Source organism: Desulfovectis peckii (assembly GCF_055391705.1).
Genome location: NZ_AP042409.1, coordinates 690,625 through 747,912 on the forward strand (window position 1 = coordinate 690,625; position 57,288 = coordinate 747,912).

General features: G+C 44.1%; 64 protein-coding genes and 1 riboswitch (2 of these 65 cut by a window edge). Of the genes, 52 read left to right on the forward strand and 12 right to left on the reverse strand.

Annotated features, from left to right (window positions below; all coding sequences use genetic code 11):
- Together ACZ5NG_RS03450 and ACZ5NG_RS03455 are read left to right on the forward strand one after the other, a co-directional pair.
- On the forward strand, positions 1-573 hold the 3' portion of the coding sequence (locus tag ACZ5NG_RS03450) for a nitrate reductase gamma subunit (protein ID WP_464252605.1). 330 nt of this gene lie to the left of the window's left edge; only the last 573 of its 903 coding nucleotides appear in the window; its start codon lies beyond the left edge, outside the window; the stop codon is at positions 571-573.
- A gap of 14 nt (positions 574-587) precedes the next feature.
- Positions 588-2,216, forward strand: a complete 1,629-nt coding sequence (locus ACZ5NG_RS03455; RefSeq protein WP_464252606.1) for a (Fe-S)-binding protein — start codon at positions 588-590, stop codon at positions 2,214-2,216.
- 307 nt (positions 2,217-2,523) lie between these two features.
- On the opposite strand, the gene ACZ5NG_RS03460 is transcribed toward ACZ5NG_RS03455, so the two are convergent.
- From ACZ5NG_RS03460 to ACZ5NG_RS03470, 3 genes are all read right to left on the reverse strand, one after another.
- On the reverse strand, positions 2,524-3,651 hold the full coding sequence (locus ACZ5NG_RS03460) for a DUF4365 domain-containing protein (RefSeq protein WP_464252607.1): 1,128 nt from the start codon (positions 3,649-3,651) through the stop codon (positions 2,524-2,526).
- A gap of 134 nt (positions 3,652-3,785) precedes the next feature.
- The gene (locus tag ACZ5NG_RS03465) at positions 3,786-5,078 is read right to left on the reverse strand and encodes an Ig-like domain-containing domain (protein WP_464252608.1); all 1,293 of its coding nucleotides are present in this window, start codon (positions 5,076-5,078) and stop codon (positions 3,786-3,788) included.
- A 117-nt stretch (positions 5,079-5,195) separates the two neighbouring features.
- Positions 5,196-5,852 (reverse strand): NAD(P)/FAD-dependent oxidoreductase, encoded by a 657-nt coding sequence (locus ACZ5NG_RS03470; RefSeq protein WP_464252609.1) that lies wholly within the window; start codon positions 5,850-5,852, stop codon positions 5,196-5,198.
- Between the two features lie 274 nt (positions 5,853-6,126).
- Here ACZ5NG_RS03470 and steA point away from each other — a divergent pair, with 274 nt between their 5' ends.
- The 6 genes from steA to trpB all read left to right on the forward strand — a co-directional run bounded on the left by steA (position 6,127) and on the right by trpB (position 11,628).
- On the forward strand, positions 6,127-7,248 hold the full coding sequence (gene steA, locus ACZ5NG_RS03475) for a putative cytokinetic ring protein SteA (protein WP_464252610.1): 1,122 nt from the start codon (positions 6,127-6,129) through the stop codon (positions 7,246-7,248).
- Positions 7,249-7,260: 12 nt separating this feature from the next.
- Positions 7,261-8,160, forward strand: coding sequence for a copper transporter (locus tag ACZ5NG_RS03480; RefSeq protein WP_464252611.1), 900 nt, complete (start codon positions 7,261-7,263; stop codon positions 8,158-8,160).
- Positions 8,153-8,836: a glycosyltransferase gene (locus tag ACZ5NG_RS03485; RefSeq protein ID WP_464252612.1), complete on the forward strand. Its 684-nt coding sequence runs from the start codon at positions 8,153-8,155 to the stop codon at positions 8,834-8,836. The genes ACZ5NG_RS03480 and ACZ5NG_RS03485 overlap by 8 nt, the downstream gene beginning before the upstream one ends.
- Before the next feature lie 45 nt (positions 8,837-8,881).
- Complete coding sequence (locus ACZ5NG_RS03490) at positions 8,882-9,721, forward strand: hypothetical protein (RefSeq protein ID WP_464252613.1); 840 nt, start codon at positions 8,882-8,884, stop codon at positions 9,719-9,721.
- 66 nt (positions 9,722-9,787) lie between these two features.
- On the forward strand, positions 9,788-10,012 hold the full coding sequence (locus tag ACZ5NG_RS03495; RefSeq protein ID WP_464252614.1) for an alpha/beta-type small acid-soluble spore protein: 225 nt from the start codon (positions 9,788-9,790) through the stop codon (positions 10,010-10,012).
- 422 nt (positions 10,013-10,434) lie between these two features.
- Positions 10,435-11,628 carry a tryptophan synthase subunit beta gene (gene trpB, locus ACZ5NG_RS03500; RefSeq protein ID WP_464252615.1) on the forward strand — a complete coding sequence of 398 codons (1,194 nt, stop codon included), beginning with the start codon at positions 10,435-10,437 and terminating at the stop codon, positions 11,626-11,628.
- A 150-nt stretch (positions 11,629-11,778) separates the two neighbouring features.
- Here the strand turns inward: trpB and ACZ5NG_RS03505 are convergent, their stop codons facing one another.
- Positions 11,779-12,651, reverse strand: a complete 873-nt coding sequence (locus tag ACZ5NG_RS03505; protein WP_464252616.1) for an AraC family transcriptional regulator — start codon at positions 12,649-12,651, stop codon at positions 11,779-11,781.
- Positions 12,652-12,810: 159 nt separating this feature from the next.
- Entirely contained in the window at positions 12,811-13,731 is a 921-nt protein-coding gene (locus ACZ5NG_RS03510) for a DNA adenine methylase (protein ID WP_464252617.1), read from the reverse strand.
- Positions 13,732-13,980: 249 nt separating this feature from the next.
- On the opposite strand from ACZ5NG_RS03510, the gene ACZ5NG_RS03515 reads away from it, so the two are divergent.
- The 8 genes from ACZ5NG_RS03515 (at position 13,981) to ACZ5NG_RS03550 (ending at position 20,533) form a co-directional block, all read left to right on the forward strand.
- Positions 13,981-14,667, forward strand: coding sequence for a hypothetical protein (locus tag ACZ5NG_RS03515; RefSeq protein ID WP_464252618.1), 687 nt, complete (start codon positions 13,981-13,983; stop codon positions 14,665-14,667).
- A gap of 179 nt (positions 14,668-14,846) precedes the next feature.
- Positions 14,847-15,068, forward strand: coding sequence for a 4Fe-4S binding protein (locus ACZ5NG_RS03520; RefSeq protein WP_464252619.1), 222 nt, complete (start codon positions 14,847-14,849; stop codon positions 15,066-15,068).
- A complete protein-coding gene (locus tag ACZ5NG_RS03525; protein WP_464252620.1) occupies positions 15,065-16,129 on the forward strand; it encodes a 3-methyl-2-oxobutanoate dehydrogenase subunit VorB in 1,065 nt (354 codons plus the stop codon). The genes ACZ5NG_RS03520 and ACZ5NG_RS03525 overlap by 4 nt, the downstream gene beginning before the upstream one ends.
- Positions 16,129-16,875, forward strand: a complete 747-nt coding sequence (locus ACZ5NG_RS03530; protein WP_464252621.1) for a thiamine pyrophosphate-dependent enzyme — start codon at positions 16,129-16,131, stop codon at positions 16,873-16,875. The genes ACZ5NG_RS03525 and ACZ5NG_RS03530 overlap by 1 nt, the downstream gene beginning before the upstream one ends.
- Entirely contained in the window at positions 16,876-17,424 is a 549-nt protein-coding gene (locus tag ACZ5NG_RS03535; protein WP_464252622.1) for a 2-oxoacid:acceptor oxidoreductase family protein, read from the forward strand. It begins immediately after the preceding gene.
- A gap of 150 nt (positions 17,425-17,574) precedes the next feature.
- Positions 17,575-18,057, forward strand: coding sequence for an iron-sulfur cluster assembly scaffold protein (locus ACZ5NG_RS03540; protein WP_464252623.1), 483 nt, complete (start codon positions 17,575-17,577; stop codon positions 18,055-18,057).
- Positions 18,058-18,294: 237 nt separating this feature from the next.
- Positions 18,295-19,419 (forward strand): M20/M25/M40 family metallo-hydrolase, encoded by a 1,125-nt coding sequence (locus ACZ5NG_RS03545; RefSeq protein WP_464252624.1) that lies wholly within the window; start codon positions 18,295-18,297, stop codon positions 19,417-19,419.
- 19 nt (positions 19,420-19,438) lie between these two features.
- Complete coding sequence (locus tag ACZ5NG_RS03550) at positions 19,439-20,533, forward strand: DUF3866 family protein (RefSeq protein WP_464252625.1); 1,095 nt, start codon at positions 19,439-19,441, stop codon at positions 20,531-20,533.
- Here ACZ5NG_RS03550 and ACZ5NG_RS03555 read toward each other — a convergent pair.
- Positions 20,510-20,647 (reverse strand): hypothetical protein, encoded by a 138-nt coding sequence (locus ACZ5NG_RS03555; RefSeq protein WP_464252626.1) that lies wholly within the window; start codon positions 20,645-20,647, stop codon positions 20,510-20,512. The two genes, ACZ5NG_RS03550 and ACZ5NG_RS03555, sit on opposite strands and share 24 nt — an antisense overlap.
- Before the next feature lie 117 nt (positions 20,648-20,764).
- Between ACZ5NG_RS03555 and ACZ5NG_RS03560 the strand changes: the two genes are divergently transcribed.
- From ACZ5NG_RS03560 to ACZ5NG_RS03675, 24 genes are all read left to right on the forward strand, one after another.
- On the forward strand, positions 20,765-21,427 hold the full coding sequence (locus tag ACZ5NG_RS03560) for a hypothetical protein (RefSeq protein WP_464252627.1): 663 nt from the start codon (positions 20,765-20,767) through the stop codon (positions 21,425-21,427).
- 57 nt (positions 21,428-21,484) lie between these two features.
- On the forward strand, positions 21,485-22,117 hold the full coding sequence (gene spoIIM, locus ACZ5NG_RS03565; RefSeq protein ID WP_464252628.1) for a stage II sporulation protein M: 633 nt from the start codon (positions 21,485-21,487) through the stop codon (positions 22,115-22,117).
- A gap of 23 nt (positions 22,118-22,140) precedes the next feature.
- A complete protein-coding gene (locus ACZ5NG_RS03570) occupies positions 22,141-22,413 on the forward strand; it encodes a hypothetical protein (RefSeq protein WP_464252629.1) in 273 nt (90 codons plus the stop codon).
- Between the two features lie 99 nt (positions 22,414-22,512).
- Complete coding sequence (xerD, locus tag ACZ5NG_RS03575) at positions 22,513-23,403, forward strand: site-specific tyrosine recombinase XerD (protein ID WP_464252630.1); 891 nt, start codon at positions 22,513-22,515, stop codon at positions 23,401-23,403.
- Between the two features lie 111 nt (positions 23,404-23,514).
- Complete coding sequence (locus ACZ5NG_RS03580) at positions 23,515-24,696, forward strand: phosphopentomutase (RefSeq protein WP_464252631.1); 1,182 nt, start codon at positions 23,515-23,517, stop codon at positions 24,694-24,696.
- 17 nt (positions 24,697-24,713) lie between these two features.
- Entirely contained in the window at positions 24,714-26,015 is a 1,302-nt protein-coding gene (locus ACZ5NG_RS03585) for a pyrimidine-nucleoside phosphorylase (protein ID WP_464252632.1), read from the forward strand.
- A gap of 735 nt (positions 26,016-26,750) precedes the next feature.
- On the forward strand, positions 26,751-27,875 hold the full coding sequence (locus ACZ5NG_RS03590; RefSeq protein WP_464253101.1) for a D-alanyl-D-alanine carboxypeptidase family protein: 1,125 nt from the start codon (positions 26,751-26,753) through the stop codon (positions 27,873-27,875).
- Positions 27,876-28,060: 185 nt separating this feature from the next.
- The gene (gene spoIIAA / locus ACZ5NG_RS03595; protein ID WP_464252633.1) at positions 28,061-28,399 is read left to right on the forward strand and encodes an anti-sigma F factor antagonist; all 339 of its coding nucleotides are present in this window, start codon (positions 28,061-28,063) and stop codon (positions 28,397-28,399) included.
- 16 nt (positions 28,400-28,415) lie between these two features.
- Positions 28,416-28,856, forward strand: coding sequence for an anti-sigma F factor (spoIIAB, locus tag ACZ5NG_RS03600; RefSeq protein WP_464252634.1), 441 nt, complete (start codon positions 28,416-28,418; stop codon positions 28,854-28,856).
- Positions 28,857-28,865: 9 nt separating this feature from the next.
- Positions 28,866-29,642, forward strand: a complete 777-nt coding sequence (sigF, locus tag ACZ5NG_RS03605) for an RNA polymerase sporulation sigma factor SigF (protein WP_464252635.1) — start codon at positions 28,866-28,868, stop codon at positions 29,640-29,642.
- A 329-nt stretch (positions 29,643-29,971) separates the two neighbouring features.
- Positions 29,972-30,157 carry a dodecin family protein gene (locus ACZ5NG_RS03610; RefSeq protein ID WP_464252636.1) on the forward strand — a complete coding sequence of 62 codons (186 nt, stop codon included), beginning with the start codon at positions 29,972-29,974 and terminating at the stop codon, positions 30,155-30,157.
- A 35-nt stretch (positions 30,158-30,192) separates the two neighbouring features.
- Positions 30,193-30,780: a stage V sporulation protein SpoVABEA gene (gene spoVAEA, locus ACZ5NG_RS03615; protein ID WP_464252637.1), complete on the forward strand. Its 588-nt coding sequence runs from the start codon at positions 30,193-30,195 to the stop codon at positions 30,778-30,780.
- Complete coding sequence (locus ACZ5NG_RS03620; protein WP_464252638.1) at positions 30,758-32,311, forward strand: spore germination protein; 1,554 nt, start codon at positions 30,758-30,760, stop codon at positions 32,309-32,311. The genes spoVAEA and ACZ5NG_RS03620 overlap by 23 nt, the downstream gene beginning before the upstream one ends.
- Before the next feature lie 163 nt (positions 32,312-32,474).
- Positions 32,475-33,482 carry an acyl-CoA dehydratase activase-related protein gene (locus tag ACZ5NG_RS03625; RefSeq protein ID WP_464252639.1) on the forward strand — a complete coding sequence of 336 codons (1,008 nt, stop codon included), beginning with the start codon at positions 32,475-32,477 and terminating at the stop codon, positions 33,480-33,482.
- Between the two features lie 2 nt (positions 33,483-33,484).
- Positions 33,485-34,597, forward strand: coding sequence for a CoA protein activase (locus ACZ5NG_RS03630; protein WP_464252640.1), 1,113 nt, complete (start codon positions 33,485-33,487; stop codon positions 34,595-34,597).
- Between the two features lie 35 nt (positions 34,598-34,632).
- Positions 34,633-35,613: an acyl-CoA dehydratase activase gene (locus ACZ5NG_RS03635; protein WP_464252641.1), complete on the forward strand. Its 981-nt coding sequence runs from the start codon at positions 34,633-34,635 to the stop codon at positions 35,611-35,613.
- A 133-nt stretch (positions 35,614-35,746) separates the two neighbouring features.
- Positions 35,747-35,924, forward strand: a riboswitch (Lysine riboswitch).
- A 155-nt stretch (positions 35,925-36,079) separates the two neighbouring features.
- A complete protein-coding gene (lysA, locus tag ACZ5NG_RS03640; RefSeq protein ID WP_464252642.1) occupies positions 36,080-37,420 on the forward strand; it encodes a diaminopimelate decarboxylase in 1,341 nt (446 codons plus the stop codon).
- A 154-nt stretch (positions 37,421-37,574) separates the two neighbouring features.
- On the forward strand, positions 37,575-40,211 hold the full coding sequence (locus ACZ5NG_RS03645) for a CBS domain-containing protein (RefSeq protein ID WP_464252643.1): 2,637 nt from the start codon (positions 37,575-37,577) through the stop codon (positions 40,209-40,211).
- Entirely contained in the window at positions 40,204-40,836 is a 633-nt protein-coding gene (locus tag ACZ5NG_RS03650) for a site-2 protease family protein (protein ID WP_464252644.1), read from the forward strand. Before ACZ5NG_RS03645 ends, ACZ5NG_RS03650 begins: the two co-directional genes overlap by 8 nt.
- A gap of 14 nt (positions 40,837-40,850) precedes the next feature.
- Positions 40,851-41,837: a tryptophan--tRNA ligase gene (gene trpS / locus ACZ5NG_RS03655; protein WP_464252645.1), complete on the forward strand. Its 987-nt coding sequence runs from the start codon at positions 40,851-40,853 to the stop codon at positions 41,835-41,837.
- A 258-nt stretch (positions 41,838-42,095) separates the two neighbouring features.
- A complete protein-coding gene (locus ACZ5NG_RS03660) occupies positions 42,096-42,854 on the forward strand; it encodes a segregation and condensation protein A (RefSeq protein ID WP_464252646.1) in 759 nt (252 codons plus the stop codon).
- Positions 42,835-43,413 carry an SMC-Scp complex subunit ScpB gene (gene scpB / locus ACZ5NG_RS03665; protein ID WP_464252647.1) on the forward strand — a complete coding sequence of 193 codons (579 nt, stop codon included), beginning with the start codon at positions 42,835-42,837 and terminating at the stop codon, positions 43,411-43,413. The genes ACZ5NG_RS03660 and scpB overlap by 20 nt, the downstream gene beginning before the upstream one ends.
- 199 nt (positions 43,414-43,612) lie before the next feature.
- The gene (locus ACZ5NG_RS03670; RefSeq protein ID WP_464252648.1) at positions 43,613-44,509 is read left to right on the forward strand and encodes a Gmad2 immunoglobulin-like domain-containing protein; all 897 of its coding nucleotides are present in this window, start codon (positions 43,613-43,615) and stop codon (positions 44,507-44,509) included.
- Positions 44,510-44,902: 393 nt separating this feature from the next.
- Positions 44,903-45,592, forward strand: a complete 690-nt coding sequence (locus ACZ5NG_RS03675; RefSeq protein ID WP_464252649.1) for a DUF2953 domain-containing protein — start codon at positions 44,903-44,905, stop codon at positions 45,590-45,592.
- Here ACZ5NG_RS03675 and ACZ5NG_RS03680 read toward each other — a convergent pair.
- Entirely contained in the window at positions 45,589-45,879 is a 291-nt protein-coding gene (locus ACZ5NG_RS03680) for a hypothetical protein (RefSeq protein WP_464252650.1), read from the reverse strand. The genes ACZ5NG_RS03675 and ACZ5NG_RS03680 overlap by 4 nt on opposite strands.
- Before the next feature lie 391 nt (positions 45,880-46,270).
- Here ACZ5NG_RS03680 and ytfJ point away from each other — a divergent pair, with 391 nt between their 5' ends.
- The gene (gene ytfJ / locus ACZ5NG_RS03685) at positions 46,271-46,684 is read left to right on the forward strand and encodes a GerW family sporulation protein (RefSeq protein ID WP_464252651.1); all 414 of its coding nucleotides are present in this window, start codon (positions 46,271-46,273) and stop codon (positions 46,682-46,684) included.
- A 41-nt stretch (positions 46,685-46,725) separates the two neighbouring features.
- Here the strand turns inward: ytfJ and ACZ5NG_RS03690 are convergent, their stop codons facing one another.
- Both ACZ5NG_RS03690 and ACZ5NG_RS03695 read right to left on the reverse strand, forming a co-directional pair.
- Positions 46,726-47,058, reverse strand: coding sequence for a hypothetical protein (locus ACZ5NG_RS03690; protein WP_464252652.1), 333 nt, complete (start codon positions 47,056-47,058; stop codon positions 46,726-46,728).
- The gene (locus tag ACZ5NG_RS03695) at positions 47,051-47,389 is read right to left on the reverse strand and encodes an ArsR/SmtB family transcription factor (protein ID WP_464252653.1); all 339 of its coding nucleotides are present in this window, start codon (positions 47,387-47,389) and stop codon (positions 47,051-47,053) included. Before ACZ5NG_RS03695 ends, ACZ5NG_RS03690 begins: the two co-directional genes overlap by 8 nt.
- A 213-nt stretch (positions 47,390-47,602) precedes the next feature.
- On the opposite strand from ACZ5NG_RS03695, the gene ACZ5NG_RS03700 reads away from it, so the two are divergent.
- The 9 genes from ACZ5NG_RS03700 (at position 47,603) to aroH (ending at position 53,309) form a co-directional block, all read left to right on the forward strand.
- Complete coding sequence (locus tag ACZ5NG_RS03700; RefSeq protein ID WP_464252654.1) at positions 47,603-48,928, forward strand: purine/pyrimidine permease; 1,326 nt, start codon at positions 47,603-47,605, stop codon at positions 48,926-48,928.
- 90 nt (positions 48,929-49,018) lie between these two features.
- Positions 49,019-49,609, forward strand: coding sequence for a nucleoside recognition domain-containing protein (locus ACZ5NG_RS03705; RefSeq protein WP_464252655.1), 591 nt, complete (start codon positions 49,019-49,021; stop codon positions 49,607-49,609).
- Between the two features lie 2 nt (positions 49,610-49,611).
- Positions 49,612-50,145 (forward strand): spore maturation protein, encoded by a 534-nt coding sequence (locus ACZ5NG_RS03710; RefSeq protein WP_464252656.1) that lies wholly within the window; start codon positions 49,612-49,614, stop codon positions 50,143-50,145.
- A 92-nt stretch (positions 50,146-50,237) separates the two neighbouring features.
- Positions 50,238-51,008 (forward strand): pseudouridine synthase, encoded by a 771-nt coding sequence (locus tag ACZ5NG_RS03715; RefSeq protein ID WP_464252657.1) that lies wholly within the window; start codon positions 50,238-50,240, stop codon positions 51,006-51,008.
- Positions 51,009-51,076: 68 nt separating this feature from the next.
- On the forward strand, positions 51,077-51,316 hold the full coding sequence (locus tag ACZ5NG_RS03720; RefSeq protein ID WP_464252658.1) for a hypothetical protein: 240 nt from the start codon (positions 51,077-51,079) through the stop codon (positions 51,314-51,316).
- 88 nt (positions 51,317-51,404) lie between these two features.
- A complete protein-coding gene (locus ACZ5NG_RS03725; protein WP_464253102.1) occupies positions 51,405-51,854 on the forward strand; it encodes a hypothetical protein in 450 nt (149 codons plus the stop codon).
- Positions 51,855-51,915: 61 nt separating this feature from the next.
- On the forward strand, positions 51,916-52,383 hold the full coding sequence (locus tag ACZ5NG_RS03730) for a hypothetical protein (RefSeq protein ID WP_464252659.1): 468 nt from the start codon (positions 51,916-51,918) through the stop codon (positions 52,381-52,383).
- Between the two features lie 109 nt (positions 52,384-52,492).
- Positions 52,493-52,921 (forward strand): HutP family protein, encoded by a 429-nt coding sequence (locus tag ACZ5NG_RS03735; RefSeq protein ID WP_464252660.1) that lies wholly within the window; start codon positions 52,493-52,495, stop codon positions 52,919-52,921.
- 13 nt (positions 52,922-52,934) lie between these two features.
- A complete protein-coding gene (aroH, locus tag ACZ5NG_RS03740; RefSeq protein ID WP_464252661.1) occupies positions 52,935-53,309 on the forward strand; it encodes a chorismate mutase in 375 nt (124 codons plus the stop codon).
- Here the strand turns inward: aroH and ACZ5NG_RS03745 are convergent.
- Positions 53,306-53,629, reverse strand: a complete 324-nt coding sequence (locus ACZ5NG_RS03745) for a hypothetical protein (protein ID WP_464252662.1) — start codon at positions 53,627-53,629, stop codon at positions 53,306-53,308. The genes aroH and ACZ5NG_RS03745 overlap by 4 nt on opposite strands.
- A 143-nt stretch (positions 53,630-53,772) precedes the next feature.
- On the opposite strand from ACZ5NG_RS03745, the gene aroF reads away from it, so the two are divergent.
- Positions 53,773-54,576: a 3-deoxy-7-phosphoheptulonate synthase gene (aroF, locus tag ACZ5NG_RS03750; RefSeq protein WP_464252663.1), complete on the forward strand. Its 804-nt coding sequence runs from the start codon at positions 53,773-53,775 to the stop codon at positions 54,574-54,576.
- Positions 54,577-54,594: 18 nt separating this feature from the next.
- Here aroF and ACZ5NG_RS03755 read toward each other — a convergent pair whose 3' ends face one another.
- A complete protein-coding gene (locus ACZ5NG_RS03755; protein ID WP_464252664.1) occupies positions 54,595-55,179 on the reverse strand; it encodes a CBS domain-containing protein in 585 nt (194 codons plus the stop codon).
- Positions 55,180-55,312: 133 nt separating this feature from the next.
- Here ACZ5NG_RS03755 and ACZ5NG_RS03760 point away from each other — a divergent pair, with 133 nt between their 5' ends.
- Positions 55,313-56,683: an MATE family efflux transporter gene (locus tag ACZ5NG_RS03760; RefSeq protein WP_464252665.1), complete on the forward strand. Its 1,371-nt coding sequence runs from the start codon at positions 55,313-55,315 to the stop codon at positions 56,681-56,683.
- A 399-nt stretch (positions 56,684-57,082) separates the two neighbouring features.
- Here ACZ5NG_RS03760 and ACZ5NG_RS03765 read toward each other — a convergent pair whose 3' ends face one another.
- Positions 57,083-57,288, reverse strand: partial view of a pyridoxal phosphate-dependent aminotransferase gene (locus ACZ5NG_RS03765; protein ID WP_464253103.1) — the 3' end only. It continues 925 nt past the right edge of the window; the window shows 206 of its 1,131 coding nt (coding positions 926-1,131); the start codon falls outside the window, past its right edge — the gene reads right to left on this strand; it ends in the stop codon at positions 57,083-57,085.

The following is a 57,288-nucleotide window of genomic DNA, read 5'->3' on the forward strand; positions in this document are numbered from 1 at the left end:
GCATTGCTGTTGGTAGGTGCAATTGTTGAACTGACCGGTACACCGGTTGCTGCAACGGCTGGTGGCTTTGGCGCACTGATCTATTATGTAACTTTTATGGCCGGTGCTGCCGGAGCTGTGTTGTTTACAGTCGGCGCCGGGGGGATGTACTTAAAAAGGGTTTTTGACAATACGTTAAACAAATACACCACAATCGAAGAATATTTTAACTTGCTGTTTTTATTTGCCGTTGCTGTTTCCGGTTTAGTGGTTTGGAGCGGTGACATTGGTTTTAATTATGGTCGGGAAATTTTTATCGCTCTGCTCACCTTTTCGCCAATTGAAGCTGATTTGCCTTTGACCATTCATATTTTGCTGTTGGGGGCGGTAATGATTTACATACCGCAAACCAAAATGAGCCACTACGTGGGCAAATATTTTTCATTCCACAAAGTACTTTGGGAAAATGAGCCTAACTTAAGAAACAGCAAAATGGAAGCTATTGTAAGAGAATCTTTAAGCTTTAAACCTAAAGCCTCCTGGTCAGCACCGCATATTAATCCCGGTGCGGCACTGCCGGAAAAAGATAAGTAATTTAGGATAGGAGGATGGTTATGTCTAATAACATTAAGCCTCAAGATATGGGGAAAAGTTCGGATCAGCTCTGTAAATTAGGAAAGTTGATGCCCCTTCCGGCACCTTACGATAAACCGGGCATGGAGCCTGATTTTAAAGAAATAAAGGATTCCTGGAAAGAAGATTACTGCACTACATTAGACGGATTTGTAGCTAATGATCAGCTGGTTCGGCCGAAAACCAAGGAAGAACAGCAGGAGATGGTGAGCAAGTTTTTATCCGGCCTGGAAAAGCTGTTTTCTGACCAAACTAACCGTGGTATGCTGCAGCCGCTTATGCTGTCATTTGAATACTGCGCAAAATGCAACACCTGTTCGGAAGCTTGCCACATATTTAAGTCCAGTGGGGAAGCGGAAATATATCGCCCGATGTTTCGCTCGGAAGTACTGCGCAAAATTTATAAGAAATACAAACATGGGGGAAGTCTAATCAGCAGATTCCGCGGTGGAGACATCGATATTAACTATGAAACCGTAATGCGTTTAGGTGAGCTGGCCTATCGTTGCAACCTCTGCCGCCGTTGCGCGCAAGTTTGCCCCCTCGGTTTGGACAACGGTTTATTGGCTCGGGAAATCAGAAAAATTTTCAGCATGGAAATGGGCATTGCCCCCAAACCGTTGCATGAAAACGGTACAATGAAGCAGTTGCAAACCGGTTCCAGTACCGGCATTACTAAAGCTGCCTTTTTAGATATGGTCGAGTTTATGGAAGAAGATATTTATGAGCGTACCGGCAAAAAGTATAAAGTACCGGTAGATAAAAAGGGAGCAGATATCCTCTTGATCCACAACGCCGGTGAATTTATGGCCTGGCCGGAAAACCCAGCCGCATTTACCATTCTTTTTGAAGAAGCAGGGCTGGATTGGACACTGAGCAGCGATATGATTGGCTATGACAATGTTAACTATGGTCTTTTCTATGATGACGTTCAGGGTAAAAGGATTGGTGCCGCGCAGTTAAAAGCGGCTAAAGAGCTGGGCGTAAGAAGGATCGTGATTGCAGAATGCGGACATGCTCATAAAGCGTCAATGGTCAGCCAAGACAGAATTATGGTCGGAGAAGACAATATCCCCAGAGAAAGTTTTCTGCCTTTGCTGAGAGATTTGATTAAAAGCGGTGTATATAAGTTGGATCCTTCCCGGAACAACTTTCCGGTTACTTTACACGACCCCTGCAACGTTGTGCGGATGATGGGTATTGTTAAACCGCAGCGTGAAATTTTAAGAGCAATTGCCCCGCAGTTTAGAGAAATGACGCCCCATGGTGTTAACAACTACTGCTGTGGCGGTGGCAGCGGTTTTGCCATTATGAATTCTTTTAACTTTACTGAATTTAGAAACAAAGTTTCCAGCAGAATGAAGTTCAAGCAAATTATTGAAGCTTTCAAAGATGAAATTGAAAATCCGGAAGTACCAAAATATGTCTGCGCTCCTTGTTCTAACTGTAAAGGGGCAATTAGAGATCTGTTGGCTTACTATCAAACAACTGATAAATTTAATGTGCATTACGGCGGTATAGTCGAGTTGGTAGTTAACGCGATGACAGAGTTTGATCAGCCTTTCCTTGATTTTCTGCGGGATGAGGATGAGATGATGTTTTAAAAAACTGTGGCATAAGGAAAGGGCTAGTTTCCCATTTTGTACTGTGTGAAAAGGCAGTAGGCAGCCAAGGTATTTACCTACGCAAACACGCCGGCACATATCAAAGAATAATAAGTAAATAAGCGGCGCCTCCAATTGTTTAATTATCCTTATTTTTCTTGAGATGAAAGTGAACTTGCTAACACTCAAACGGCAGTCGGCACAAATTCTGCGTTAGCAAGCGCTGGTCAGTCCTTTGCAAGGTCAAATAACCTTGGCTGCATTGAACAGTTTAATCATACACAGGGCCGGTTTTCATACTTGCTGCTTAATGTAATTCTCTGTTAGGTGATTCAACGGCAGTGGCCAGTTCGTGAGCCATTTCTATGATCTTTTCGGCATTTTCCAACAGCTCCATGGCCGCATTTATTTCAATAATTTTGTTTACGTAAGGAAACGCAGCGTAGTAAAAATCTGACAAACGCAGCATTAAAACGGAGCCGGCCAATATTTCTCCTTTTTCCAGAGCAGTAATGATTGCCTTATTCAATTTGTCTACTTCTGCTAAATACTGCTGTCGGTCGCTGTTTTGCAGGAGATCAATTGACGAATTATTGTCGGCGTTAAATGAGTTAACTAAATGATAAAGATAATTAGCATAGATTTTTTCTCCTACCGCTTGACTGCGCACCAGCGGGGTTGCCCAATCACCGACATAGTCTAAAGTATAGCTGATATGGTTATATGCCCGTCGGTTTTCAACCGGGTTATAGAGGTCTAAGTTTTTTATATAATTTAAGCCGGTGCGGATGATGCTGTCGGCTTCACTTTGTAAGGCGGGAACAGTGCTATAATCTTCTATCCGTTGCCGCCGTAGATTATCAGCTGCATCCTGTTGGGCGGTATTTAAACCGTTAATTATGGCAGCCAGGCGGTTAAATTTGCGGCGAAAGAGCTGCAGATATAATTTTTTGATGCTGTTGATGACGCTGTTTTCCAGTTTGTCAACTGCTGCATTTAATTTGTTGCTTAAAGGCACGGTAATGTTCATTCTTTCTTCTGTAGCATACATAGTTATTTTTTTCACATACTCTTGAGTGTCTAGCCAAAAAACATTACCTTTGTCTGGTTCAACAACAATTAAATACAATGGTTTTTTTAGATGAGCAAAATAATGTTTAAGCCGCTTCGTTTCCAGCGAAACAGTTAATTCGTTGGCAGTGCGGCTTGTTTTTTCTAAGACCACGAGGTTTACATAAAAAGACGCTCCGGCAGCGGCAGACGGTTCTCTAATTTGAATATGGTAGTCAAGGCCGCATTGGCAGTTCATTGGTACTACATTCCAAGATTTTGGCCGAGAGTTAAGAAATACTTGCCGGGCAGCATGTAACCTTTGATCGGCAATTGGCGGGGAACGTTCAGGCAAGCAATCAGCACAACCATTAAACCCAGACATATTTTCCACCTGCTTTTTAATTTTTTTAATTCGCTGTTACTTTAAGTTTGTATCGCTATAACTAATTTTCTTTGTACTGATCATATCAACTGAAGGGAAGATTGTAAAGCAATTTCTGAATTATTATGTAATTATTAATGCACAATTACCATGAAACCCTTTTTGAATTCTTTAGTCAGCTTTTCTAACACTTCTGCCGGCAGTAACAGGCAACTGTAACTGTGGGGCAAGCCCAGTTGTTGATGATCGTCTACGCCGCGATAATCGGTAGAATGCAGCAATATATCGGAGTTTAGTTTTATCCAGGGCAGTTTTTCACCTGTTTCTGCTGCACCGCTGCCCGTACCTCGGTTTATCTCGTACATAGTAACTAAGGGGAGTTTATCCAGAGACCTGGTAAACCAGCCTTCAGCACAAGACAGTTCTTTACTGCCTTGCATTAGCCATACGCTGCACGGTTTGCCGGCCTTTACTTCCAACCATTTTTCATTTCCTAAATAAGTAGTGGCAAAAGATATTTTTGCTGTCAATTTCTCACCGTAAACAGATGTGATATCTGCTTCCACCTGATATTTTGATGCCGGTAAAAAGACTCTTTCCGGAATGTAGTAAACGGTATTGTCTTTAATTTCCGTTTTTCCTTTAAAGTTTGCTTTAATGTTTGCCTCTTTAACCGGTTGGTTAACGGTAAATTTTATTGTACGGCTCAGCCAAACACTGTTGTCTCCGTTTTTGGGGTAGGATTGTATAAATTTAAACTGCGGGACGGTGCTGATAGCTACTTGCTGTTCTTGCTTGCTTACCGCACCGTGCAAACTTTTTAATCCCGCTTTGACAGTAAAATGATAGGTTTTTTGGTGTTTTAAGGGTTGGTGCGGTATAAACTGCCAGGTGGTCAGATTGCCTTCCAGCGGTTTAAACTCACCTTGCGCATCACACTGAATGTGTTGACCGATGCTTTGCGGCGAAATCGGCGTGTTAAAACGAAGCGTAATCGGTCCGAGGGTTGGCGCGTTTTTCTGCGGTGTTACAGATATTAGTTCCGGGGTTACTTTGGTTAGTATAGTTCCTTGTTTGGAGACAGTAAAAGGGGGTATCAATGCTTTGGATTTGTTGAAGCTGTATGTATATTCCACTCCCCGAGGGTAATCACTTTCATCAATTTTTATTGTTAAGTGAAAAGGAGAATGCCACACTTGCTGATAATTAACCCGATCACCCTTAACTTCTGAGCGGATATGGAAATTATCCAATGCGCGGTTGGTATTCATGGGAGCTAAAAAATAATAATCTACCCATACCTGATGCAGCTCGGTACGGCTTACTTTAACCCAAACAAAATGTCCGATAATCAGCCAAAGGGCAATAAGAGAAATAACGGAAAGGGCAAATATTTTCATTTGGCGAAACGAAATTGTTAAAGCCATTTGTTTCACCTCTTTAATTGCCTGTCATTTAATAAGTCTATGATTATTTAACTGTTAAAATTACCCATAAATAAAAGGAAGCTGCCATTTTAAGGCAGCTTCCTTTGTAGGGTATACTTAGCCTAATACCAATTTTTTGAATTCTTCCAAGCCAATGCGATCGATAGTTTTGCCGAGACGTTCACGTTCTTTTGCTTGTTCTTTATAAACGGCAATTATTTTATCTACCGTATTTAACGCTTCTTCTTGGCTTAACCCTTCAACCAAAACATCACCTATACGGGCTTGGCGTGAAGAATAACCGCCGACTATAACAGTCCAGCCCTTTGCTTTGCCGACTAGGCCGATGTCACGGACATAACTTTCACCACAGCAGTTTGTGCAGCCGGAAATGCCGATTTTCAGGACACTGGGTAATTCAAGGCCGGAATACTTTTCATCCAACGCTAATCCTAAACCTAGCGAGTCTTGCAGGCCTAACTTGCACACTGCGGTTCCCGGGCAGGATTGTATGGAACGTATGCAGTTGCCGACAGCAGGTGCCGGTTCTAAGCCCAGATCGTTCCAAATTGGTTCTACATCATCTGCTTTCATTCCTACTAACGCCAAGCGCATTGAACCGGTAATTTTAGCGACAGGAATGTTATATTTTTCAATAACATCAGCTAGTTTGCGCAGAGTCGGGGCATCAATTAACCCTAACTTTAATTTTGGGATAATTGCATAAGTTTGACCGTCTTTTTGCGGTACTGCTCCTCTAGGTGCAGCAGACATTTTTTAAAACCCCCTTACTAATTTTTATTACAACTGTTATTTTATAACAGATTTTTTTCCGGTAACATGATCTAAATCATAAAATTAATTAATTTATTAAATATTACAAAAAAATTAATGTGATCATGGTTTAAAATAATGGTAGGTTTACATAAAAACAAAGGAAAGACTAACTAAAAATTGTAATATTTTTACAAATTACCGGCTGCTTATCTTGACTTCATATTTGAAAGAAAGTACAATGGGTTATGATTGTAATTAAGGTGGTGATTTTATGCATATCAAAGGTACCGTTAAATTAGATGCCAGGACGAAAAACCTGGTGAAACGTTTACAGCCCGGAGATATTGCAGTAATTAATCACCGTGAACTGGATAAAGTTGCTGCTGAATCATTAATCAACGCTAAAGTTAAAGCCGTGATCAATGTTGTGCCTTCACTAAGCGAAGATTATCCGAACTTAGGTCCGCTGACATTGTTGGAAGCGGGTATTCCTTTGATAGACGATGCCGGTATTGAACTGTTTGAACTGTTGACAGAGGGTGATAAAGTAGAGGTCATTGACGGTCACATCTATTGTCAGGAAAAATTCCTTGCCAGTGGACAAGTGTTGGATAAAGACTATGTATTGAAAAAAATGGAGGAATCGAAAAAGAATGTAAACAAAACCTTATCCCGTTTTGTGCAAAACACTTTAGACTATGCCCAAAATGAAATTGACTTAATATGTAAAGACCTGCCGATGCCTGAGGTGCAAACAAATTTTAAGCACCGCCACACTTTAATTGTAGTACGGGGTCATAACTACAAAGAAGACTTAATTGCGATTAAATCTTACATTGACGAGGTAAAGCCGGTAATTATCGGTGTGGACGGCGGAGCAGACGCCCTCTTAGAGTTTGGATATACGCCGGATATTATTATCGGTGATATGGACAGTATCAGCGACAGCACCTTAAAATGCGGTGCGGAGTTAATTGTTCATGCTTATCCCGATGGACGAGCGCCGGGTTTGGCTCGGATTGAAAAATTGGGGTTAAAGGCTAAAATCTTCCGCGCCCGGGGCACAAGCGAAGATATAGCAATGCTGTTGGCTTATGAAAAGGGTACGGAATTAATCGTGGCAGTGGGTACCCACTCTAATATGCTTGAGTTTTTGGAAAAGGGCCGCAAGGGAATGGCCAGTACTTTTTTGGTCAGGTTAAAAGTGGGTTCTATTTTGGTTGACGCCAAAGGGGTTAACAAATTGTATAGAAGCCCAATGCGGGCCAAGTATTTAGCCCAGGTTGTGTTAGCGGCAATGGTGCCGTTAGCCGTGGTGATGGTGATTGCACCTCCGACCCGGGAACTTTTGAGGCTTATTTATATTCAATTTAGAATCCTGTTGGGAATTTAGGAGGTTCTTTTTGTGAATTTTGACTTTCGTTACCATGTTGTTACTTTGGTGGCTGTGTTCATGGCACTGGGCATCGGAATAATCATTGGCTCGGCGTTATTGGGTAATGATGCTTTGGTGCAGCAACAGCGGGAAATGACTGACCGCTTAGAACAACAGCTGGAGGAAATGCGGCAGGAGAATAAAGCGGTACAGGCTAAAATCCATGACTTAGAAGCTGAACAAACCATTCAAAAACAATTTGAAAAGCAGATTTTGCCTGCACTGATAACAGACAAGCTTGCCGGCGTCAGTGTGGCCATTATTGAAACCAATAATTACGGCGTAAGGGAAGAACTGCTGAACACTTTAGAAATATCCGGAGCGGAAGTTGTTTCTATTACTACTGTTCTAAACGGATTGGCGATAGAAAATAAAGAAGAATTCTTGGCCAACCTGGGCTTGGAAGAAGGAAACGAGCAGGAAACAGTGAAACAACTGGCCACTATTTTGGCTAACGGTATATTAACTGCTGAAAACCAGGCCGCTTTAAATATTATGGCCCAGGCGGAAATGATTAAAACTGTCGGTGAGTACGGCATTCCTTTAGATGCCGTGATTATCGTCGGCGGTAGCCCGGAAAAATCGTTAATCAAAACCCAGCAGATAGATAATATCATTATTAATTATTTTTTATCTAACAATATACCGGTTTATGGTGTGGAAGAGTCAAACGTTGCTTATTCCTATATGAAAGAGTACCAAAAGTTTAATATCAGCACCGTTGATAACGTAGAAACAGTGCCCGGACAATTGGCCTTGGTTTATGCCATGAGCGGAAAAGCGGGTCACTACGGCGTAAAATCAACTGCCCAGCGTTTGCTGCCGAAAATGGACTCATCGGTTAATCAAGAGGTGAATATGGGTGAATAGTGTGGTGGTATCGGCAGTGATACCTGCTTACAATGAAGCTGAACGCATCCGACAAACTGTTACTGCCGCACTGAGTATTGCCGAAGTAAATGAAGTTGTGGTAGTGGATGATGCATCAACTGACGAAACTGCGAAAATTGCCGCACAGGCGGGAGCGCGGGTGATTAAGCTTTCCCGCAATTCCGGAAAGGGTGCAGCGCTAACCCGCGGTGTGCAAGAAGCGCAGGGTAGTATTTTGCTGCTTTTGGACGGAGATTTGGGAGAAACGGCCGTATATGGCCGGGAACTGTTACTGCCGATTTTGAACAACACTGCTGACATGACGGTAGCTAAATTTCCGCGCCCGGCAAAAAAAGCCGGCTTTGGTTTGGTAAAAGGGCTGGCCCGGGCGGGAATTCGCCATTTTGCCGGCATAGAAGTGGAAGCCCCCCTCTCCGGTCAGCGGGCGATGCGTAGAACAGTGGCGGACAAGGTAATGCCCTTTGCTTCCGGTTATGGGGTAGAAGTAGGTCTAACCATTAAAGTAGCCCGGTTGGGTTATCGCATACAGGAAGTGGCGGTACCCATGACTCACGCTGAAACCGGCAGAGATTTAGCAGGTTTTATGCATCGCGGTAAGCAGTTTGTTCATGTGGCTAAAGAATTAGCATGTTGTTTGCTGCGGTATCGCAGCTAGTTTACATAATTATACTTTCGGCGGTATGAAGAAGGTGTTTCTAGCTTGTTTGCCCTAGCATTTTTTATTGCTATTGTTTTAGGTGCACTGATTACTGCCGTGCTTGTTTCGCCGATTGTGGAAATGGTGCGGCAGTCGGGATTTGTGCGCCCCAATTACAAAGGAGACCTCATTCCGGTAGGAGTGGGTTTTATCTTTTTATTGACCGGCTTATTGGGCGCAGTTATTGCCCTTTTGTGCCCACTGGATTTACTTGGCAGGAAAACTATACTTTTTGTTGTCGGTTTAGCGGTGATCACCTTTTTGGGTTTGCTGGATGACACCCTGGGCTCGCGGGATGCCTCCGGCTTAAAGGGACACTTTAAAGCGCTGTTTAACGGGAAATTAACCACCGGTGCTTTAAAGGCTTTGGGCGGAGGAACACTGGCTTTATTTATTGCGCTGGCTGATTACTCTCAGCTATACCGGCAGGCAGTGCCGGAAATTGTTATCGACACGCTGATTATCACCTTATCTATCAATGCCGTAAACTTATTGGATTTAAGACCGGGCCGGGCGGCGAAAGGGTTTATTGTATTAGCCCTGATCATTACCGCCCTTTCTTGGGGTAAGGCCGAACTGTTACCCTTAGCGCTAATACTGGGGGCAGTAATGGTTTATCTGCCTTGGGACTTAAAAGCCCGGACGATGATGGGTGACACCGGCTCCAATGCTTTGGGAATAACCGTCGGTATGGCTGCCGCTTGGACCCTGAGCAGAACCGCCGGCTTGGTGTATTTAGCTTTTCTCATTGCTTTTCATATTTTTACCGAAAAGTATTCTCTGACCAAAGTAATTGCTAACAATAAAATACTAGATTATCTGGATAAATTAGGGCGGGATTAAGAAGTTTAAGGAAGAGAGAGCATAATTAGTAGAAACACTGTTCATGCTAAAGATGAGGTGATGAGCATGGGGCATAAAAAAGACTTTGACCGGTTGCGTACTCAAAGAGCATTGGATCAAATGGAGTACGAAACGGCTAAAGAGTTAGGCTTAGGTGAAGAACACCGGCAGTTAAAACGAGGCATGGACAGTTTTGAACGAACAAAATGTAAGGTAGAGGCGGCGGAGGAAGCCTTAGGGGTAGAGGGTGCTCGTAAGGCGGAATTAAATTTAAAGGACCGACGTAAATAGAAATATATTTTTATTGATTGACATAGTATATAACGGGTGGTAAACTTCTGTATAAATTAATATCTTGAGATTAGTTGAGTTGAGTAGAGTGAGAGCAAGTTAAGCTGAGAAGAGTTGAGGTGAGAAGTGCTTATTTTTGCGCCAAACCGGCACTCTTTTGAGCGCCGGTTTTTTTATTTAAGTTTAAATGACGCGTCATTTAAAAAGTGGACAGTAGTCAGTCGGTTAGGTAGATAATTATTACCCCAAGCAGAGTAGAGCTTAGTTAGCAGAGGAGTGATTTATGATGAGCAAAAGGTATTGAAAAGAGGTTTACAGCAATCACCTAGCTTTAAGAAAAGTGCAAAACGCAATCACTAAAATTCTGGCAGGTAAAGCAAAATAAGCTATAATCAGCAGAGCAAAGAGGGGGTTAATTTAGCATGATGAACACACCTGATAAGCAGGGTTATTTTGGACCCTACGGCGGACGTTATGTGCCGGATAAGCTGATACCGGCGCTGGAGGAGTTGGAAAGAAACTACCGGTTAGTTAAGGAAGACAAAGAATTTCAAAGAGAATTTAGATATTACCTGGAGCATTATGTGGGGCGAAAATCTCCGCTGTATTTTGCAGAAGGATTAACCCGGCACTGTAAAGGAGCACGGATATATTTAAAAAGGGAAGATCTTAATCACACCGGTGCACACAAAATTAACAATACTATAGGGCAGGCTCTTTTGGCCCGCAGGATGGGCAAAAAAAGAATTATTGCCGAAACCGGTGCCGGGCAGCACGGCGTGGCTACTGCTACCGCCGCTGCACTTTTTGGCATGAAGTGTGTAATTTACATGGGTGAAGAAGACGTGCGCCGGCAATCTTTAAATGTTTTCCGCATGAAACTTTTAGGGGCGGAAGTGGTAACCGTGAAAAGCGGCAGCAGCAAGCTGCAGGATGCCGTAGACGAAGCGATAAACGATTGGGTGGAAAATGTTGAAGATACCTTTTACCTTCTTGGTTCGGCCGTTGGGCCCCATCCCTATCCGGAAATGGTGCGTGACTTTCAGTCGGTGATTGGCGCTGAAGCAAGGGAGCAGATTTTAGAGCAGGCCGGACGGCTGCCGGATTATGTGATTGCCTGTATTGGCGGCGGCAGCAACGCCATGGGAATTTTCTATTCTTTCCTTCAGGATGAAGAAGTGAAACTAATCGGCGTGGAAGCAGCCGGTTATGGTATTGAGAGCGGCTTGCACTGCGCTACCTTAAACAAAGGCACACCCGGGGTATTGCATGGCAGCTACAGCTATGTTTTGCAAGATGAAAAGGGGCAGATTGCCCCGATACATTCCATATCCGCCGGACTGGACTATCCCGGTGTGGGCCCGGAGCACAGCTATTTAAAAGATATTAAACGAGCTGACTACACCTACGCTACCGACGAGGAAGCGGTAGAGGCTTTTAAGCTGCTGTGCCGCACTGACGGCATTATTCCGGCATTGGAAAGCTCCCATGCCCTGGCCGAGGCGGTGAAACTGGCCCCTAAACTGGACAAAAATTCTATTATCATCGTCAACCTATCCGGTCGCGGCGATAAGGATGTCAACACCATGGCAGAAAGAATTGGGGTAGACCTGTAATAAACCGTTGACCCATTCTTACAAGAGGTGCCAGGCACTGTATTACGATTACTGGCAAAAAGTGCCTGGCACTTTTTTATATTTTTATCTATAAAAGCGGTTTATGTTTTGTTTATTTATGTTCAAGACTGTGCTGCTCCTATTACCTGGCTATTTTTTCAAAACCGGTATCCATATTTCGCTTCTAAAAGTGGGCGAATTAAAGTCGTTATTTTCATTCCACAAGATTTCCGGTCCTGGGGCCAGTTCGTAGTTTGCTGAGGGAAACCAGTCGGCATAGATGCGTCCCCATACATCCTGCAGCGTATCGGGAAAGGGCCCCACTGCCTCAAATACCGCCCATGTGGAGGCCGGCACTGCCAGCTGGGCAAAACCGGCCGGACATTCTTTAGTGGTAGCCACGCCGATGTAGTGATCCAAGCCGCCTTTTTCCTCCATGCGGCCTTCAGAAAAGTTGGTAGAAGCCTGAATCAGCCCATAAGGTTCAATATTAGAAAGTTTTTTTAGTTTATCGATTGTCTCCTCGTCTAAACTTTTCCACATGTCGGCAATTTCCGGATTTACACCGTTAAAAAGGATCCCTACCCTTTTCATAATACCCACTATACGAAAAGCCTCTTTTTCTACAATGCGATAGTTCATTTCACTACCTCCCCTGATTGATAAGTGAAAGATCATGCGCGGATAAGCCTTTAGCAACCGACCTTTTTTTCTTGCTTCTGACGGTGTAATGCCGTGCAGATTTTGAAAGGCGCGGGAAAAGGAGTCTGCTGAACGATACCCGTATTTAACTGCCAGATCTATTATTCGGATATCGCTGTTACAAAGCTCAAAAGCGGCCAGAGTAAGCCGTCTGCGGCGAATATATTCTGACAGCGTCACACCGGTTAAGGAAGTAAACATTCTTTTAAAATGATATTCCGAACAGCACGCAAGCCGCGCTGCTTCTTTAAAATCAATTTCTGCCGTAAGGTTTTCTTCAATATAATTTAAGGCGGCATTCATATTTTTAACAAAATCCATTTTTCATGACCTCTCTTACTGTCAGGATAGCAAAAAATAAAATAACTTGCCCGACATTTGGTGCCCAATTGTGCATGGTGCACCGGAAAGATCGTCAGTAGGTAAGGCATCTTTTCTAAATATTTATAAAAGGTGTCAGGCACCCTATGGCAATTATTTCTAAAAAGTGCCTGACACCCTATTGCAATAATTGGTAATTACCAACTCCCAAATGGTTCCTCTGCGATCCGCTTTCGAGTTAATTGTTCGCCTTGCCTTTTCTTTATATATGCAGTAGTCTTGGTAAAGCTCTGCAAAAAAGCGATCATCCTCATTAGTATTTTGCGGGTCTGAATTGCTCAGCATTAAATAAGCATTCATTTGGTCCAGTTTCTTAAAAAAATTAGCTAAGGCCACTTGATCATCGTCGGTAAAACCATGGCTGCCGTAGGCAGTAAAATTGGACGTAGCATTTAACGGGCGGTAAGGCGGGTCGAAATAGACAAAGGTTTTACCGGGAAGAATAAAATCCTGGCACTGGGTATAATCACCGAGATTAATGCTGACATCTTGCAATACGCGGTGCACTGCCCTTAAGTTTTCAGCCTGGCAAATTTTCGGCCGCTTGTAACTTCCCATCGGCACGTTAAATAAACCGGACCTATTTACCCGGTATAAACCGTTATAACAAGTCTTATTTAAAAAGATAAACTGACCTGCTCTTTCAACCTCTTGACCGTTAAAGGGGTCTTTTTGCCGATTAAAAGCAGTGCGAATTTCATAATAAAGCTCTTTTCTTTTTTCTGTGCTTAAACTTAAGTAAAGCCGCTCTTTTTCCGTTAAATAGTCAATTAAACTTTCTACGTCATTTTTAATCACATTGTAAGCAGTGATTAAATCGGCGTTGATATCCCAAATAAATGCTTCTTCTATTTTATAGTTTTGAATGATTTCAAACATCAATGCACCGCTGCCGACAAAGGGTTCAATATATCTTTTTATTTTTCCTCGATATAACTCGGCGGGAAAATATTTTTGGTAGCTCTTTAGTAACTGAGTTTTGCCCCCCGCCCACTTAACAAAAGGTTTTGCTGCTGTCATTAGTAATGCTCCTTTTTGTCAGTATCTAAGAAGGCACATATCTTTTATGGCGCCTATTTCTATGTTAATATAAAAGTCAATCAATTTTTTATTATATCATGGTAAACTGCTTAAACAGAGGATAAGGGCTGTAAGGCTCTTGAAGTGTAAAATTTTTATTGCCCAGGCAGTTAAAAAGAACATTGGGGAAAGGTATTTTGTTAAATATGTCGAACATTTACATCGTATGGAAAGAAGGTGATTAATTTTTTGCAGTTAAATCCTCGGCCGGTAACTATTTTTTGCGGTAATTTAGGCAGTGGGAAATCAGAGATTGCCATTAATTTTGCTTTAAATCTGCATTACCGCAAAGAAAAGGTTTTGCTTGTTGATTTAGATATCATCAACCCGTATTTTCGCACCCGGTTAGCTAAAGATTGTTTAAATGAACAAGGGTTAAAGGTTATTTGTCAGTCTGCGCAGATGGTTCACTCTGACGTACCTGCTCTATCACCTTCTATTTTAGGTGCACTACAGATGAAAGAGGGGTATTGCGTGTGTGATGTCGGCGGCGATGAGGTCGGGGCGATAGTGTTGGGTGCTTTTAAACCGCTGCTTTCTCCGGAACGCTATCATTTTTATTTTGTCGTTAATGCTTGTCGTCCGCTGACTAATAATGTTGACGATATCTGTGCAATGCTGCGGGGAATTGAAGCCAGTTCGCGCCTAAAAGCAACGGCATTGATCAATAACACTAACTTAGGCGCAGAAACCGATGTAGATACGGTTTTGGCCGGGCAAGAAGTGGTGTTAAAGGCGGCGGAAGCCCTTAACCTACCGCTGGCTTTTACCGCTGCCAGCAAACATTTGGTTCCTCAATTGCAGCAAAAGGGCTTAAAAACCCCAATTTTGGGGTTGAATTTATTTATGCGCCCACCCTGGGCAGATATAACTTAAATCTGTTATAATCAAATCATTAAAAAATCTAATAAGTGGCATTTCTCTGCTAGTTGCCATAATTATTAGAATATTGCTTTTTCTTTTGTGTTTAATAATTAAACAATATATAAACCCAATATCTGCCATAAAATGCTTAACATTTAAAAATAACAATAAACCTAACCAAGGAGGGAAAGATGTTGTCGCGGGTTGTATTTCATGAAGAACGCTGTAAAGGCTGTGAATTATGCATAGAGGTATGTCCCGAAAAAATTATTGTGCGGGCTGAGCATATTAACGCCATGGGTTTTCACCCCGCTACAGTAGTTGAGCAGGAAAAATGTAAAGCTTGTGCTATGTGCGCAAGAATGTGTCCTGACGTGGTTATTGAGGTATATAGGGAGGTGGCCGGTGAATGAGTAAAGTGTTAATGAAAGGAAACGAGGCTATTGGTGAAGGTGCCATCAGAGCAGGCTGCCGGTACTTCTTTGGTTATCCGATTACCCCCCAGAGCGAATTGCCGCACTATTTGGCTAAACGCATGCCTGAGGTTGGGGGCGTGTTTTTACAGGCTGAAAGTGAAATTTCTTCCATTAATATGGTCTACGGCGCTGCCGGTACCGGGGCCAGAGTGATGACATCCAGTTCCAGTCCGGGCATTTCTTTAATGCAGGAAGGTATTTCTTATTTGGTGGGGGCGGAACTGCCCTGCGTAATTGTCAATATTATGCGCGGCGGGCCGGGTTTAGGTAACATTGCTCCGGCACAAGGAGATTATTTTCAAGCAGTAAAGGGCGGCGGCCACGGAGACTACCGCTTAATTACTTTGGCTCCCGCATCGGTGCAAGAAATTATTGATTTAATGGGCAAAGCCTTTGATTTGGCCGACAAATATCGTAATCCGGTAATGGTAGTTGGCGACGGTGTGCTGGGTCAAATGATGGAACCGGTAGAACTGGGCGAGGTAGAAGAGGTTAAGCAGCCGCCCAAGCCGTGGGCAGCCAATGGCATGATGGGGCGTTCTAAGCGGAATGTAATTAATTCTCTTTACATTGTTCCTGAAGAGTGCGAGGCTTTAAACGAAAAGTTAAAGGCAAAGTATGATGAAATCAGCGCCAATGAAAAAATTTGGGAAGAGTACAAGCTGGAGGATGCGGAAATTGTTCTTACCGCATTTGGCACAGTAGCGCGCATTTGTAAATCCGTTGTGGATAAAGCGCGGGCGCAAGGCATTAAAGCAGGTTTAATCCGGCCGGTTACCCTTTGGCCCTTTCCTGCTGAAGTTTATGCCAAAGCGGCCCAAACAGCAAAACTATTTTTAACCGTCGAGATGAATTTAGGCCAAATGATAGAAGATGTAAAATTAGCGGTTAAAGATGCCTGCCCGGTACATTTTTACGGGCGCAGCGGCGGCATACTGCCACTTGCTAAGGATATACTGGCAGAAGTTGAAAAGTTGGCGGCAGGAGGTGTGCGCTAATGAAAAAAGTATTTACCAGACCACAGGCTTTAACGGATAAACCCTTTCATTACTGCCCCGGCTGCACTCACGGCATCATTCATCGGTTAGTTGCCGAGGTAATTGATGAATTAGCTGTCGGTGAGCGTACTATTGGGGTAGCTCCGGTAGGATGTGCAGTTTTTGCCTATGATTACTTCAATGTTGATATGTTTGAAGCAGCACACGGGCGAGCTCCTGCCGTTGCCACCGGTATCAAGCGGGTGCTTCCCGACCGGGTTGTTTTTACTTATCAAGGAGACGGTGATTTAGCGGCCATCGGTACTGCGGAAATTGTCCATGCAGCCGCCCGTTCAGAGAATATTACCACTATCTTTGTTAATAATGCGGTTTATGGGATGACCGGCGGTCAGATGGCTCCCACCACGCTGATTGGGCAAAAAACCACTACCACGCCTGGTGGCCGCAGCAAGGAGGCCAACGGTCTGCCGATCAGGGTTTGTGAAATGCTGTCTACCATTGACGGTGCGGTTTATGTGGCCAGGGTATCGGTACATAACCCACAGCATGTAATTAAAGCTAAAAAGGCCATCAAACAGGCTTTTGAATTGCAGATCAGCGGTAAAGGCTTTGCTTTGGTAGAAGTGCTGTCTACCTGCCCCACCAACTGGGGGCTGTCACCAAAAGAAGCCCTTAAGTGGTTGGAAGAAAACATGATTCCTTATTATCCACTGGGAGTATTTAAAGCTCCGGCGGAGGTGAAATAAATGCTGCAGGAAATTTTAATTGCCGGTTTCGGCGGACAGGGGATTTTATCCACCGGACAGCTGCTGGCTCATGCCGGAATGATTGAAGGAAAAGAAGTAGCTTGGATTCCTTCTTACGGTCCGGAAATGCGCGGTGGCACAGCCAACTGCGGAGTTACCATTTCTGACGAGCCCATCAGCTCGCCGATAGTTACCGAGCCCACCGTTTTAATTGTTATGAACGGGCCGTCATTAGATAAATTTGAAAATGACGTAGTACCCGGCGGTTATATCTTAATTAATTCTTCGATAGTTAATCGGGATGTAAAACGCCAAGATGTGACGGTATTAAAAATTCCCGCCAACGAAATAGCTGAAGAAATCGGCAATCTTAAGGTAGCCAATAACGTTATTTTAGGGGCGCTGATTGAATTAACCGGTGTAGTTTCCGTTGATTCGGTTATAGAATCGCTGAAAAAAGTGCTGCCGCCCAGAAGGCACAATCTCATTCCCGCCAACCAACAGGCATTGGAAAGGGGTATTAAACTGGCGCAGCAGTTGACAAAATAAAGCTCGTTTTAAACAGCGGCTTTAACCTGGTGAAGGTTTAAGCCGCTGTTTTTTAGATTTTTTAGCTGCCGGCAGGAATTTATAATCATATGTTTGAAATTTTACATATGTATTGATAACAGCAATATTATAGTTGGGAGGTTGAGAGTGTTGAATAACGGTAATGGTAATTCACCGGTTTTTTATACAGATAAAACAATAGAACATTTTCAAAACCCCCGCAATGTCGGTGTAGTGGAAAATTACAACGGGCGGGGCAAGATTGGTGACCCCGATTGCGGAGATGTGTGTGAAATTACCATTAGGGTGGAAAATGAGCAAATAAAAGATATTAAATTTCGCGTCCATGGTTGTGCCGGGGCAATTGCCACTTCCAGCGCAGTTACTGAATTGGCTAAAGGAAAGAGCCTTGAAGAAGCGCTACAGTTAACTGACGGCGATGTAATAGAATTTTTAGGAGGATTACCCGAAGAGAAAGAACATTGTTCGCTGTTGGGCGTTCGCACTTTGCGGCAGGCGATTTATGATTACTGGCTATACAAACGTTTATTAGAAGAAGGACTGGTAACTAATCGCGAAGAACATGAAGTCTATCGGGAAGAGCTCTTTCAACAGTTTGCCGCTGAATTTTAACAGTTGTTAGCCGGAAACGGTGCATGCCGTTTCTTTTTTCATTAAGAAGGCTTGAGGATTTTAAAAGCCTAAAAGGTTTTCAAGCCAAGCTTTGTTAATTTAATTGAATATCGGGACAATTAATGTTAACATTTTCCTGGTACAAGTTATAATTTTTTATCTAACTGGGCAGTTGATGACAGCTTATAAATTGTTGTTTGTTCGGGTATGTTAGTTTTACTAATATTTTACAGGGGAGTGATCCGGTTGGCAGACAAAGAAAGATTGTTGCAGGATTTTTTGGAATTGGTGCAAATAGACAGCCCTTCCGGGCAGGAACGGCAAATTGCCGATGTTTTGAAAAATAAGCTGGCCGCGCTGGGCTTTGATGTAGAAGAGGATAACGCCGGCGGACAGATTGGGGCAACGGCAGGTAATATCATTGCCAGGCTGCCGGGGACGGGCAGAGGTCCGATGTTAATGCTCAGTGCACATATGGATACCGTTGAACCCGGTCGTGGTGTAAAACCGGTAATTAAAGACGGCGTAATTACTTCTCAAGGTGATACCGTACTGGGCGGGGATGATAAAGGCGGTATAGCCGTGATATTAGAAGCGGTGCGCATTATTCAGGAAAAAAACATTTCCCATGGCGGGTTGGAAGTTATCTTCACCGTTTGGGAAGAAGGCGGCTTAAAAGGGTCTAAAGCTTTGGATTACAGCAAAATTAAATCTAAAATGGGCTTGGTGCTGGACGCTGACGGCGAGCCGGGTTACATTATCACCACTGCTCCCACGCAAAGTACCTTGCGGGCTACCATTAAGGGTAAAGCCGCCCATGCCGGCATGTGCCCGGAAAAGGGCATTAACGCCATTCAGGTGGCCTCGAAGGCGATAGCAGCCATGAATATCGGCCGCATTGATCAAGAAACTACCGCCAACATTGGCGTTATTCGCGGCGGAAAAGCAATCAATATTGTTCCTGAAGATACCTATATTGAAGGAGAGGCACGCAGTTTACAGCCGGAAAAACTAGCAGCTCAGGTGGAGCATATGTGTGCGGTACTGCGGAGGGAGGCAGATGCTGCCGGGGCGCAAATTGAAATTGATGTGGTTAAAGAGTATGATGCTATTAACTTAAGTGCGGATGATCCGATAGTGGGGTACTGTGTAACGGCAGCGGAAAACCTGGGGTTTAAACCGGTATTGGCCAGCAGCGGCGGTGGCAGTGATGCCAATATCTTTAACGGTCACGGTATTGCCTGTGTCAACCTGGGTATCGGCATGAACAAGGTACACACCGTTGAGGAAAGTATTGAACTTAATCATCTGTTAAAGGCGGCTGATTTTGTCGCCGAGATTATTGCTGTAGCAAACAAGTAATTTTTGTGGAGGGAATAATTTGATTCGCATTCGGCATGGTGAAGTATTAGAAGTGTTGTCCGAGTCTTTGGATGTGGCAGAAGTTTTGGTTATGGTTGACGGTGAGCGGCAAAAAGCGGTTAATTATCATCGGCTAACCGGCCCGGTAAAACAGGGAGATAAAGTAGTGCTGAATACTACTGCGGTGTATAAAAAGCTTGGTACCGGCGGCAGTCATTTTGTCATTGCCAACTTAAACAACGAAAGTATTGATGTGCCGGAAGAAGGGCACATTATGAAGCTGCGCTACACACCATGCCAAGTGAAAGTATTGGCGGTAGAAGAGGATGACAGTCCTTATGCCGAGTTGATGCGGCAAACTACCAGCTTAGACGGCATGCCGGTAGTGGCGGCAACACTGCACAGTATGTTGCCGCCGATTGTTGCTGCCATTCATCAAATGGGGGGCGGGCGCTGGCGGGTAGCTTATATTATGACCGACGGGGCCGCCCTGCCGATTGCCTTCAGCAAGCTGGTGCGTCTTTTGAAAGATAAAAAGCTCATTAACAGCACCATTACCTGTGGCCATGCTTTTGGCGGGGATTTTGAGGCGGTAAACATATACAGTGCCTTGTTAGCCGCCAAAGTGGCAGCCAAAGCGGACATTGCGGTGGTAGCAATGGGCCCCGGCATTGTCGGCACCGGTTCAAAATACGGTTACACCGGATTGGAACAGGGGCAGGTAGTTAACGCGGTACACAGCTTGGGGGGCCGGGCGGTAGCGGTGCCGCGGATCAGCTTTGCCGATAAACGCGAAAGGCACTACGGTTTAAGTCACCATACCGCTACCGCGCTTGGCAACGTGGCTTTAGCCCGCTGTACCGTGGCCCTGCCTATACTGCCTAATGATAAGATGGCGTTGGTAGAGCGGCAGTTGGCGGCCGGCGGTATCAGTGCCAAACATCAGCTGGTTAAGGTTGACGCCCAACCTGCACTGGCGGCTTTAAAACAATACGGCATTAAAGTAACTACTATGGGCCGTACGGTGGAAGAAGATCGCGAATTCTTTTTGGCTGCCGGTGCGGCCGGTATGGTAGCTGCTCAAATGCTATCAACAGAGGCGGGCGTCAATTAGTTCCCGCACGGTCTTATATTCACCGGCTAATTGCGCCAGCTGCAGGCGCACATCGCATATTTTACCAATGATAAATATACAGTTGCGGTAAGTGTAAATTTCAGTAAGCTGCATGGCTTAGAACCTCCACAAAAAATAATTATTTTTTAAAGTTCAAAAGCATCAGTTTTTTTGGTGCTACTATGCTATGTAACCAAAAACAAACTTATGATTACCAAACGGAGGATTTTCATGCTGCCAACAGTAAGTTTTACAGTTAATGCCAGTGGGGCGGCGGCGGCAGCCCGGAACGGTCAGGTGGTGGTAGTAGTGGATATCATTGATATGTCTACCACCTGTGAGGCGGCCATTGATGCCGGCGCACTGGCGGTTTACGGGGCGGCCCCCGATAATACGCGCTGCCCGGTGAAAGTAGATCCGGAAAAAATAGGGTTTATGGCCGGAAAAAATGCAGTGGCGGCCAACACTGACGTGGTATTGGTGTGCGAACCGCGAGTAGGTACCGATGAGGAGCGGTTAAGCAACGTGACCAAAGTGTTAAAGGGCCTACAAAAAGCCGGTGCCCAAATAGGTGCAGTGCTGCCCAACATAGGGGCAGAGACCGCCAAGCTGACAGATTTAAAAGGGCGCATTCTTATAGCAGCCACCGGCACGGGTGGTGTGGCCTTTGACGCAGCGGTAGCGGCAGGTGCACCGGCGGTGCTGACGGCCACTGTGGCCAGAACAATGCATAAAAAGAAAACGGCTCCGGCATTGGCCGGAGCGGAAAGAGCAATTAACGCTGCCAGGAAACTGCAAAGGGGAATTACCGTTGCGGCAGCATCTGCCAATTCATTGGAGGATATATTGGCAGCCGAGTACATAGTAAAACTAATCATTTCAAAATTCGCATAGATTAAGCCCTCTGCGCATAACATGTATGGACAGGTTCATACGCAGGGGGCGTTTTTTATGGCTAAAGAATTAAAAAAACTATGTGCCGCCTCATTTAGAGCCAATTGGTTGTTGTGTTTAATTGTGCTGTTGTTTTTTGTTTTGGGAGGTATTTTGGGTGTACTTGCCGTGGACTATCTTCAGACTGAACAAGTAAAAGAAGTTAAAAGTTATTTAAATACTTTTATCGAACAAGCTGACAGCATAGAATTTGATACCTTGTCGGCACTAAAGGCAAATTTGATTAGCAATCTAACGGTTATTTTAATTATTTACCTGGTGGGGCTAACGGTTTTAGGCATTCCGGTGGTGCTGATATTACTGCTTGCCCGTGGCTTTACCTTAGGTTTTGCTGTTGGTTTTCTCACCAAGCACCATGGCTGGCAGGGCCTGATCTTTACTTTGGCATCTGTCTTGCCGCCCAACCTCTTTTACATACCGATATTTTTGCTTGCATCAATGGCAGCGATTTCTTTTTCTATCCTGCTGATAAAACGATTTTTCAATTCAAGACTTGCGGTATTGCCGGGTTTTATCGGTTACAACCTATTGTTTTTATGTGCTGCCGCGATCACCGTCGGCGGCGTCTTTGTGGAGGTATATTTAACACCGCTGTTAATTCAAAAAGCTGTCGCGGTATTAGCCGGTTAAATAACTAGTTGGAGGGTAGTGCGGTGATAATTATTGTTTTGCATAAAGTCAAAAGGCGCCTGATGCAGATTTTAAGAATGCTTTTTGCGCTGTCAATTTTAGTTCTGCTGGCTGCCCATTTGTGGGGCGTGATTAAGTCAATAGATCTACCGAATCATAAAAATGAGCACAAACCCCACGGAAACCCCATGAAAGTGGAACAATCTGTACCGGTTACCCAACCTGAGGAAGGGGAGGAGCAAAATTTTTTGGACTACCTGTTGCAAAAGTTAACTGATTATCATCATGGCAAATAAAAAAATTATATTGTCAGAGGAATTGCTAAATTGATGTGGAATTAGTTTACTAATAAACTACTTTTTGGTTAGTGCCTGATGGCTATTGGGGGGAGGGCCGTGGACAGGATTGTCCAAACTTTTATCCATTACCTTTCAGCAGAAAGAGGTTTGGCAAAAAACACCCTTATCTCATACCAAATGGATTTAAATCAGTATCTTGCTTATCTAAAGAGCCAAGGGATAAAAAGGCTTCAAGAGACCAACAAAGACCATGTTGTGGGGTTTTTGCTGCACCTGCAAAAAAACGGCAAAGCACCGGCTACTATTTCCAGAAGATTGGCCGCTTTAAAAACGTTTTACCGCTTTATGCATAATGAAAACATTGTCAGTTCCGATCCAACGGTAAATTTGGAATCGCCTCGCTTAAGTCAGCGGCTGCCGCAAGTACTGACTTTTGAAGAGGTGGAAATTTTGTTAAGTCAGCCCCAAATTGCCGAACCCGCCGGGTTGAGAGATAAGGCCATGTTAGAACTGCTGTATGCTACCGGTATTCGGGTGACGGAGTTGGTTTCTTTAAATATTGGGGACGTTAACTTAGAAATGGGTTTTGTTCGCTGTCTTGGTAAAGGTTCAAAAGAAAGGATTGTGCCGCTGGGGTCGGTGGCCGGTCAAGCGGTTAAAGAATATTTAGAGCGTGGCCGGGTGAAACTGGTTAAAGGAACAAAAGAAGAAAGAGCATTATTTGTCAATCAGCACGGTCGCAGACTTACCCGTCAAGGTTTTTGGAAGATTATAAAAAAATATGCCCGTCAAGGGAAGATTGCCAAGCCGATTACCCCCCACACACTGCGTCATTCTTTTGCCACTCATTTACTGGAAAACGGTGCGGATTTGCGCTCGGTGCAGGAGATGCTTGGTCACGCAGACATCACAACTACCCAAATTTATACTCACTTAACCAAAAGCAGAATTAAAGAAGTTTACTCGCAAACTCACCCCAGAGCATAGAAAAATTTTATCAATGTAGAGAGAAATAATTAAGGCGCGATTTATCGCGCCCTATTTAGTATAAACTAAATTTACAATATCTATCAATTGCTGGCAGAAAGGAGAGTTACTATGCGGAAACACAATATTAACCGCGTGGCCTTAATTATTTTGGACAGTGTGGGCATTGGCGAATTGCCGGACGCCTATAAATACGGTGACCAAGGCAGCAATACGCTGGTTAACACAGCCAAAGCAGTGGGAGGGCTCAACTTGCCGGAGCTGGCTAAACTGGGCTTAGGCAACATCACTGATATACCGGGGGTGCCTCCGGCCGACCGGCCCAGGGCTGCTTACGGCAAAATGAGTGAGCAATCACCCGGAAAAGATACCACCACCGGGCACTGGGAGTTGGCCGGCTTAATTTTGGATAAGCCTTTTCCGGTATTCCCCAACGGTTTTCCGGCGGATTTTATTAACGAGTTTCAAAAGCGCATTGGTCGGGAGGTGCTGGGCAACAAACCCGCTTCCGGTACAAAAATTATTGAAGAGTTAGGCCCGGAACATATACGCACCCAAAAACCGATTGTATATACATCTGCCGACAGTGTATTTCAAGTGGCTGCCCATGAAGAAGTGATCCCGCTGGATGAACTGTACCGCATTTGTGAGATCGCCCGAGAAATGCTGACCGGTGATTTGGCGGTAGGTCGAGTAATTGCTCGGCCCTTTGTCGGACAACCGGGCAGTTTTAAACGCACCGCCAATCGGCACGATTACTCGTTGCCGCCGATAAAACCCACCGTACTGGACAGGCTGAAGGAAAATAACTACTCGGTAATGGCGGTAGGGAAGGTAACAGATATTTTTGCCGGCAGAGGAATTACCCAAAGGGTGCGGGCCAAAAGCAATATGGATGGCGTAGATAAAACGCTGGATTTATTACGGCAGGATAACCAAGGGTTAATTTTTACCAACCTGGTAGAGTTTGATCAAAACTACGGCCACCGCAATAACCCGCAAGGTTACGCAGAAGCACTGGCAGAATTTGATCGGCGGTTGCCGGAAATTATCGGTGCTTTAAAGGATACCGATATACTGATCATCACTGCCGACCATGGCTGCGACCCCACTACCCCCAGTACCGATCACTCCCGGGAATATGTGCCTTTATTGGTTTACGGTGCGCAAGTTAAAGGCGGTGTAAACTTAGGCGTGCGCAGCACATATGCTGACGTGGCCGCTACCGTCGCTGATATTTTTAATATCGAATTTAATGTCGGTCAAAGCCTGCTGCCGGAGTTGTTAAAATAAATTGAGGTGATTTAACGATGCGCATGGTAGATCTGATTCAAAAGAAACGGGATGGGGCAGAGTTAAGTGCCGATGAAATAAACTTTATCATTGAAGGGTTTACCGATGGAACCATACCGGATTATCAAATGTCGGCCTGGGCCATGGCTGTTTATTTTCAGGGAATGAGCGAACAGGAAATTTCCCACTTGACGGCTGCAATGGTTAAATCCGGTGAAACGTTAGATTTATCGGCCATTGACGGTATTAAAGTAGATAAACATTCTACCGGCGGTGTAGGTGACAAAGTAAGTTTAATTGTCGGCCCGTTGGTTGCATCGGTTGGGGTGCCGGTAGCTAAAATGTCGGGACGGGGTTTGGGTCATACCGGGGGAACTATCGACAAACTGGAATCTATCCCTGGTTTTAATGTGGAATTAACTGCCGAGCAGTTTGTCAATCAGGTTAATAAATATAAAATTGCTATAGTCAGCCAAAGCGGCAATTTAACGCCGGCAGATAAAAAACTGTATGCGCTGCGGGATGTCACTGCTACCGTTAATTCCATTCCCTTAATTGCCAGTTCCATTATGAGCAAGAAAATTGCCTCCGGAGCGGATGCCATTGTATTAGATGTAAAGGTAGGTTCCGGAGCCTTTATGAAATCATTGGCTGATGCGCGCAAACTTGCCGAAACAATGGTGGGGATCGGGAAAAAGCTTAAGCGCCGCACCATCGCCGTGCTCAGCGATATGAGCCAGCCCTTGGGGTACGAGATTGGCAACGCCAATGAAGTAAAAGAAGCCATAGATGTGCTGCGCGGTAACGGTGAAGAACGCTTAACGGAAATTTGTCTGACGATAGCAGCTTATATGACGGTAGCCGGTGAAGTTTACCCAAACTTTGAAACCGCCCGCCAAAAATTGACGGAAGTTCTCTCCTCAGGGGCGGCACTGGAAAAACTCAAGCAGTTTATCTCCGCTCAAGGCGGCGATCCCGAGCTGGTAGATAACCCCAATAAATTGCCCGCCGCCAAACACCGCATTGAAGTGCGGGCCAAAGAAGAGGGGTATATAGAAAAAATTAATGCCGAGATGGTTGGTACAGCCGCCATGATGTTGGGAGCAGGCCGCAAAACCAAAAATGACCGAATTGATCATGCAGCCGGCGTGACTTTGCTGAAGAAAATCGGTGATCCGCTGGAGATGGGAGAATTGCTGGCAGTATTACATACCAATCAGTCGGATTTTGCCGCTGCCGAACAAATATTGCAAAATGCGATAACCGTAAGCAAACAAAAAACAGACAAGCCGCCGATTGTGTATGACGTGATTGAGTAGGGGCCGGCAGGCATGCCGACCTGCCAATAAACTGCGGTAAAGGATCCGCAAACAACGTTCTTTAAGTAAAACTGTTAGCAAAATAAACGTTATGTTTATAATGTCATTGAATAGCTGAAGCACAACGAGCTAAAGGCCGGTAGTGCTTCAGTTTTTTTGTTTAGGGGCCGGTTTCCACACCGGAATGGATCGATAGCTACGGTAAAGGATGCCAAGGCATTTGCGTTCCGCAAGTATTATCGATAATTATGTAGGGGCCGGTAGGGCAGTGTCTTGACCGTGCCGCCGGTTATTGATAACTGGACGGTTAAGAGTGTTCCCCATCATAGATTCTGCAAAAATTACATTAATGGCTGAAGGCCGCCAAGGCCATTTACCTTCCGCAAACATGCCGGCGCTCCTAAATTTTTTAATCAGAAGAAAGTTAACTCGCTAACGCCCAAACAGTCCTCAGCACTAATCTTCCGTTAGCAATGTTCACTGAATGCGCCGGCTAATCGAAAGCATAAGGTCAAATGCCTTGGCTCAACGCTGCATTTGCGAGAACGGGCAGGTAATCTAAATGCTCATCTAACAGTATCAGCCAAGGGATCAATAAATATCCAAAATGTACTAAACATTAACTTTACCCGATTGAAACATAATAACGAAAGGATAACAAGTGGATTTTCAAAGGGGGAAGTTAAGTTGAAAAAAGTCACCGCAATAGTTTTAGCACTGTCACTGCTGACGGGCATGTTTACCGCTGCGGCCTGGGCGGAAACGGAATCGTCACCGGCTACAAATGCACCTGTTTTAGATACTATCGCTGAGTCCGCGGTATTGTTAGATTATCATACCGGACAGGTTTTATACAGCAAGAATCCGGATAAACGGCTGCCAATGGCCAGCGTTACAAAATTAATGACTTTGCTTTTGGCCTGTGAAGCCGAGGCTAAAGGACAGGTTAAGCTGACTGACATAGTTACTGCCAGCGAATATGCAGCGAGTATGGGTGGTTCCCAAATCTATCTTGAGCCGGGAGAAGAGTTTACCTTTGAGGAAATGCTTATTGCTATCGCCACCGGCTCGGCCAACGATGCCAGCGTAGCGGTAGCAGAGCATATTGGCGGCAGTAATGAGGTCTTTGTGCAGATGATGAACGATAAGGCCAAAGAGTTGGGGCTGAAAAATACACATTTTGTCAATGCTACCGGACTGCCGGCAGAAAACCATTATACCAGTGCCAACGATATGTCGGTAATTCTGCGGGAAGCTTTGAAATACCCGCTGTTTCGCAAAATATCTTCAATATATGAATATGATTTGCGCGGTGGAGATTTTAAACTTTGGAATACCAACAAGCTTTTAAAATGGTACCGGGGGTGTGATGCCGGCAAAACCGGCTGGACCAATGAAGCCAAATACTGTTTAGCCGCCTCGGCCGAGCGCGATAACCTGCGTTTAGTGTCGGTGGTATTAGGCTGCCCGCAGCCCAAAAGCCACTTCCAAGAAACCATTAAACTGTTTAACTACGGCTTTGCTCGTTATCAGGCGGTAGTGCTGGCCGAAAAAGCGGCAAAGGTAAAAACGGTGCCGGTAGATAAAGGCATGGCTGAGCAAGTTAATGTAGTCACTGCTGAGCAGGTTTCGGTAGTAGTGCCGCGGGGTGAAGATAAAGGTATTCAAGGCAAGATCGATATCCCTCAGCGCCTAAAGGCACCGGTGAAAAAAGGCCAGGTTGTCGGTACTTACAGTGTGCTGAAAGACGGTAAAGAATTATACAAAGTTGACTTAGTGGCCACTGAAGATATAGCTAAAGCTTCTCCGCTGCAGTTGATTGAAAAAACTTTAAACGAAGTTTTCAGCTTGGAAAAATAATGGATTAGACGGTTGAAGCACAACGAGCCATTAGCTCGTTGTGCTTTAGTTTTTTTGTGTGAAGGCCCATTATGCAACAACCCCGTTTTTATTTCGACAGAGATTGTGTTATTATTTAGAAGGAAAAATATACCAATTAATAGAATTAAAAACAAGCCTAAACATGTAAATTGGAGGATTAAAATATGCAGTGGGAATTTGCCGTGGAAAAAAACATACTGTTGGTTAGACTGGTCGGTGAGTTTGATTTGGCGGTTGCCGATAAATTTAGAGATGCCTTGGAAGAGGCATTGAGTAAACATGATGTAAGACACATGATTTTAAACTTTACTGACGTAACTTATATCGACAGCAGTGGTTTGGGAGTAATTCTCGGACGTTATAAAAAACTTACCCAAAAAGGCGGTAAAGTGGCGATTATTAAACCGCAAATTCAGGTAAGGCGCATATTAGAACTTTCCGGGCTGTTAAATATTATCAGTGAATATCATGATGAATCCGAAGCAGTAGATAAAATCAGCTAATAAGGATGTGAGGGTATTGAAACTAATTAATCAGTTTAAAATGGAATTTAAAAGCAAACCTGAGAATGTGGCTTTCGCCCGGGTAACGGTGGCGGCCTTTGCTTCTCAACTGGATTATACCTTGAATGAGTTGGATGAAATTAAAGTAGCGGTGGCTGAGGCGGTAACCAATTGTATAGTTCATGCTTACCGCGGTGACGTTCAAAAAGACATTCAATTAACTGTATCGTTGGCCCAAAACGGTATAGAAATAAAAGTAGCTGATACCGGTGTGGGTATTGCAGATATAAAAAAGGCGATGGAGCCGGCTTATTCCAGCGATCCGGAAAGGTTGGGGCTGGGTTTTACCTTTATGAATTCCTTTATGGATAAGCTGCAGGTAGACTCTACCCCGGGTAAGGGAACCACGGTAACTATGTTTAAAAAATTAAATGTTGGTGAAAATCCGGAACACTAGGCGGTAACTATGGGAAGATTACAAGAAATGAATTTGCCCCGCTTTCCTCTGTTAAAAGATGAGGAAATGCGCAAATTAATTAAAAGGGCACAGGCTAATGACCGTGAAGCCAGGGAAAGGTTGATAAATTGCAACTTAAAGCTGGTGTTTAATTTGGTGCAAAGGTTCCAAAACCGGGGTTATGATTTGGAGGATCTTTTTCAAATTGGTACTATTGGCTTGATGAAAGCGATTGATAAATTTGACTTAAACTATGATGTTAAATTTTCTACATATGCGGTACCAATGATTGTCGGTGAAATCCGTCGTTTTTTACGTGATGACAGTCCGGTAAAAGTAAGCCGTTCTTTAAAAGAAGCCGCTTATCGTATTCAAATAACCAAAGACCGTCTCACCGCTAAATTAGGGCGGGAGCCGACGATTGGGGAAATTGCAGATGATTTGGGCTGTTCTCGCGAAGAAGTGGTTACTGCTCTGGAGGCATCGCTGCACCCCACATCAATTTATGAAACTTTACATCAAGATGACGGTGACCCGATATATGTTCTGGATCAGCTTAAAAGCGATTCGGACGGAGATAACCCCTGGTTAGACCATTTGGCGATCAAGGAATTATTAGAAAAATTGCCGGAACGGGATCGAAAAATCATTACTTGGCGTTTCTTTGAAGATTTAACCCAGTCGGAAGTGGCCAAACGCTTAAATATTTCTCAAGTACAGGTGTCACGGCTGGAAAGACAGGCACTGAAAAAACTTAGACAGCTTGCTCAAAACGGCAATTCTTAATCATTGTGCGATTATGGGTAACGGTAACTAGGCTTCGTAAATACAAGGTTGATTGCCTTGGCGTCCTTTATAGCAATGTTTCGTTTTTTTTAAGGGCAGGGAAGTACACCTGTCCTTATAACGTTATCGAATAAGGGGGCGGCTTATTTGCCGCCCCTATATTTTGTTAGCAGTGTTAGCTATAGGTATTTTGCTTACGTAAACCGAATGTTCACCTTCTTGCTTGCTTTTAGGCAATGACAAACAGCCGAAATATGGTATTAAATCGCCAAGCGGTACACATAATAGCAGTGGATTATTACAATGCAAAGGAGGAAACAATAGGTCAAATGTATGTTACTGAATTGATTGGGGAATCGAAAAAAGGCTGGCGCTCAGCGGTGCAAAATGCAATTACTGAAGCATTTGAAAGCTTAGATGATATCACCGGTGTAGAGATTACCGGATTAAAGGCTGACGTAGTTGACGGTAACTTGGTTAACTTTCAGGCCAAAATGAAAATTTACAGTAAGTAAAAATATACCGAAGAAATTAATCTGGGGGTGTGTGCTTGCCGGAGAAGAGGAAAGTTATCTTGGTTACCGACGGTGACCTTATAGCAAAGGAAGCGGTAGAAACAGCCGCCAGAAATATTGGTGCCCGTTGTATTTCCTGCTCTTGGGGTAACCCTACCAGGTTGACGGGAGAAGAATTAGCTCAGCAAATTATGCAGGCTAAACATGACCCGGTTGTGGTGATGGTGGATGACCGAGGTTTTAACGGCGAAGGGCCGGGGGAAGCAGCAATTCGCTATCTTGCTCAGCATCCCGATATTGAAATTTTAGGTGTGGTTGCCGTGGCATCTAACACCGAAGGAGTAGACGGTATCAGTGTTGATCAATCGATAGACAATACCGGCGAGGTTGTCAACGGCCCGGTAGACAAAAACGGCTTTTGCATTTCCAATCCGACTGAGGGGTTGCGCGGCGACACCGTAGAAGTATTAGAAGAATTAAAAATTCCCGTAATAGTGGGTATCGGAGATATTGGAAAGATGTGCGGCAACGATGCAGTTCAACACGGTGCTCCCCTAACTACCAAAGCACTGCAAGAAGTGTTGAAGAGGAGTGGTTATCTTGGCGACGGTCGCGGATATTGATGAAGCAAAACTATCAAAAAACATCGATGAAAATATTGCGGTATTAAATGATGCTTTGGGGGTAGGCAAAAGTTTTGATATAATCTGCCGCAAAATGACGGTAGCCGGAAAGAGAATAGCCCTATATTATGTAAACGGCATGGTTAAAGATGATGTAATGACAATTATCTTGCGCAACTTAGATACCCTACAGCGGCAGGATATATCAGTGCGCACTTTGGAAAAACTTCTCTCCGAACACGTAAATCATATTCAAGTGCAGGCAGAAAGCAAGCTGACTACCATCATTAATAACATAATGTCCGGGCCGCTGGCAATGGTTATTGACGGAGAGGATCAGGCGTTAATTATTGATGTGCGCGCCTATCCCGGTCGGCAGCCGCAAGAACCGGATTTAGAAAAAGTGGTGCGGGGTTCCCGTGACGGTTTTGTAGAAACTGTTTTATTTAATTCTGTTTTGCTTCGCCGCCGAATTAGAGATCCCCGCTTGCGTCTGGAAGTAATGCAATGTGGCGTGCGTTCTAAGACAGATGTGGTAATCGCTTATATTGAAGATATCACTAATCCGGATTTGGTGAAAGAAGTTAAAGAACGGCTAAAAGCAATCAAAATAGATGGATTGTCCATGGCGGAGAAAGCGGTTGAAGAATTAATTACACCCGGCAGTTATTGGAACCCCTTTCCGAAGGTGCGCTACACTGAACGCCCGGATGTAGCTGCCAATCATTTGCTGGAAGGGCGAATAATAGTGATGGTGGATAACTCGCCCAGTGTTATTATTGCACCGGTCACACTTTGGGATCAGATGCAGCATGCCGAAGAGTTCAGGCAAAACCCCGCAGTAGGATTATATGTGCGTTGGGCGCGGTACATAGGTATTTTTATTTCCATATTTTTACTGCCAGTATGGCTTTTGTTTGTCCTGGAACCGGGATTGTTACCTCCGGGATTAAAATATATCGGACCAAACGATCCGGGAAAAGTACCGCTCATTGTGCAGTTTTTGCTGGCGGAGTTAGCGGTCGACTGGATTCGCTTAGCGGCGATTCACACGCCAACACCCTTAGCTACTTCACTGGGTATTATTGCTGCCTTGTTAATCGGTGAAATGGCGGTAGAAGTAGGATTATTTACCACCGAAGTAATTATGTACACCGCGGTAGCAATGGTTGGTGTCTTCTTAACACCCAGTTATGAACTATCGTGGGCGACCCGTTTGGTCAGGCTGTTTTTACTGCTTGCGGTAGCGGCCTTCCGTTTGCCCGGTTTAATTATCGCTACATTAATCGTATTTGTTTACCTGGCCCAAACCAAGTCTTTTGGGGTGCCTTACCTGTGGCCGCTGATTCCCTTTAACTGGCAGCATCTAAAGACGATCTTTGTGCGTACACCGGTGGCCAAGCAAAATACTCGGCCCAGTATACTGAAGCCAAAAGAATCCATTCGCCAGTCGGTACGCAATCCGCGTTTATCACCGGCAAAAAAACCGTACAAACGCCGCCGGCGTAGCAGCGAAGGGGAAGAAGAATAAGGCGCAGTGTAAATCTAAAGTGCTGCATTGTAAACTTTTGTTAAAAGGGCTGTGGCAAAGCGAGCTAAACAATCGTCTTGCTTCAGCCCTTTTAAATATCTTTGGATTATTTTTCATAAAACATGTCCATACTAAAGGAAGATGTCTTTTTAGGAGGGCTGCTATGTCTTTTAAGGTTGGTATTCCGCGAGTGCTTTTTTATTACTACTATTATCCGCTATGGAAGGGTTTTTTAGAAAGTTTAGGCTGTCAAGTGGTGGTTTCTGACAAAACCAATAAAAAGATACTCGATGACGGTGTGGAGATTGCGGTAGACGAAGCCTGTCTGCCGATTAAGGTTGCATTTGGGCATGTTTTAAATTTGGCTAAGAAAGACGTAGATTTTATCTTTTTACCCCGTTTAGTCAGTGTAGCTAAAAGAGAATATACCTGTCCTAAATTTTTAGGCTTTCCTGATATGGTAAAACAGAATATCGGCGGACTGCCGCCGGTCATTGATGTGACGGTTAATATGCATAAAAATCCCAATGACTTAAAAGGGGTCTACAAACAAATTGGGCGGATGTTTACCAATAACGTTTATAAAATTTGGCAGGCTCAGCTTAACGGACAAAAAGCTCTGTACCATTACCGCCAGCTGTTACTGCAGGGTTACCGGCCGGAAGAAGCCTTTGCCATACTGGAACGCGGCCAAAAAACATTAGAAAAAAAAGAGGCCGGCAGTTTAAAAATTGCGCTGATCGGTCATCCCTATAATATCTACGATCAATATATCAGCATGAATATTATTAAAAAACTAAAGGCGATGGGGGCACAGGTAGTAACGCCGGAACAATTGTCAGATGAAATCATTCGCCGGGAAACTGAAAAACTTCCCAAAAAACTATTTTGGACAATGGGGCAGCGGACAATTGGAGCCGCTTACCATTATGCAACTGCCGATGATATTGACGGCATGATTCATTTAACGGCCTTTGCCTGTGGGTTGGATTCGATGACCGGTGAACTGATTGAACGGTTTAACCGCCGAACCGGGCATTTGCCATTTCTAAACCTAACAATAGACGAACACACCGGTGAGGCCGGTGTTATTACCAGAATTGAGGCATTTTTGGATATGGTGCGCTGGAAGAAATCTAAACAGGAATTTTTATTAGGAAGCGGGGCATAACAATGAAAGCGACATTTCCGCATATGGGCAACCTTTACATATGCGCTAAGGGAATATTGGAATACTTAGGTGTTGAGGTAGTACTGCCGCCACCTTCAAGTAAACGTACTTTAACTTTGGGCACCAAATACGGACCGGAATTTGCCTGTATGCCGTTAAAACTAAATATCGGCAACTTTATAGAAGCTTACGAATTGGGTGCAGATACCATTGTCATGGCCGGGGGCTGCGGCCCCTGCCGTTTTGGCTATTATGCCCAAGTAGAACACGCAATATTAAAAGACTTAGGTTACGATTATCAAATAATTGTTTTAGAACCCCCGGAAAAACACATTACTGAATTAACGGCGCGAATTAAACAACTTGTTGGGAACAAGTCATGGTGGCAAGTTATTCAGGGTATTAGGTTTGGCTATATGAAAAGCCGCGCGGTAGATGATGTAGAGATAATGTCATTTAAAATTCGGCCGCGGGAACTTATTCCGGGAGAAACCGACCGGGCTTTAAAAGCGGCATTAAAAGAGATTGATCAGGCCAAAGATATACCGGAATTAAAACTGGCTATGGTACGAAGTAAAGAGATTATGAACAGTGTAAAGATCGATCCCCGGCGTCCGGTAGTTAAGATAGCGATCATCGGTGAAATCTTTACCCTTTTGGAGCCTTTTGCCAACCTAAATATCGAGCGTCATTTAGGAAGAATGGGGGTAGAGGTTGACCGTTCAATTTATTTAAGCGAGTGGATTAACGATCACCTGTTTATGGGCTTGCTAAAAGGTATCCGCAGCAGTAAAGAATACCGCCGGTATGCCGCTCCTTTTTTAAATCACTTTGTGGGCGGTCACGGTATCGAGACTGTCGGCAGTGCGGTGCTTTATGCCCGCAAAGGTTTTGACGGAGCGATTCAGCTGTTTCCCTTTACCTGCATGCCGGAGATTGTGGCGCAAAGTATTCTGCCTAAAGTTGAGGCTGCAGTGGATATGCCGATAATGACCTTAATTGTTGACGAACATTCCGGTGAAGCGGGCATGATTACCAGGTTAGAAGCTTTTGTCGATTTAGTTAAAAATAAACCGCGCAAAACATCGGATACAGCGGCCAAAATTTCGATATAGGGTTTCATTGGCTTGTTAAGGAGGTAATTTAATAGGTGTTTGGATATCTGGGAATAGATGTCGGATCGGTAAGTACAAATATTGTTTATTTAAATGAAAACAACGAAGTTTTAGAAAAGCTCTATCTGCGCACTCAGGGACAGCCCATTGCTACCGTTCAACAAGGGTTAAGAATGTTGGCAAAAATGCTTCCGGCCAGTACCCAAATTAAAGGTGTGGGTACTACCGGCAGTGCCAGGCACTTAACCGCCGTGCTGGTAGGCGCCGACGTAGTAAAAAATGAAATTACCGCACATGCAGTGGCGGCTTCACAGCAGATACCCAATGTGCAAACGGTATTGGAAATCGGCGGCCAGGATTCTAAAATAATTATCTTGCGCAACGGTGTGGTTACCGACTTTGCCATGAATACCGTGTGCGCGGCAGGAACCGGTTCTTTCTTAGATCAGCAGGCCAGCCGCTTAAATGTGCCCATTGAAAAATTTGGTGAGCTTGCTTTGAAGAGTAAAACACCGGTGCGCATTGCCGGACGCTGTGCGGTGTTTGCCGAGTCTGATATGATTCACAAGCAGCAGATGGGCTTTGAACTGCCGGATATAGTGGCCGGATTATGTGAAGCTTTGGTGAGAAACTACTTAAATAATGTTGGCAAGGGCAAAGAAATACTGCCCCCGGTAGTATTTCAGGGCGGTGTAGCGGCAAACATCGGCATGCGCAAAGCTTTTGAAAAAGAGCTGGGTATGGAAATACATGTTCCGCAACACTATGATGTAATGGGGGCGGTCGGTGCTGCCTTGTTGGCTAAAAAAGCGGTCAGCAAAACCGGCAGGACCAATTTTAAAGGGTTTGAAGTAGCAAATATGTCTATTCATGCAGGGAGCTTTGAATGTGACGGCTGCCCAAATATGTGCGAAGTTATTGAAATTAACCAAGAGGGAGAAATTATTGCCCGCTGGGGAGATCGCTGCGGCAAGTGGTCAAATGCTTTAGCCCGAGAACAGGCTAAAATTAGCTAGTAAAATTTTATGGTATAATATAAAAGTATTGTATTCTTAATACATTTAATTCACTGCTTGACTAAAATGTTTGCGGCATGTTAGTATCTGGGTAAATATTTAACTGAATATATTTACCTCATCTCTTTGCTGGAGGTGTGGTAGAGGCGCGAACATACAAGAGTATTTTCGGGGAGAAGCGGTTCGATGATCCGAAAAGAAAGGGTTGTTCGCCGAAGTTCGTCAGTTATACCGTACCTGGCGGGCTGGGTCGGCATTGAATAAGTGCCGAACTGTCACACAGTAAATCTGTGTGGAGCGCTATCTCACTGGCAAGAGGTAATTTATGCGGTCAAAGACGATCCAATGGAATTACCTGTTGGTTCGTTTTTTTGTTTTTGCCAATAATTTCATTTGCTTTATACCTTATTCCATATGCACAATTTGGATCCTCAGCAGCGTAATATTTTATGAGGAGGTTTACCGGATGAAGCTGCAGGGTACTATGCGCATTAACAACAAAGGACATTTAGAAATCGGCGGCTGCGACACTGTAGAGCTCGCTCGGGAGTACGGTACCCCTTTATATGTTATTGATGAAGCATATTTTAGGCAAAACTGCCGTAATTATTACCAAGCTTTTGTTGAACGCTATAATGCTGAAGTTTTGTATGCCGGCAAAACTCTGTTGACTTTGGCAATTTGCCGCATAATTGATCAGGAAGGTTTGAGTTTAGATGTAGTTTCCGGCGGCGAACTTTATACTGCTATACAGGCAAACTTTCCTATGGACAGAGTGTACTTTCACGGCAACAACAAAACAAAGAGCGAGATTCGCCTGGCCTTAGAGTACAAAGTAGGTCGGATTGTAGTTGATAATCTGTATGAATTGGAAATGCTCAATGAGTTAGCCGGCGAAATGAATACCACAGCCAATGTGCTGCTTAGATTAACACCCGGTATCGATGCCCATACTCACGAATATATCCGAACCGGACACGTTGATACTAAGTTTGGTTTAGTGGTAGAAAACGGTCAGGCGAATATAGGTGTGCGCCGTGCATTAGAGTTAGAAAACATTAATCTTTGCGGTTTTCACTGCCATATTGGCTCACAAATTTTTGAATTAGAAACTTACGCCCATACAGCAAAAGTAATGATGGACTTTGTAGGTCAAGTCCGAGATGAAACCGGTTATACAGCCCGTGAGTTAGATTTGGGCGGTGGCTTGGGGATATATTATTCGCAAGGCGACCGGCCTTGTTCAATTAAAGAATATGCCGATATTGTAATGAAAACTGTAATTGAACAGGCGGAAATTTATAAATTGCCGCAGCCCAAAGTGTTGGTAGAGCCGGGACGCTCGATTGCCGGCCCGGCAGGAAGCACCTTATATACCGTTGGTGCAATTAAAGATATTCCCGGTGTGCGCAAGTATGTAGCTGTTGACGGCAGTATGAGCGACAATCCCCGACCGGCCTTATATCAAGCGGTATATGAGGCTTATTTGGCCAACCGGATGAATGAGCAGCCAACAGAAACAGTTACTGTTGCCGGGAAATGCTGTGAGTCGGGTGACATTTTAATTTGGAACTTGCCGCTTCCGGCGGTAAAATCAGGAGATATTTTAGTGGTCAGCAGTACCGGCGCCTATAATTACAGCATGGCGATGAACTATAACCGCCTGCCCCGTCCGGCAATGGTATTGGTAAATGAGGGGCATGCAGATTTAATTGTGCGCCGGGAAAGCTATGCCGATCTCATTCGCAATGACATTATTCCCGACAAGCTAAAAAGCAAAGTACTAAATATTGCTAGTTTAAGATAAGCTTCCTTGCAGCACCCGTACGGGTGCTTTTTTTATTTTTACAGTGCTGTCAGAAATTAAACAAATTGCTAATTAATTATGCGAAATTTCTTAATATCTTCCAATTATTATGTTATAATTTAAGGCATTGCAAATTATTGAGGAGCTGTTTGGTATGGACATTATCACTACTCATACAAACACCGATTTTGACGGCTTGGCGGCAATGGTTGCCGCACAAAAGCTATACCCGGAGGCTTACATTGTATTTCCGGGTAAAATATCACGCCACGTGGAAGAATTTTTGGCACTGTATAAAGATATGCTGAGAATCAAGCCTTTAAAACTGGTTGACTTAAAGAAAGTGCGCCGGCTGATCATTGTTGATAACCACTCCCGCAATCGCATCGGCAAATTGGCTAAAGTAATGGATAATCCAAACGTAAAAATATACATTTACGATCATCACCCGGCAGCAGAATGTGGGTTAAACTACGAAGTATCAGTAATTGAAACGGTTGGTGCGGCTACAACACTGCTGGTTGAAAGAATTCGCTCCCAAAATATCCCCTTAACCCCACTGGAAGCAACGATTTTAGCGTTAGGTATTTACGATGATACCGGGTGTATGGTGTTTTCCAGCACAACGCCGCGGGATGTGGAGGCAGTGGCTTATCTACTAAGCCAGGGGGCTAAGTTAAGTGTGGTTGCCGAGTATTTAAACCGCCCGCTAAACGACGACCAGCAGGAATTGTTTAAAAACCTGCTGATGTCATCCGAACATCATCAGTTTAACGGCGTGAAAGTACTGATTGCTACTGCCAGCGAAGATGAATTTATTGACGGGCTGGCTGTGTTGGCGCACAAATTAAGCGAAATAGAGCAGACAGATGCGGTGTTTGTTATTGTCCATATGGAAGATCGGGTGCATATCGTGGCCCGCAGTTCAGAACCTGAAGTAAACTGTCGGGACATCATGGCTGCTTTTGGCGGCAGCGGACATATTGCTGCGGCTTCAGCCAGTGTGAAAGGTGTTGCCCTGTCGGAAATAAAACAGCAGCTGCTTACGGAATTAGCCGAGCAAATCAGGCCGAAAATGACCGCAAAAGATATTATGTCCTATCCGGTGAAAACAGTCCATCCCTATACAACCATTGAGGAAGCAAACAGAATAATGCTGCGCTATGGCCACACCGGATTGCCGGTAGTGCGCGGTTTAGAAATGGTGGGCGTTATTTCTCGCCGGGACGTAGAGAAAGCAATGCACCACGGATTAGGACATGCCCCTGTTAAAGGGTATATGAATGTCAATGTACACACCGTCACACCGGATACACCGATTACCCAGGTGCAAGATATGATGATTGAATTTGATATCGGCCGCCTGCCAGTTGTGGATAACGGCAAAGTAATCGGTATAGTTACCAGAAGCGATATGCTGCGTACACTGCATACAGACTTTGAAGGTAAGTTTCGTACTACTTACCATCAAGGCAACAGCAATAAAGTGCGTTATGCCAATATGATGAAGCGCGTGCTAAAGCCAAGTGTAATGGATTTGCTGAAACTGGTAGGCAAATTGGGTCAGCAGTACGGCTATAATGTATATATCGGTGGCGGTATTGTACGGGACTTAATGTTAAATGTAGAAAACAACGATATAGATTTTATTATCGAAGGTGATGCCATTACCTTGGCTAAAGCACTGGGCGAAAAATTAAATGCCAAAGTGCGCATCCATGAAAAGTTTTGTACTGCTGAGGTGCTTTTGAAAAACGGTTCTTGGATTGATTTAGCCACCGCCCGGGTGGAATTTTACGAATATCCCGCGGCCATGCCTACTGTAGAAACATCATCATTGCGGCACGATTTATACCGGCGTGACTTTACCATTAATGCCATGGCGATATCGCTGAATCCTGATTCCTTTGGCGAACTGATAGATTTTTTTGGCGGCAGAGAGGATTTGTATGCCGGTATTGTGCGGGTACTGCATAATTTAAGCTTTATTGAAGACCCGATAAGGATTTTAAGAGCAGTACGCTTTGAACAGCGCTACCAAATGCATATGGACCCACAAACACTGCGCTTACTGCATGAGGCCCTAAAAGAAGAGGTACTGAAAAGGGTAGCCCGCGAACGCGTTTGGTCAGAACTGAAAGTAATTCTAAGCGAGCCGGAGCCGGCGGATATGTTGGACCGTATGGCTGAACTGGGCATCTGGGAGCAGATTTTCCCGGAAATTACTTACTGGGAAGTTCAACCGGTGATTGCCGAAATACCTCAGGCATTGATGGTTTTGCGTTATTGGGGTTGGGCGGAACCGAGTGAAAGCTGGCTGCCTTACTTTATCGCCCTGTTGCATTGGAGCGATGTGGAGACAGCGAAAAAAGTATGTGCAAATTTCGTTATCGGTCGCCGTCAAACAGAAAAAGTAATTACTGCTATTACCCACTGGCGGCAGGCTTTAAAAGAACTGGCAGATCCGGCTACAGAAAAACTGTCTCAGCAGGCAATGATTATGCAAATGCTGCCGCGTGAAGCTTATCCAATGTTTTTGGCAATAATGGATGATAGGCTGGCAATTCAAAGATTCCGCCAGGTAATGGAAACTATTCGCGACAACAAGCCGCAAATTACCGGTACGGATTTGTTGATGATGGGCTATAAGCCCGGTCCCTTATACCGAAAAACACTGGAAGCTGTTTGGCTGGCCCGACTGGACGGAGAAGTAAAAACCCGGGAAGAAGAAATTGCGTTTGCTAAGAAGTACATGGATAAGCTTTTGAAAGGGGAACAATCTGGTGATTAATATTCCGACTCCATATCAAGTTGGGGTACTGTTACCCGCAGTTATTATCGGGTTGACATTTCATGAGCTTGCCCACGGATGGGCGGCATATAGATTAGGTGACCCTACCGCCAAGCATATGGGCAGGCTAACCGTTAACCCACTGGCTCATATTGATATAATCGGTTTTCTGATGTTATTTATTGTTGGATTTGGCTGGGCTAAGCCGGTACCGGTAACCCCATATAATTTAAAAGGAAACATGAGGCGCAGTTTAATGCTGGTATCACTGGCCGGACCGGTTTCTAATTTAATTATTGCCGTAATTGCATCAATTTTGTTTGGTTTTGTGGTAACATTGGGCTCAAAACCGCTGAATGATATAATGGTGATGATGATTCAAATAAATGTGGTGTTGGCAATTTTTAACCTGCTGCCGATACCGCCCTTGGACGGCAGCAAAATATTGGCCGGATTACTGCCCGGTGACCAGCGCTGGTTGGATTACCTAGAGCAATACGGCACGATTATATTACTGCTGCTTTTATTTACCGGGCTTTTAGGCCCGCTGCTTTGGAAGATAATAGCACCAATTATAGATATTATGACACTCATTGCAAATCTAAGCTTAAGTTTATTTCTCTAGAAAGGTGAGGTAATATGGCAAAAGGTGTTATTTTAAGTGGCATGCGTCCGACAGGTAGATTGCATATCGGCCATTTAAGCGTGTTGGAAAATTGGATTAGACTACAGGAAGAATACAAATGCTACTACATGGTCGCCGACTGGCATGCGCTCACAACTTCCTTTGATGAAACCAAGGAAATTAAAAATAACATTAGAGAAATGGTAATAGATTGGCTGGCAGCGGGCTTAGACCCGGAAAAAAGCGTTATTTTTGTACAATCACATGTGCCACAACATGTGGAACTGCACATGATGTTTTCAATGATTACTCCGCTGTCTTGGTTGGAGCGGGTGCCGACATACAAAGACCAAGTGCAGCAGCTGGGTAAAGCGGGTAAGGATATCAATACCTACGGTTTTTTGGGGTATCCGCTCTTAATGGCGGCCGACATTTTAGTGTACCGGGCGGATACAGTGCCGGTTGGTGAAGATCAGCTTCCCCACTTGGAATTGAGCCGGGAGTTGGCCCGCCGGTTTAATTTTATGTATGGTAAAAAAGTCTTCCCCGAGCCGCAGGCACTGATTTCTAAAGTAAAAACACTGCCGGGAATAGACGGCCGCAAGATGAGTAAGAGTTACCAGAACTTTATTACTGTGGCTGCCGAACCGGATGAAATTAAAAAACAGGTAAACGCGATGATTACCGACCCGGCCAGAATCAGAAAAACCGATCCCGGCAATCCCGATGTTTGCGTTGTTGATAAGTATCACGGCATATACGCTGAAGCCGAACATGAAGGTATTCGGGAACTGTGCCGCAAAGGGCAAATTGGCTGCGTGCAGTGTAAAAAACAGTTGGCAAAGGTGTTGGACGAATATCAGCTGCCACTGCGGGAAAGAAGAAATGAAATTTTAAAACGCCCCGGTTTTGTAGATGAAATTTTAGCCGAAGGAGAAAAAAAGGCACGCCAAGCGGCTGCCGAAACCATGGAACTGGTGCGGAATACAGTGGGCATTTAAACGGGCAGGATGTAGAGGCAGGGTTCCATCCCTGCCCGTTCTTATGTGTACTAATTCAAAGAGCATTGCTAACGGAGGATTAGTGCCGAGGACTGTTTGAGCGTCAGCGGGTTCACTTTCAACTTAATTAAAAAATAAGGATGAAAGCACAGGCCGCCCGGCACCCGGAGGGAGCTGGTTCATTTATATGTGCGCACAAATACAAAATTTAACATCTTTTTCCAACTAACTGTGCTAATATAAGAATGGGGTGGGTTAATGGCCTATACCGTGCAGTTGGAAGCATTTGAAGGACCCCTTGATTTGCTGCTGCACCTGATTAAAAAAAATCAAGTGGATATTCAGGATATTCCCATTGCCGCAATTACCAAGCAGTATATGGACTACCTTGACACCATGCGCGAGCTGGATTTAGAACTAACCAGCGAATTTTTGGTGATGGCGGCAACCTTGCTGGCTATTAAGGCCAAAACATTGTTACCTAAGCCCGCTCTTGATGAAGAACCGGAAGATGAAGAGGTCGATCCGCGGCAGGAGTTAGTCCAGCGGCTGTTAGAATACAAAAAGTATAAAGAAGCGGCGCAGTTTTTAAAAGAGCGGCAGCAAATTCATGGTAAGATTTATACTAAGCAAAACAACATAGAAATGTATCAAGCACTGTTTCGCCGGTCCCAACCTTTGGCCGGAGTAGATTTTTACTGCCTGATAGATGCCCTGCAGCAAGTACTGAAAAGAGCGGAAAAGGTGCAACCGCCGGTAGTGCGGGCAGAAGAAATCAAAATAGAAGATCAAATGGCCCATGTATTGCGCCGTTTGGTGCGCCATCCTCACGGCCTGCCTTTTAATGCTGCCTTTGCGCGGCAGGCAAGCCGCGCGGAGGTTGTGGTCACCTTTTTAGCAATTTTAGAGCTTTTTCATTTAGGTCAAATTCAATTGATTCAAAAGGAACAGTTTGCCGAAATATTGATTTTACCTGTAAAAGGAGAAGAAGTGCTGCATGACAGTAATGTTTCGTGAACATATAAAAAGTGCCATAGAAGTGTTGCTTTTTGTAACTCCTGAACCTTTACCGGTAGCTGATATCTGCCGCTTAGTAGAAATAGAAGAGGCCGATGCTTTAGAACTGCTTCAAGAACTGCGACAAGATTATCAAAAGAGTAACCGCGGCCTGCAGGTTGTTGAGTTATCAGGCGGTTGGCAGTTAGCTACCAAACCGGAATTTGCTCCTTATGTAGAACGATTATACAAAAAACAAAGCAGCAGCACCCTTTCCCGTGCTGCCTTAGAAACACTGGCCATCATTGCTTATCGTCAGCCGATCACAAAGGCGGAACTGGAATTGATCCGCGGTGTAAAACCTGACAGCAGCTTAAACACCTTGTTGGAACGCGGATTGATTGAAGAAAAGGGGCGGCGCGACGGCCCGGGGCGACCGGTTTTATACGGCACGACCACTGAATTCTTAAAGCACTTTGGTTTTAAAGATCTATCCGAACTGCCGGATTTAGACCAATTTACCGAAGAAGTTGAAGAAGAAGAACATCCGTCTCAATTGTCGCTGCCAAACAAAAATTAACGCCCCGCCTTAATACACCTCATTTTTGCCTGCCGCAATTTGGACAGGTGAGCTTTGCGGGCTTACCATTTTACTTTTTTCCTACCTTTTGCTATTATAACCCCTTCTATTGGCAGCAAAAGCTTGTATTCCGCAGGAATAAAAATAATCATCCCCAGTGCAGAATAACATCAGCACATATAATACGGGGGTGAAGGTTTTGCCTAAAAAAATAAAACTACTGCTCGTAATTATCACAGTTTTTACTTTACTTCTGACTGCCTGCACGGCAGAGAAAAAACCGCTGCCGAAAACCGAAACCATTGTGGTTCCCGAAGTATCCGACCTTTCTTTTGATATCATCAAATTAAATGGGGCACCGGATGTAATAAAGAAACAAGTAAAGACTATGCAGGATGCAAAAGACCAAGAGTTTATTACTTATTCCGGTGCAAACGGTAAAGGATATATTATTATTTTCCCTGAAGCGCTGCAGCAAAATGTAACCGTAACAGTTGATAAAATAGAGCAGCGTATTCTTGATGAAAACTATACTTGGCTAAATGTGAAATTATCTTATGAGGAAACTGAGGCCGGTGATGCCAAAACTGACAAACCGCTGATAGCTAAGTTTAGTTTAAAGCGTGAACCGAAGGCTGTGGGTTTTCAACTTAGTCATGTAAATGCTAAGCCAACCGCTCAGCCCAATAATACTACCGCACAAAATAAGACGGCACAGCTGCCGAATCAACCCCAAAATGAGCCTCAAAAACCTCAAGGTCCGGCTATTAGAATCACCAACCCCATGCCGGGGGATGCCGTTAGAAACCCGGTAGAAGTCAGTGGGGTAGTTGCTGCCTTAGATGCAGAACTGCGCATTCGCATAATAAATTCAGCGGGAGAAGTAATAGCTGAAAAACCGGTTAAATTAACAGATAATAATTTTGCTACCGTCATAAACTTTGCACCGCCACAGCAGCAGGAGCAGGGGTTTGTAGAAGCAGTTTTAATCAATCCGCAAGATCAATCGGAAAACGGTCGAGCTTCTGTCGCCGTGTACTTACAACCGGGACATGCCAATGTAAATAAAGAAGATCAGGAGGCATTGCAGCCGTAAATTAACAGGCGGGCATGTTTTCCCGCCTATAATCCAAGCAGTAACTAATCAACAAATTGAAGGGCACGGTCCTGGACCGTGCCGTCGGTTATAAAAAACAACGGAACGGCAAGAAGACCGTTCCTGTCAATGAAAAAGTGCTTGTAGGTGCTTAGGCTATTGGACCTTATGCTTTCAATCTGCCGACACATTCAGAGAGCATGGCTAACAGGGCTTTGGTGCTGAGGACTGTTTGAGGGTAAACCGGTTCACTTTCAATCAACTATCAATTAACCGATAAATAAAATTGATTATTTATTAGCTTTTAATTTGATGGTAGTTGCCGGGGTGTATAACTATTGCCAAATAAGGAAAAATAAGCTAATAGACTACTTTTAGGAGGGAGCCAATGCAGTGATTTTAATTTGCGTTATAGCATTAGTAATATTACTGCTGCTGGCAATCCTTCTTTTATTACCGTTAAAAGTGAGGTTTCGTTATCAGCGAAAAAATAATCACGATTTAATTCGGTTAGAAATGGCAATTTGGAAATTACCTCCGTTTAAATTTAAGATATCTTCAGTAGATGCAAAAACCGAAAAATCCGGCTTTAATATTAAGTTTTCCGGTGGGACAAAAAGATCCGGTTTTTTGGTGCGGCGCATTGTTACTTGGTTAATTGGTGTTCCGGGTAAAAAAGATAATCTCAAGAACTTAGATAGTGCAATATCCCTTCCCTTTGATTGGAATAAGCTGCGAAAGAAAATAAAGCGAATGAGGGATTTATATGACCGCTTTTCTCCGGCGGCAAAATTTTTATTTCAGCATGTACACTGCCGAAGATTTAAATGGAGTACTAAATTTGGTACCGGAGATGCCGCCGCTACCGGCATTGCTACCGGTATTGCTTGGATGTTTAAAACCAATATGCTTACCTATATTTTTAAATATGTCATTCCGCCAAATGAACAGCCGTATTTAAACGTTGAACCTAATTTTGATCAAACCGAGTTTCATACTGATCTGGATTGTTTGTTTGAGGTTAAAAATTTTTGGCTTTTTGTTACCGGCCTAAAAGTAGTCATTCCGCATAAAAAGGGTTAAACCGCTGCCCAAACAGCCAGCCCCAGAAATATTAAAAAGGCTAAGCTGGTGACGTTGTCTACAATAGATATATAATACTTTTTCTTTTTTTCACCGGCATACATATAATTGTTGATGTAGATATTCAACAGCGATTCGATAGGCCCGGCTATTATAATGGCTAAGGCAATATATAAAGGTATTAGCGCTCCTTTTGTAATATATAGATAAAAAGCGGCAAGCACGACAACTGTGCCGATAAAGTAATTTAATATATACAGCACTTGAAGAAAATAATTTTTTTGCAAAGCAAATCATCCTTTTTATCTTGTTTAATAAAAATATATTCAACCTGCAGTATAACTTTCCTTAATAGATGAAAAGGAATTTTTTTACTTCGGTTAATCGGGTACACCTTGGGATGGGTTAAAATGTTTTCCTGCAAACGGAGACAAATAATCATGAACCAATTAGCGGATGATTAGCTCCGGCAGCCCGGTGAAGCGGAAGAACAGGTTTTGCCTCAACTAAGGGCAGATTTTCCTTGGGGTAATATTGCCGAAGCAGAATAGCATAAAATCATATGCCCGACAGTTAATAAAACCCCATCTGTTGACTGCATAATTAGAAATTCCGTTGGCAATATTATGGTTAGACGGGTTATTAAATCTTGAAACGTATAGATAGGGAGTGAATATATTGGGTGAACATCCAATAGAAGCTTTAATGAAAACAGCGATGGAGAGCATTAAAGATATGGTAGATGTAAATACGGTAGTGGGCGATCCAGTGGAAACTCCGGACGGCAGTGTAATTATCCCCATTTCCCGTGTGGCCTGCGGTTTTGCTGCCGGAGGTGGAGACTACCAGATAAACCATGGAAAGGGAGAAGAACCAAAAGGCACCCCCTTTGGCGGGGGGAGCGGTGCCGGTGTTTCGGTACAACCAATGGGCTTTTTAGTGGTCGGCAACGGCCAAATCAGATTACTGCCTGTTGATAACAATGTTATGTTTGATCGCTTAATTGATATGTTGCCTTGTATAATTGATAAAATGCAGGCAATGTGCAGTAAGGATAAAAGAAACACCCCTGAAAACGATATGATGCAGTAATATGTTTTTTTAAAGGCGCGACAGTTCGCGCTTTTTTTATATTATAAGAGCGGTAGTATAACGATAAATTTGAAGAGGCCCTCTTTACCCCTGCCCGTCAAGAAATGTTGCAATAAACGCATACGTTTCTTTATCTCAGATAAATCTTTGCTCATCCTTTGTTGCTCTTCAGTCATTTGTTGCTGTATTTTAACAGCTTCCTCAGCGAGTTTGCGGTAGGCTTCATCCCTGGCAATTTCTGCTTTACTGATTGCTTTGGTCTGCTGGGTTTTAAAAGCATGGGATATCACCACCACAGCCAAAATGGTAATTAGCGTGAGAATTACCAGAATAAACCCCATACCGCTAAGGCCAAAAACTACTTCCTCATTCATTTTTATCCTCCTTTTGCTTGGCAGCGTCTGAATCAGTGCTGCCGGTCTTTTTAATAGTAAGTGTTTTTGCCGCTTCGGCAATACTTTCCGGGCTCAAGATTAGCGTAAAGGGGACCAGCTCATAAAAATTTAATGCTTTTCCGTCTTCTGATAACTCCAACTGGCTGGTTACCAATCCTGCTTTTTCCAAACGCTTTAAATGCATGTAGAGTAAAGGTCTGCTGATCATCACCTCACGGGCTAATTGACTTACATGAACACGCCTATCTCTTAGTGTGGCAATAATTTTTAGCCGCAGAGGGTTTGCCAGCGCTTCTAAGATAGCGAGCAATTCGTCCCCGGAAGGTGAGATAGGTGTTTTATTTTTCTTACTGTTAATTTTATATTCTCCTTTCAAGTGGTAACAAAAGGTTATATTTCACCTGTAAGAATTATATTACAGGTGAAATAATTTGTCAAGCAAAAATAAAGTCTTTGGCTTTCTTCTTTATTATGTGTTATAAAGAAATAGTAGTATTAAACGTCGCTTTTAAGGAGTAATACGATGCCTGTTTTGTATCAACTGGAGGACAGACCGCCTGTATCGCGTACGCTGCTTTATGCTATTCAATGGTTAGCTTACAACCTAGTGAATGTAACGGTGGTACCTATAATTGTGGGTAATGCGCTGGGTTTGGATTCCGGCGGCATTGCCGAATTAATGCAAAGGACGATGTTTTTTGCTTCTTTGGCATCAATACTGCAGGCTTTGTTTGGCCACCGACTGCCGATTATTGAAGGCCCGGCAGGCATGTGGTGGGGGATTTTTATTACCCTGGCGGCGATGGCACCGGCCTTAGGCAAAGATTTAGCGGTGCTGCGGACAGATTTGGAGGCCGGCGTGATTGCAGCCGGGCTGGTGATGATTGTGCTGGGGATGACCGGTTTGATGGGCCGCGCACTTAAGTTATTTACCCCGGCAGTTACCGGAACGGTACTAATGCTTTTGGGTCTGCAGCTTTCCGGAAGCTTTATTAGGGGCATGCTTGGCATTACAGATGAACACCCGGCAGTGGATCCGGCGGCAGCAATGCTGTCGTTATTTGTCGTTGCCGTTGTTATTTTCATCAACTTAAAAGCAGGCGGATTTGTGCGCAGCATTGCTATTTTAATCGGTACCGCCCTTGGTTGGCTGGCGGCAGTACCTTTAAATCTGGCACCGGCGATTGACTTCAGCGGTACCAAATTGATTCAGTTTCCCGCTTTGTTTGCTTGGGGCACACCTACTTTTGATCCCGGCATTATTTTAGTATCTGTACTTACCGGACTATTGGTGCTGTCTAATCTGGTGGCCAGCATTTTGGCCATGGAACGCACCTTGGATATTACATTACCTCCCAAAACTTATGACCGCGGTGTTACCTTTACCGGTGTCGCCGATATTCTTTCCGGCGTGGGTGCTACGGTTGGGGTGGTGCCTTATTCGGCCAGCGCCGGTTTAGTCAGTTTAACCGGTGTGGCTTCCAGAGTACCGTTTGTCGTGTTTGCGGCATTAATGATGATGATGGGCTTTTTTCCGCCGGTCGGTACCTTTCTCAGCTCTATTCCCGGCCCGGTGGGTTATTCGGTGTTGCTGGTTTCCTTTTGCCAAATGCTCGGCTTTGCCTTAAAGGATTATGCCCGTTTAAACTTTACCGCCCGCGAGGTTTTTGTTATTGGCATTCCGCTGTTGATCGGTACCGGCATATTGACCTTGCCACCGGCAGCCTTTGCCGGTGTGCCGGTAATGCTGCGTTATATCCTCGGCAACGGTTTTGTAGCCGGCATGCTGCTGTGTTTATTGCTGGAGCATGTAATACTGTCCCAAAGGTATTTTAAAAACGATGTGTAATTTACTCTGACCATAATCAGGTTCTAATTAAACTTCACGCCTCATAACTTTAAAAAAGGACAAGACTGACGAGCTGTGGGGGTGAAGTTTATGGTTAATTACATTTGGCTGTTTATGATTGTAGTCAGCATTATTGTTGCCGGCGCTCAAGGAAATATTGAAGTGGTCACAAAGGCTGCATTTGAAGGAGCAGATACTGCTGTTAAAGTCAGTCTGGGCCTAATTGCCATTATGACCTTTTGGCTGGGAATTATGAAGTTGGCTGAGGCTGCCGGCTTAGTTAAAGCACTGGCCCGCTTGGTGCGGCCCATTACTGCATTTTTGTTTCCGAGTATACCCAAAGATCATCCGGCGATAGGAGCAATTGTGATGAATCTTTCCGCTAATGTTCTCGGATTGTCTAATGCGGCCACACCGATGGGGTTAATTGCCATGCAGGAAATGCAAAAACTAAACAAAAAGCCGGATACCGCAACCGATGCCATGTGTACCTTTTTGGCACTGAATACTTCCTGCATTACTTTAATACCGACAACTATTATCGGTATTAGATTGATGTATGGTTCGGCAGAACCCACTGCCATTGTTGGAACCACAATATTTGCCACTGTTTGCGGGATGACGGTAGCTGTAATTGTGGATCGAATACTGCGGCAAATTTACGAACTGCGGGGGAAATAAAAATGTATGCATTAATTAATGAGATCTCCCGCTGGGCCATTCCCGTTGTATTGCTGGTGGTACCGCTGGCCGCTTTTATTAAGAAGGTACCGGTGTATGAAACCTTTGTTGAAGGTGCCGAGGCGGGATTTTCTACGGCTGTGAAGACAATTCCCTTTTTAGTGGCGATGTTGGTGGCAATAAGCGTCTTTCGGGCATCCGGTGCCATGCAGTTAATGGCAGACATTTTGTCACCTTTTTTAGATCGAATCGGATTTCCCTCAGAAGTGCTGCCACACGCTATTATGCGTCCCCTTTCCGGTGGGGCGGCACTGGGAATCGCTACCGATATCATTAAAACCCATGGGCCGGACAGCTTTATTGGCAAACTGGTGTCTACCATGCAGGGCACCAGTGATACCACCTTTTATGTGCTCACTTTATATTTTGGTTCCGTTGGGGTGCGTAAGTACCGCTATGCGGTGGTCAGCGGTTTAGCCGCTGATTTTACCACTTTAGTTGCCTCTGTGTTTATTGTTAACGCCATGTTTGGTTAAAAAAGGTTTTGCTAATATAATGTAGAATACAAGAATGCCCGGTTGTTTAACTGGGCATTATAATTTTTCAGAATGTAGGAAGGCGGGTAACTATGGAGCGATTGCAGAAGTTTTTAGCTCATGCCGGTGTAGCTTCCCGGCGCAAGTGTGAAGAATTGATATTACAAGGCAAAGTAAAAGTTAACGGGCAAGTAGTGCGGGAGTTGGGCACTAAAATCGACCCGGAAAAGGATATTGTACATGTAAATAACCGAAAAATATCTGCTAAAAAAAATTATGTCTATATCATGGTCAATAAACCCCGAGGCTATGTCAGTACGGTAAAAGACGAGCGCGGTCGAAAAACGGTAATCGATTTGGTTAAAGAAAAGATGGATTTAAAAGAGCGTATTTACCCGGTAGGAAGATTAGATTACGATTCCGAAGGCTTGTTGTTATTAACCAATGACGGAGCCCTTACCTATGCCCTTACCCATCCCAAGCATCAAGTATCTAAAACCTATAAAGTTAGAGTGAAGGGTATGCCTTCAGTAGATAAACTGGAGCAGCTTGCTCAAGGTGTGGAGTTGGCAGACGGCAAAACCGCACCGGCAAAAGTCTATTTAACTCATGTGTTAAATAAAAACGCTCTTTTAGAAATAACGATTCGCGAAGGGAGAAACCGCCAAATACGCCGGATGTGTGAACATATTGGGCATCCGGTACTTAGGTTGGTACGTATCAGATTCGGACCGCTGGAATTGCGCAAGCTGGCTTCGGGGGATGTGCGTGAACTAACTAAAGCCGAGGTGACCGCATTAAAAAAAGCGGCCGGATTAGCTCCTGAAAAAACTTACATAAAGAGGCATAAAAAGAAATACTAATCAAGTATGCATAGATAATCCCCAATATAGTTATATTAAGGTTAACAAAACTAAGGGGGGCTGAAATCGTGCCGCGTTGTCGCGTTTGTGGTAATGATGACAGTTTAGCTTCTTCTAAAATTCCACCGGCGTCGGATACCGCTAACGCACCGCCTTATGGCTTGGTAGCCAGATTTAAAGAAGACGGTTCAATCAGCAGCATGGAATGTCAGGGTGCTGATCTTGATGAGGCCCAGGAAGCATATGAGGATCCCGAACATTACTTTGATACTTGCCCTATTTGCGGAGCTAAGGACATCCAGTGGTAACTGTTTGCAGGATTTTTTATCCACTAAGGCGAATATCTACTAATGACCGGTAGATTTTTGTCCTTAGGGGGGACTTTTTTTGAACATAATGGCAGAAGAACAGGCAAATAATCATGTGCGAGCCAGAATACGGCTGGATTTTAAGGGTGTAGGCCGGCCAGGGAAGCTGTTCTTTGGAGGGAAAAACACCGAAAAGGTAGCAGAAGAAATCAGAGACCAGCAGGTGGCCTTGTTTCGCAACGTGCCGATGCAGGGAATTACCATTGAAGATATCGACATGAGTGTGGAAGTGTATACCATATATGATGAAATCAGCAAAAGCGATATAGCTTATGCTCCGGTAGTACTTACCGTCACTGCGGATACATTACAAGATGTTCTTTGTTTTATCGCCCGTGAGGACTTTCGCACCATTGAAATTATAGAACCGCAATCTATTCAATTATCTAAGTACGGAATTGAAAGATTGCTGTTTAGGATCTCAGAAGAATTAAAGAATTATCGCCTTCACCTAGAGCGCAAATATAACGGCCGCTAAGAATAATTTGTTTTTTTTCTGCATATATAACAACAAACCTGCAAACAAGGGGCGTTGTTTAGTGCGTAGCAAAAGGCCGGTTGATTTTCTTGATAAAGCAGATAAATTATTGATGCGGCTGGTTGTTTTAACAGCGGTGGCTTTAGTTGTTGTACAGGCAATGGTGGTAGGGGATCCTTTTAGAACGGTAATGGCCGAAGTAGGATCAGACAGTGAAATATTTGACGATAATATTGTGCACTGGCAGGATGAGCACATTACTTTTTATCTGGAAAACTTCAGTACACTGCCACATCTAAAGGTGCTGGTAAACGGTACGGAAGTGGGTGAATTTAAAGACCGCTATTTAACCATACCGGTATATCATGGTGATTTGATAGAAATAGACGGTACTTTTTATGAGCATCCGGTAAGTGTACAGGTATTTAACACTACCGATAATATTATCAAGCCGGCAGTAGGCCATAAATTAACGATTAACGGAGAGGTTAAGCGGGTTGGCAGTGTAAAAATGAAAGATGCCGATTAAAGTTAATGTACGGCCCGCAATGGTTGATTTTAGCAGACCGCTGTAATATAATTAGTTTCAGCACTCCCTGAGGATGGAGTGCATTTTAATTTGCGAGGTGTTATGGGGTATGAGCAAAAGCCCCTTAAAGGGAAGCAGAAAAGTGGCAAAGGTTGCTTTGGAAATGGCTCTTACTGAATCCAGAGAAGAGGAAAGAAATTTTAAAGCCAGGTATGCCCAAGAGGGCATTTATACCGCAGCCGTAGATTACGGCGGAGATTTTATCAGTTCAATAGGTAAAATTATAGAAAGAGCGGTAGTGGCAGCCAAGCGGGAAGGGGTAATAAAGGATACCCACGTTGAGGAAGGTGCGGTTGCCGGAGCTACCAGAGAAGCGTTGGCAATGGTGATGCCCAAAGCAGTCGGTTTAAATTTGGGCGGTAAAATCGGTATTGCCCGGGAAGGCGACCATGTAATTGTGGCGATGTTTTTCGGCGTTGGTATGTTGCATTTAGATGAAGTGGCTATCGGCATCGGGCATCGGGCAGTACCTTCTTAAGGGTGAGCACACCATGGCAGATACTTGTATCAGAGCAATACGCGGGGCAATAACCGTGGAAGAAAATTCCCCGGAAGCAATCAGTGAGGCAACAAAAGAGCTTTTACGGCAGATCGTTGAGCAAAATGCTCTGCAACCGGAAGATATTATCAGTGTGATTTTTACCGCCACTAAAGATCTCAATGCTGCTTATCCGGCTAAAGCGGCGCGGGAGATCGGCTGGTCCTTTATACCTTTAATGTGTATGCAGGAGATGGATGTGCCCGGAAGCCTGCCTTACTGCATCAGGGTGCTGTTACATGTAAACACAACCAAAAGCCGGCAGGAAATTAAGCACATTTATTTAAGAGAGGCCAAAAACTTAAGACCGGACTTAACAAAAACCTAAGGGCAATCCTTAGGTTTTGTTAATCTAAAGGTGGGGTTTTTCGGCGGATTTGGCGGCGGTAAATTTTCCTGAGGGTGTCTGGGGGCGTGGACGATGGTTATGCTGTTATAGATTCTCTCTTTTTCTGCTATCAATTTGCCATTAACATATTGACGATCACGCAGTTCTACCCGGGGAATTACCACGGTTATTTCATGCGGAATAAGTAAATTTAGCTTGCGGCTCAGCTTAACGTTGACATCCTCAAGCTGCAGTTCGGCGTGATCTTCTTGAATAGCCGGTATCGGTTTTGGCTTTTTTCTTAAACGAAGCTTAAACATAGTTACACCTTCTTGACTTACATTTATTACCACAATATGGAATTTGGCTCAATTGGTGATAAATAATTATGAAACTAATAAACAGTTGTCTTTAAACTACACACCGGTGTTATAATGAATAACGGGGTAGGAGGTGCCGCAAATTGTCAACTTATCCTTTGGTCAGTCGTGAATATCAAGCTACGGACACTGTGATTAAGCTGAACAACGCCGTTGTTGGGGGAGGCAATAAATTTATCATTGCCGGCCCTTGTGCGGTGGAAGGCCGAGAAATGATGCTATCCCTTGCTCAAGTATTAAAAGAGATGGGTGTTAATGCGTTGCGCGGTGGTGCCTTTAAGCCCCGTAGTTCACCTTATTCTTTTCAAGGTCTCGGTCCGGAGGGACTGCGTATCTTAAGTGAGGCGGGACATTTAACCGGTCTGCCGGTGGTAACCGAACTTTTGGATGTCAGAGATTACGAACTGGTTTACCAATACGCCGACATCATTCAAGTTGGCAGCCGCAACATGCAAAACTATGCCTTGCTGCGTGAGGTCGGTCGGGGCAATAAACCGGTGCTGCTAAAGCGGGGGTTGGCCGCTACTATTGAAGAATGGCTGTTGGCTGCAGAGTATATTGTTAATGAGGGAAATAAACAGGTAATTTTATGTGAACGGGGGATTCGCACCTTTGAAACCTATACCCGGAACACTTTAGACATTGCCGCCGCGGCTGCGGTAAAAAGACTGTCGCATCTTCCGGTTTTGGTGGATCCCAGTCATGCCACCGGCAGAAGAGAGTTGGTTCTACCCACGGCACTGGCAGCAGTGGCCGCAGGCGTGGACGGGTTGATCATTGAAGTACACCCTGAGCCGAATAAGGCTTTGTCTGACGGGCAACAATCGATCACTCCGGATGAACTGGCATTGTTGTTAAAGAAGGTGCGCGCACTGGAAAAAATATGATCGGCGTTATCAAGGTATTTATTTATAAGCCGGAAAAGTGATAATGTTATCATCCCATTCCAATAAATCACTTATTACGGCAAAAATGTCAATAGTACGAATGATGCCGACAACTTTTAGGTGCTCAGGGGGATATTCACCCTGTGTTAACTCACAAATTTTCGGATTTTCTACTACCGGCAGTGAATTAACATGCTTGGTTAAAATAATATTCACTGCTTTTGTAACCGGTTCATTTTCATATATGTAAGCGTAGTCTACACTGCGCATAATATCTTTTATATGAACATTCTGATGTTCATTAGTTTTATGTTTCTTAAAAAACGATGCCCATAAAAGAAGGGGAGAAAAGGTATTTTTTTTATTTGCTTCGGCATCAATGGCTTTTAACAGCGAGCGTATTGTCAAAATACCTACTGTTTTTCCATAACCGTCCAAAACAATTATAGGCTTGTGACTAATATATGCCCGGCCATTTTCACTGTTAGTAACAAATTTTTTTCTAAAAATTTTTATTGCTTCGCCTATAGAGGCGTTCATGTTTATTTGCGGATAGTCTTTTATTGGAACCATTACTTCTTTAACCAATTGGTCGTGCAACAAAAACACCTCTTTATTTTATTGGTAAAATTTTATAATACTATATTAATTTACTATATATACTTAGTTTTTGCAAAGGTTAGGCCAAAGGTCAAGTTTTTATGACAGTTATTTATTAGTTAGAAGGGGTTTAATAATGGATCGCACAAAACAACTGGCAGAAGAAAATATACCTAAACTTTTACTTAGGTTTTCTGTACCGGCAGTAATCGGCATGTTGGTTAACGCCCTGTACAATGTTGTGGACCGTATTTTTGTCGGCCATGGGGTGGGCGCTTTAGGTATTGCCGGCATCACCATTGGTTTTCCGGTTGCCATTATTACTATGGCTTTTGCTATGCTCATTGGCTTTGGGGCCACTTCTTTAATTTCCATTAAGTTAGGCGAGAACAAAAAAGCAGAAGCAGAGGGAATTATGGGCAATGCCTTTGTATTGCTAATCTTGATTGCCCTGCTGACCACATTTGTCGGCTTAGTATTGCTGGAACCCATGCTGATACTTTTTGGCGCCAGCGACACGGTTTTGCCTTATGCCTGCGATTACATGCGCATTATTATACTGGGCTCGATATTCATGTTTATCGGTTTTGGCATGAATAATTTTATCCGGGCCGAAGGCAATCCCAAAATGGCGATGTATACCATGATCATTGGTGCGGTGTTAAATACCATCGGTGATCCCATCTTTATTTTTGTTTTTGATTTAGGAATTAGAGGAGCGGCATATTCGACCGTGATGTCACAAATGGTGACGGCAGTTTGGGTGATGTATTACTTTTACAGCGGTCAAAGCAGTTTAAAACTGCGGCGCGTCAACTTGCGCTTACAATTGGCTACTGTAAAAAGAATTTTTGCTATTGGTTCCGCATCATTTGCCATGCAGTTGGCAGCCAGTTTGTTGAATGCGGTTATGAATAACGGCTTAAACACATACGGCGGTGATGTGGCTGTTGCCGGAATGGGTATTATTAACAGCATTGTCACTTTAATGCTGATGCCGGTATTCGGTATCAACCAAGGTGCTCAGCCGATTATCGGCTTTAATTTCGGCGCCCAAAATTATCGTCGGGTAAAAGATACACTAAAGCTGGCCATTATTGTGGCGACAGTTATTATCACTATTGGTTACGTGTTGGCAATGTTATTTCCGTCTACGTTAATCGCAATGTTTAACAATAAAGATCAGGAGTTAATTAACTTTGGTGTTCATGCGATATACATTACTTTTTTAGTTCTGCCGGTTATTGGCATACAAATTGTCGGTTCCAGTTATTTCCAAGCGGTGGGCAAACCAAAACAAGCGATGTTTTTAGGGCTGACCAGGCAGTTGCTTATTTTAGTACCGTTGTTGATTATTTTACCGCGCTTCTATGGCTTAGACGGCGTACTTTACGCCCTGCCGATTTCTGACATGGTTTCTGCTGTCATTACCGTAATATGGTTGTCTATGGAAATGAGGAATTTAAAACCCCAAGCAAAGCCGGCAACGGTAGAAGGGCAACGGTAATAACGCCCTACCGGTCCAAACACAACTGCGATAAAGGACGCCAAGGCATTTGACCTATGCAAACAGTTAGTTGACGCTTACAATTTAATGAGCTCCGCCGCCTCCGGGTGTGATATGCGGCCTGTGGTTCAAAACAGTCCTCGATACTAATCCCCTGTTAGCAATGTCCTTTGAATTAAGCCGACTAATCGAAAGCATAAGGTCAAAAGCCTTGGCGGCAAAGAAACGCTGCATTTGCGAAAAGGGCGACATGCTTTTCTTCCCTTACGCTGAACGGTAAATCGATAAAATGCAGAGAAGGGTCTTGACCCTTCCGCCCTGTTATCGCAGACGGAACGGTCAAGTGACGTGACCCTGTTTTTTGGGCAAAAAAGCTGCTGCAAATGTGCAGCAGCTTTTTTATTTTATTAAGCCTAATTCTTCTGCCAGTTTGCGCCATGCCGGCAGGGAATTTTTAATTACTTTTTTATCTATGCAGTAGGATACGCGGAAGTATCCGGGTTTGCCAAAACCGGTGCCCGGTACCACTAAAATGTTATATTTTACAGCGGTGTTGGCAAACTCTACGTCATCAGGCAGCGGGGATTTGGGAAACAGGTAAAATG

Bases quoted from the DNA above. Each gene is read 5' to 3' on its own strand.
- ACZ5NG_RS03455 (WP_464252606.1), top strand. From the start codon at position 588: ATGGTTATGTCTAATAACATTAAGCCTCAAGATATGGGGAAAAGTTCG.
- ACZ5NG_RS03460 (WP_464252607.1), bottom strand. From the start codon at position 3,651: ATGTCTGGGTTTAATGGTTGTGCTGATTGCTTGCCTGAACGTTCCCCG.
- ACZ5NG_RS03465 (WP_464252608.1), bottom strand. From the start codon at position 5,078: ATGGCTTTAACAATTTCGTTTCGCCAAATGAAAATATTTGCCCTTTCC.
- ACZ5NG_RS03470 (WP_464252609.1), bottom strand. From the start codon at position 5,852: ATGTCTGCTGCACCTAGAGGAGCAGTACCGCAAAAAGACGGTCAAACT.
- steA (WP_464252610.1), top strand. From the start codon at position 6,127: ATGCATATCAAAGGTACCGTTAAATTAGATGCCAGGACGAAAAACCTG.
- ACZ5NG_RS03495 (WP_464252614.1), top strand. From the start codon at position 9,788: ATGGGGCATAAAAAAGACTTTGACCGGTTGCGTACTCAAAGAGCATTG.
- trpB (WP_464252615.1), top strand. From the start codon at position 10,435: ATGATGAACACACCTGATAAGCAGGGTTATTTTGGACCCTACGGCGGA.
- ACZ5NG_RS03505 (WP_464252616.1), bottom strand. From the start codon at position 12,651: ATGGATTTTGTTAAAAATATGAATGCCGCCTTAAATTATATTGAAGAA.
- ACZ5NG_RS03510 (WP_464252617.1), bottom strand. From the start codon at position 13,731: ATGACAGCAGCAAAACCTTTTGTTAAGTGGGCGGGGGGCAAAACTCAG.
- ACZ5NG_RS03520 (WP_464252619.1), top strand. From the start codon at position 14,847: ATGTTGTCGCGGGTTGTATTTCATGAAGAACGCTGTAAAGGCTGTGAA.
- ACZ5NG_RS03525 (WP_464252620.1), top strand. From the start codon at position 15,065: ATGAGTAAAGTGTTAATGAAAGGAAACGAGGCTATTGGTGAAGGTGCC.
- ACZ5NG_RS03530 (WP_464252621.1), top strand. From the start codon at position 16,129: ATGAAAAAAGTATTTACCAGACCACAGGCTTTAACGGATAAACCCTTT.
- ACZ5NG_RS03535 (WP_464252622.1), top strand. From the start codon at position 16,876: ATGCTGCAGGAAATTTTAATTGCCGGTTTCGGCGGACAGGGGATTTTA.
- ACZ5NG_RS03555 (WP_464252626.1), bottom strand. From the start codon at position 20,647: ATGCAGCTTACTGAAATTTACACTTACCGCAACTGTATATTTATCATT.
- ACZ5NG_RS03560 (WP_464252627.1), top strand. From the start codon at position 20,765: ATGCTGCCAACAGTAAGTTTTACAGTTAATGCCAGTGGGGCGGCGGCG.
- spoIIM (WP_464252628.1), top strand. From the start codon at position 21,485: ATGGCTAAAGAATTAAAAAAACTATGTGCCGCCTCATTTAGAGCCAAT.
- ACZ5NG_RS03580 (WP_464252631.1), top strand. From the start codon at position 23,515: ATGCGGAAACACAATATTAACCGCGTGGCCTTAATTATTTTGGACAGT.
- ACZ5NG_RS03585 (WP_464252632.1), top strand. From the start codon at position 24,714: ATGCGCATGGTAGATCTGATTCAAAAGAAACGGGATGGGGCAGAGTTA.
- ACZ5NG_RS03590 (WP_464253101.1), top strand. From the start codon at position 26,751: ATGTTTACCGCTGCGGCCTGGGCGGAAACGGAATCGTCACCGGCTACA.
- spoIIAA (WP_464252633.1), top strand. From the start codon at position 28,061: ATGCAGTGGGAATTTGCCGTGGAAAAAAACATACTGTTGGTTAGACTG.
- sigF (WP_464252635.1), top strand. From the start codon at position 28,866: ATGGGAAGATTACAAGAAATGAATTTGCCCCGCTTTCCTCTGTTAAAA.
- ACZ5NG_RS03610 (WP_464252636.1), top strand. From the start codon at position 29,972: ATGTATGTTACTGAATTGATTGGGGAATCGAAAAAAGGCTGGCGCTCA.
- ACZ5NG_RS03625 (WP_464252639.1), top strand. From the start codon at position 32,475: ATGTCTTTTAAGGTTGGTATTCCGCGAGTGCTTTTTTATTACTACTAT.
- ACZ5NG_RS03630 (WP_464252640.1), top strand. From the start codon at position 33,485: ATGAAAGCGACATTTCCGCATATGGGCAACCTTTACATATGCGCTAAG.
- lysA (WP_464252642.1), top strand. From the start codon at position 36,080: ATGAAGCTGCAGGGTACTATGCGCATTAACAACAAAGGACATTTAGAA.
- ACZ5NG_RS03645 (WP_464252643.1), top strand. From the start codon at position 37,575: ATGGACATTATCACTACTCATACAAACACCGATTTTGACGGCTTGGCG.
- trpS (WP_464252645.1), top strand. From the start codon at position 40,851: ATGGCAAAAGGTGTTATTTTAAGTGGCATGCGTCCGACAGGTAGATTG.
- ACZ5NG_RS03660 (WP_464252646.1), top strand. From the start codon at position 42,096: ATGGCCTATACCGTGCAGTTGGAAGCATTTGAAGGACCCCTTGATTTG.
- scpB (WP_464252647.1), top strand. From the start codon at position 42,835: ATGACAGTAATGTTTCGTGAACATATAAAAAGTGCCATAGAAGTGTTG.
- ACZ5NG_RS03690 (WP_464252652.1), bottom strand. From the start codon at position 47,058: ATGAATGAGGAAGTAGTTTTTGGCCTTAGCGGTATGGGGTTTATTCTG.
- ACZ5NG_RS03700 (WP_464252654.1), top strand. From the start codon at position 47,603: ATGCCTGTTTTGTATCAACTGGAGGACAGACCGCCTGTATCGCGTACG.
- ACZ5NG_RS03705 (WP_464252655.1), top strand. From the start codon at position 49,019: ATGGTTAATTACATTTGGCTGTTTATGATTGTAGTCAGCATTATTGTT.
- ACZ5NG_RS03710 (WP_464252656.1), top strand. From the start codon at position 49,612: ATGTATGCATTAATTAATGAGATCTCCCGCTGGGCCATTCCCGTTGTA.
- ACZ5NG_RS03715 (WP_464252657.1), top strand. From the start codon at position 50,238: ATGGAGCGATTGCAGAAGTTTTTAGCTCATGCCGGTGTAGCTTCCCGG.
- ACZ5NG_RS03725 (WP_464253102.1), top strand. From the start codon at position 51,405: ATGGCAGAAGAACAGGCAAATAATCATGTGCGAGCCAGAATACGGCTG.
- ACZ5NG_RS03735 (WP_464252660.1), top strand. From the start codon at position 52,493: ATGAGCAAAAGCCCCTTAAAGGGAAGCAGAAAAGTGGCAAAGGTTGCT.
- aroH (WP_464252661.1), top strand. From the start codon at position 52,935: ATGGCAGATACTTGTATCAGAGCAATACGCGGGGCAATAACCGTGGAA.
- ACZ5NG_RS03745 (WP_464252662.1), bottom strand. From the start codon at position 53,629: ATGTTTAAGCTTCGTTTAAGAAAAAAGCCAAAACCGATACCGGCTATT.
- ACZ5NG_RS03760 (WP_464252665.1), top strand. From the start codon at position 55,313: ATGGATCGCACAAAACAACTGGCAGAAGAAAATATACCTAAACTTTTA.